52 protein-coding genes and 1 pseudogene (2 of these 53 only partly in view) are annotated in these 57,671 nt (G+C 52.4%); 36 read left to right on the forward strand and 17 right to left on the reverse strand.

Translation table 11 applies throughout. The features are described 5' to 3' along the window. Both ACJJI0_RS00240 and ACJJI0_RS00245 read right to left on the reverse strand, forming a co-directional pair. Positions 1-925: the 5' portion of an ATP-binding protein gene (locus ACJJI0_RS00240; protein ID WP_444884167.1), read on the reverse strand. The gene continues 452 nt to the left of window position 1, outside the view; only the first 925 of its 1,377 coding nucleotides appear in the window; the start codon lies at positions 923-925; the stop codon falls past the left edge of the window. An 11-nt stretch (positions 926-936) separates the two neighbouring features. Further along, complete coding sequence (locus tag ACJJI0_RS00245; protein ID WP_444884168.1) at positions 937-1,641, reverse strand: response regulator; 705 nt, start codon at positions 1,639-1,641, stop codon at positions 937-939. A gap of 168 nt (positions 1,642-1,809) precedes the next feature. Between ACJJI0_RS00245 and ACJJI0_RS00250 the strand changes: the two genes are divergently transcribed. From ACJJI0_RS00250 to ACJJI0_RS00260, 3 genes are all read left to right on the forward strand, one after another. Continuing rightward, entirely contained in the window at positions 1,810-2,277 is a 468-nt protein-coding gene (locus tag ACJJI0_RS00250; RefSeq protein WP_444884169.1) for a Spy/CpxP family protein refolding chaperone, read from the forward strand. Between the two features lie 215 nt (positions 2,278-2,492). Beyond that, complete coding sequence (locus tag ACJJI0_RS00255) at positions 2,493-3,044, forward strand: flavodoxin (protein WP_444885897.1); 552 nt, start codon at positions 2,493-2,495, stop codon at positions 3,042-3,044. A 6-nt stretch (positions 3,045-3,050) separates the two neighbouring features. Then, positions 3,051-3,428: a hypothetical protein gene (locus ACJJI0_RS00260; RefSeq protein ID WP_444884170.1), complete on the forward strand. Its 378-nt coding sequence runs from the start codon at positions 3,051-3,053 to the stop codon at positions 3,426-3,428. A gap of 82 nt (positions 3,429-3,510) precedes the next feature. On the opposite strand, the gene ACJJI0_RS00265 is transcribed toward ACJJI0_RS00260, so the two are convergent. The 9 genes from ACJJI0_RS00265 to map form a co-directional block, all read right to left on the reverse strand. Further along, positions 3,511-5,466 carry an alpha/beta hydrolase family protein gene (locus ACJJI0_RS00265; protein WP_444884171.1) on the reverse strand — a complete coding sequence of 652 codons (1,956 nt, stop codon included), beginning with the start codon at positions 5,464-5,466 and terminating at the stop codon, positions 3,511-3,513. A gap of 111 nt (positions 5,467-5,577) precedes the next feature. Beyond that, positions 5,578-7,632, reverse strand: a complete 2,055-nt coding sequence (locus ACJJI0_RS00270) for an alpha/beta hydrolase family protein (protein WP_444884172.1) — start codon at positions 7,630-7,632, stop codon at positions 5,578-5,580. Between the two features lie 138 nt (positions 7,633-7,770). Continuing rightward, complete coding sequence (gene dapE / locus ACJJI0_RS00275) at positions 7,771-8,904, reverse strand: succinyl-diaminopimelate desuccinylase (protein ID WP_444884173.1); 1,134 nt, start codon at positions 8,902-8,904, stop codon at positions 7,771-7,773. 90 nt (positions 8,905-8,994) lie between these two features. Continuing rightward, a complete protein-coding gene (gene dapD, locus ACJJI0_RS00280) occupies positions 8,995-10,026 on the reverse strand; it encodes a 2,3,4,5-tetrahydropyridine-2,6-dicarboxylate N-succinyltransferase (protein ID WP_444884174.1) in 1,032 nt (343 codons plus the stop codon). A gap of 9 nt (positions 10,027-10,035) precedes the next feature. After that, positions 10,036-10,389 (reverse strand): ArsC family reductase, encoded by a 354-nt coding sequence (locus ACJJI0_RS00285; protein WP_444884175.1) that lies wholly within the window; start codon positions 10,387-10,389, stop codon positions 10,036-10,038. A gap of 2 nt (positions 10,390-10,391) precedes the next feature. Beyond that, a complete protein-coding gene (nth, locus tag ACJJI0_RS00290; RefSeq protein ID WP_444884176.1) occupies positions 10,392-11,060 on the reverse strand; it encodes an endonuclease III in 669 nt (222 codons plus the stop codon). 59 nt (positions 11,061-11,119) lie between these two features. After that, complete coding sequence (dapC, locus tag ACJJI0_RS00295) at positions 11,120-12,298, reverse strand: succinyldiaminopimelate transaminase (RefSeq protein ID WP_444884177.1); 1,179 nt, start codon at positions 12,296-12,298, stop codon at positions 11,120-11,122. Between the two features lie 30 nt (positions 12,299-12,328). Next, entirely contained in the window at positions 12,329-15,034 is a 2,706-nt protein-coding gene (locus tag ACJJI0_RS00300) for a [protein-PII] uridylyltransferase (protein ID WP_444884178.1), read from the reverse strand. 79 nt (positions 15,035-15,113) lie between these two features. After that, a complete protein-coding gene (map, locus tag ACJJI0_RS00305; protein ID WP_252082672.1) occupies positions 15,114-15,884 on the reverse strand; it encodes a type I methionyl aminopeptidase in 771 nt (256 codons plus the stop codon). Positions 15,885-16,171: 287 nt separating this feature from the next. On the opposite strand from map, the gene rpsB reads away from it, so the two are divergent. The 16 genes and pseudogenes from rpsB (at position 16,172) to rnhB (ending at position 32,759) form a co-directional block, all read left to right on the forward strand. Next, positions 16,172-16,918, forward strand: a complete 747-nt coding sequence (gene rpsB / locus ACJJI0_RS00310; protein ID WP_252082670.1) for a 30S ribosomal protein S2 — start codon at positions 16,172-16,174, stop codon at positions 16,916-16,918. A 113-nt stretch (positions 16,919-17,031) separates the two neighbouring features. After that, positions 17,032-17,895: a translation elongation factor Ts gene (tsf, locus tag ACJJI0_RS00315; RefSeq protein WP_444884179.1), complete on the forward strand. Its 864-nt coding sequence runs from the start codon at positions 17,032-17,034 to the stop codon at positions 17,893-17,895. Positions 17,896-18,057: 162 nt separating this feature from the next. Then, positions 18,058-18,795, forward strand: a complete 738-nt coding sequence (pyrH, locus tag ACJJI0_RS00320; protein WP_152452478.1) for a UMP kinase — start codon at positions 18,058-18,060, stop codon at positions 18,793-18,795. Next, entirely contained in the window at positions 18,792-19,349 is a 558-nt protein-coding gene (gene frr / locus ACJJI0_RS00325; protein ID WP_252082666.1) for a ribosome recycling factor, read from the forward strand. The genes pyrH and frr overlap by 4 nt, the downstream gene beginning before the upstream one ends. Next, the gene (gene uppS, locus ACJJI0_RS00330) at positions 19,349-20,104 is read left to right on the forward strand and encodes a polyprenyl diphosphate synthase (RefSeq protein WP_252082665.1); all 756 of its coding nucleotides are present in this window, start codon (positions 19,349-19,351) and stop codon (positions 20,102-20,104) included. The genes frr and uppS overlap by 1 nt, the downstream gene beginning before the upstream one ends. A gap of 127 nt (positions 20,105-20,231) precedes the next feature. Next, positions 20,232-21,077 carry a phosphatidate cytidylyltransferase gene (locus tag ACJJI0_RS00335; protein WP_252082663.1) on the forward strand — a complete coding sequence of 282 codons (846 nt, stop codon included), beginning with the start codon at positions 20,232-20,234 and terminating at the stop codon, positions 21,075-21,077. 108 nt (positions 21,078-21,185) lie between these two features. Beyond that, entirely contained in the window at positions 21,186-22,370 is a 1,185-nt protein-coding gene (gene ispC / locus ACJJI0_RS00340; RefSeq protein WP_444884180.1) for a 1-deoxy-D-xylulose-5-phosphate reductoisomerase, read from the forward strand. 58 nt (positions 22,371-22,428) lie between these two features. Further along, positions 22,429-23,784: an RIP metalloprotease RseP gene (gene rseP, locus ACJJI0_RS00345; RefSeq protein ID WP_444884181.1), complete on the forward strand. Its 1,356-nt coding sequence runs from the start codon at positions 22,429-22,431 to the stop codon at positions 23,782-23,784. Between the two features lie 112 nt (positions 23,785-23,896). Beyond that, positions 23,897-25,174 (forward strand): annotated as a pseudogene (gene bamA / locus ACJJI0_RS00350) (outer membrane protein assembly factor BamA); the annotation flags it as partial. Between the two features lie 63 nt (positions 25,175-25,237). Then, the gene (gene bamA, locus ACJJI0_RS00355) at positions 25,238-27,790 is read left to right on the forward strand and encodes an outer membrane protein assembly factor BamA (RefSeq protein WP_252082656.1); all 2,553 of its coding nucleotides are present in this window, start codon (positions 25,238-25,240) and stop codon (positions 27,788-27,790) included. A 70-nt stretch (positions 27,791-27,860) separates the two neighbouring features. Continuing rightward, positions 27,861-28,376, forward strand: coding sequence for an OmpH/Skp family outer membrane protein (locus ACJJI0_RS00360; RefSeq protein WP_252082654.1), 516 nt, complete (start codon positions 27,861-27,863; stop codon positions 28,374-28,376). Positions 28,377-28,388: 12 nt separating this feature from the next. Then, entirely contained in the window at positions 28,389-29,444 is a 1,056-nt protein-coding gene (gene lpxD / locus ACJJI0_RS00365) for a UDP-3-O-(3-hydroxymyristoyl)glucosamine N-acyltransferase (protein ID WP_444884182.1), read from the forward strand. A gap of 85 nt (positions 29,445-29,529) precedes the next feature. Then, a complete protein-coding gene (fabZ, locus tag ACJJI0_RS00370) occupies positions 29,530-29,967 on the forward strand; it encodes a 3-hydroxyacyl-ACP dehydratase FabZ (protein ID WP_252082651.1) in 438 nt (145 codons plus the stop codon). Between the two features lie 115 nt (positions 29,968-30,082). Beyond that, the gene (gene lpxA, locus ACJJI0_RS00375) at positions 30,083-30,862 is read left to right on the forward strand and encodes an acyl-ACP--UDP-N-acetylglucosamine O-acyltransferase (protein WP_444884183.1); all 780 of its coding nucleotides are present in this window, start codon (positions 30,083-30,085) and stop codon (positions 30,860-30,862) included. A gap of 114 nt (positions 30,863-30,976) precedes the next feature. Continuing rightward, positions 30,977-32,125, forward strand: coding sequence for a lipid-A-disaccharide synthase (lpxB, locus tag ACJJI0_RS00380; protein WP_444884184.1), 1,149 nt, complete (start codon positions 30,977-30,979; stop codon positions 32,123-32,125). A 16-nt stretch (positions 32,126-32,141) separates the two neighbouring features. Then, positions 32,142-32,759, forward strand: coding sequence for a ribonuclease HII (gene rnhB, locus ACJJI0_RS00385; RefSeq protein WP_444884185.1), 618 nt, complete (start codon positions 32,142-32,144; stop codon positions 32,757-32,759). Positions 32,760-32,782: 23 nt separating this feature from the next. Here the strand turns inward: rnhB and ACJJI0_RS00390 are convergent, their stop codons facing one another. Then, complete coding sequence (locus ACJJI0_RS00390) at positions 32,783-34,057, reverse strand: HlyC/CorC family transporter (RefSeq protein WP_444884186.1); 1,275 nt, start codon at positions 34,055-34,057, stop codon at positions 32,783-32,785. Between the two features lie 219 nt (positions 34,058-34,276). Beyond that, on the reverse strand, positions 34,277-35,077 hold the full coding sequence (locus ACJJI0_RS00395) for a cytochrome C assembly family protein (RefSeq protein ID WP_444884187.1): 801 nt from the start codon (positions 35,075-35,077) through the stop codon (positions 34,277-34,279). 206 nt (positions 35,078-35,283) lie between these two features. On the opposite strand from ACJJI0_RS00395, the gene ffh reads away from it, so the two are divergent. The 6 genes from ffh to ACJJI0_RS00425 all read left to right on the forward strand — a co-directional run bounded on the left by ffh (position 35,284) and on the right by ACJJI0_RS00425 (position 39,968). Next, positions 35,284-36,702, forward strand: coding sequence for a signal recognition particle protein (gene ffh, locus ACJJI0_RS00400; RefSeq protein ID WP_252082643.1), 1,419 nt, complete (start codon positions 35,284-35,286; stop codon positions 36,700-36,702). Between the two features lie 155 nt (positions 36,703-36,857). Then, entirely contained in the window at positions 36,858-37,097 is a 240-nt protein-coding gene (gene rpsP / locus ACJJI0_RS00405; RefSeq protein ID WP_226648429.1) for a 30S ribosomal protein S16, read from the forward strand. A 22-nt stretch (positions 37,098-37,119) separates the two neighbouring features. Beyond that, positions 37,120-37,659, forward strand: coding sequence for a ribosome maturation factor RimM (gene rimM, locus ACJJI0_RS00410; RefSeq protein ID WP_444884188.1), 540 nt, complete (start codon positions 37,120-37,122; stop codon positions 37,657-37,659). 11 nt (positions 37,660-37,670) lie between these two features. Continuing rightward, entirely contained in the window at positions 37,671-38,435 is a 765-nt protein-coding gene (gene trmD / locus ACJJI0_RS00415) for a tRNA (guanosine(37)-N1)-methyltransferase TrmD (protein WP_444884189.1), read from the forward strand. Positions 38,436-38,509: 74 nt separating this feature from the next. Then, entirely contained in the window at positions 38,510-38,866 is a 357-nt protein-coding gene (gene rplS, locus ACJJI0_RS00420; RefSeq protein ID WP_286037023.1) for a 50S ribosomal protein L19, read from the forward strand. A 349-nt stretch (positions 38,867-39,215) separates the two neighbouring features. Next, the gene (locus ACJJI0_RS00425; RefSeq protein WP_252082637.1) at positions 39,216-39,968 is read left to right on the forward strand and encodes a DsbC family protein; all 753 of its coding nucleotides are present in this window, start codon (positions 39,216-39,218) and stop codon (positions 39,966-39,968) included. Positions 39,969-40,013: 45 nt separating this feature from the next. Here the strand turns inward: ACJJI0_RS00425 and aspA are convergent, their stop codons facing one another. From aspA to ACJJI0_RS00440, 3 genes are all read right to left on the reverse strand, one after another. Next, on the reverse strand, positions 40,014-41,480 hold the full coding sequence (gene aspA, locus ACJJI0_RS00430) for an aspartate ammonia-lyase (RefSeq protein ID WP_444884190.1): 1,467 nt from the start codon (positions 41,478-41,480) through the stop codon (positions 40,014-40,016). Between the two features lie 128 nt (positions 41,481-41,608). Continuing rightward, positions 41,609-42,421, reverse strand: coding sequence for a helix-turn-helix domain-containing protein (locus tag ACJJI0_RS00435; RefSeq protein ID WP_252082633.1), 813 nt, complete (start codon positions 42,419-42,421; stop codon positions 41,609-41,611). A 161-nt stretch (positions 42,422-42,582) separates the two neighbouring features. Continuing rightward, entirely contained in the window at positions 42,583-43,590 is a 1,008-nt protein-coding gene (locus ACJJI0_RS00440; RefSeq protein WP_444884191.1) for an asparaginase, read from the reverse strand. Positions 43,591-43,974: 384 nt separating this feature from the next. Between ACJJI0_RS00440 and ACJJI0_RS00445 the strand changes: the two genes are divergently transcribed. The 11 genes from ACJJI0_RS00445 (at position 43,975) to ACJJI0_RS00495 (ending at position 56,532) form a co-directional block, all read left to right on the forward strand. Next, positions 43,975-45,297: a homoserine dehydrogenase gene (locus tag ACJJI0_RS00445; RefSeq protein ID WP_444885898.1), complete on the forward strand. Its 1,323-nt coding sequence runs from the start codon at positions 43,975-43,977 to the stop codon at positions 45,295-45,297. A gap of 91 nt (positions 45,298-45,388) precedes the next feature. Then, a complete protein-coding gene (thrC, locus tag ACJJI0_RS00450; RefSeq protein WP_444884192.1) occupies positions 45,389-46,801 on the forward strand; it encodes a threonine synthase in 1,413 nt (470 codons plus the stop codon). A 49-nt stretch (positions 46,802-46,850) separates the two neighbouring features. Beyond that, positions 46,851-48,578 (forward strand): single-stranded-DNA-specific exonuclease RecJ, encoded by a 1,728-nt coding sequence (recJ, locus tag ACJJI0_RS00455; protein ID WP_444884193.1) that lies wholly within the window; start codon positions 46,851-46,853, stop codon positions 48,576-48,578. A gap of 77 nt (positions 48,579-48,655) precedes the next feature. Further along, complete coding sequence (locus ACJJI0_RS00460; RefSeq protein WP_444884194.1) at positions 48,656-49,567, forward strand: DMT family transporter; 912 nt, start codon at positions 48,656-48,658, stop codon at positions 49,565-49,567. Positions 49,568-49,576: 9 nt separating this feature from the next. Next, complete coding sequence (locus tag ACJJI0_RS00465; protein WP_444884195.1) at positions 49,577-50,197, forward strand: LysE family translocator; 621 nt, start codon at positions 49,577-49,579, stop codon at positions 50,195-50,197. A gap of 33 nt (positions 50,198-50,230) precedes the next feature. Beyond that, positions 50,231-50,680 carry a hypothetical protein gene (locus ACJJI0_RS00470; protein WP_444884196.1) on the forward strand — a complete coding sequence of 150 codons (450 nt, stop codon included), beginning with the start codon at positions 50,231-50,233 and terminating at the stop codon, positions 50,678-50,680. A gap of 37 nt (positions 50,681-50,717) precedes the next feature. Continuing rightward, positions 50,718-51,113 carry a MerR family transcriptional regulator gene (locus ACJJI0_RS00475; protein ID WP_444884197.1) on the forward strand — a complete coding sequence of 132 codons (396 nt, stop codon included), beginning with the start codon at positions 50,718-50,720 and terminating at the stop codon, positions 51,111-51,113. Between the two features lie 100 nt (positions 51,114-51,213). Beyond that, positions 51,214-52,309 (forward strand): peptide chain release factor 2 gene (gene prfB, locus ACJJI0_RS00480; protein WP_157533496.1). Its coding sequence is split into 2 segments (ribosomal slippage): positions 51,214-51,285 and positions 51,287-52,309, totalling 1,095 coding nucleotides; the frame shifts between segments, so codons are not numbered across the junction. A gap of 84 nt (positions 52,310-52,393) precedes the next feature. Continuing rightward, positions 52,394-53,878 (forward strand): lysine--tRNA ligase, encoded by a 1,485-nt coding sequence (gene lysS / locus ACJJI0_RS00485; RefSeq protein WP_444884198.1) that lies wholly within the window; start codon positions 52,394-52,396, stop codon positions 53,876-53,878. Positions 53,879-54,047: 169 nt separating this feature from the next. Continuing rightward, entirely contained in the window at positions 54,048-54,914 is an 867-nt protein-coding gene (locus ACJJI0_RS00490; protein WP_444884199.1) for a hypothetical protein, read from the forward strand. 1,189 nt (positions 54,915-56,103) lie between these two features. Further along, positions 56,104-56,532 carry an MAPEG family protein gene (locus ACJJI0_RS00495; protein WP_444884200.1) on the forward strand — a complete coding sequence of 143 codons (429 nt, stop codon included), beginning with the start codon at positions 56,104-56,106 and terminating at the stop codon, positions 56,530-56,532. 1,033 nt (positions 56,533-57,565) lie between these two features. Here ACJJI0_RS00495 and ACJJI0_RS00500 read toward each other — a convergent pair. Further along, a protein-coding gene (locus ACJJI0_RS00500; protein WP_444884201.1) for a HupE/UreJ family protein crosses the window boundary here: on the reverse strand, positions 57,566-57,671 show its end. It continues 1,247 nt past the right edge of the window; the window shows 106 of its 1,353 coding nt (coding positions 1,248-1,353); its start codon lies beyond the right edge, outside the window — the gene reads right to left on this strand; the stop codon is at positions 57,566-57,568.

The following is a 57,671-nucleotide window of genomic DNA, read 5'->3' on the forward strand; positions in this document are numbered from 1 at the left end:
TGTTGAGCTCTACTACGTCATCCAGTGGGCGTTGCTCCTGGTTGCTGACCGGCAGGGAGAGAACGTCGGCGATAATATCTTCGAGATAGTCCGCCGCTTTGCCGATTTTATCCAGTTCAGTATCGAGCTCTACAACTTGCTTCTGGCGGGCGATCGCGAGGGCTACCTGCAGTCGCGCCAGGGGCGAGCGCAATTCGTGGGACACATCTTTAATCAGGCGGCGCTGTTCGGACATGGACTCCTGAAGCTGGGCGGTCATGGAGTCGAAGTCCAGTGCCAAGTCGGTCAATTCATCGTTGCGGGTGCGCAGGCTGGGGGCGACCCGGTAATCCAATCCTCCGGCGGCGACACGCTTGGTGGCGGCGCGCAGTTGTTCTAAAGGTCGGCTCAGGTAGCTGGCCAGCCAGTAACAGGCGACGCCCGAGGCAATCATAGAGAGCAGCAGCATGGGCCAGAAGTTGCGCCAAAGGAATCGCAGTAGCAGCCCCTCTTTACTATCTCCGGCAACCAGGGCAATACGCAGAGGGTCTCCTGTGCGCAGTGGCAGGAAGAAGCCAACGGTAGGTTTGTTATCCACTAGCATATGGGCCTCGCGATTGCGGTAGTCGAGGCTATTGATCAGCGGTGCCATGTTCTGTGGCAGTGGTCTCCCCAGCAGGTCGTTGCCTTCGCTATCTATTGCGTACACCCGCCGCTTGACCTTTTTGGGTGCGCGCTCCAGCCAGTGCTGAAACTGCTCGGGCCCATGGCGGCGGGCGATACGCATATTGCGCATGACTTCTCGAAACAGTGCGGGCCCCTCCCAGCGCTCCTCCTGGCGGGGGTCACCAAATTCGCCAAAATGGGTAATGTAAATGGCGGCAACCACCATCACCATGGCGGTGATCCATGCGCCAAAAAACATTTTCCAGAAGAGGCTGCGCATTTTGATACTACCTACTGCTTGGCCTGGGTGAGCATATAACCGGCGCCGCGGATATTGATAATCAGGTCGCGGCTGGCGCCTTTGTCCGCGAGTTTCTTGCGAATGTTGCTGACATGTACATCGATGGAGCGGTCGTAGGGCATCAGTTTGCGCCCCAGGGCATTCTCGGTGAGTACCTCTTTGCCCACTACATCCCCAGCGCTTTGTACTAACACCTTGAGCACAGAAAATTCGGCCCCTGTCAGAGATAGGGCCTGGTCACTCCAATAGGCCTGATGCTCGGTTGGTAGCAGGCGTAACGGGCCGCTGCTAAGGCTATCGTCGTTATTTTCTACCTCAACCCGACCGCGACGCAAGATTGCGCGCAGGCGCGCCGCCAACTCGCGGGGATTACAGGGTTTGGGTAAGTAGTCGTCGGCACCCATTTCCAGGCCCACGATTCGGTCTACGGTGTCCCCTTTGGCGGTCAGCATAATAACCGGCAGGGAGCGGCTGGTGGGAGAGGCCTCCTCGCGCAGCTTGCGCAGTACATCAAAGCCATTGTGCACCGGTAGCATCACATCTAACACCAGGGCATCAAAGTGCTGGCTCTGGGCCAATTCCAATCCGCGGCCACCGTCGTTGGCGGCAGTTACATCAAAGCCCTCTCCGGTGAGGTACTCCCTCAGCAGATCAGTTAATTCTGTGTCGTCGTCGATTAGAAGGATGCGGCTCATGATGTTCTCTCAATTGCTGTGGGGCCATTATATGCAAAGCGTTGGCGCTAGTTATCACAGCTCTGCGGCCTTTTTACCGTTCTTAACAAATGTTTACCGGGGTTTGCCCCTGTTTACACAGGCCCGACTTACTATGAAATCACTGAATACAAACGTGAGGACGGAGTGATGAAAAACTGGAAGCTGGTGCTGAGTAGCCTGGCCTTGGCCGGAGTAATGGCTGCCCCTGTAGCTACTATGGCGTTTGGCGCAGAGGAAGGCCATCACAAGCGCGGATATGAGTATATGGCGCGCAAGCTGGAACTGACTGAGGGCCAGAAAGCGCAGTTGAAGGCTAACAGAGACAGCAATAGCGAAAGCAGGAATGCCCAGCGCCAGCAGTTACAAGAGCTGCGCAAGCAAATCCATACCGCCCTGGAGAGCGGTGCAGACCAGGCCACCCTAGACCAGCTCGGGACCGAATTGGGCAAGTTGCAGGTGCAAAAAATGCAGAACCACTTCCAACTGCGCCAGCAGTTCGAAGCGATCCTCACGGATGAGCAGAAAGCAAAATTTGAAGAGTTGAAAGAGCATCGCAAAGAGCGCCGTGTAAAGTGGCGTGAGGAGCGCCTTGAGCGCCGCGCTACAGAGAGCTGATTTCCCCAAATCGCAGACTCCTTGTGCGATCCACCGGGCGCACCCTTCCCCAGAGGCCCGGTCGGTTCATAACCCTTTGCCCCCACAATTATGGGGGCTTTTTTGTGTCGAGGTATAGCCTTGGCCAGCTTGCCGTGCCCCGCCTTTGCTGGGAGAATACGCCGCCCCGCCAATAGGTATCTAGTGTGGCCCGGTTTGGGCGAAGAGGAATGACTGTGAGCAAAATCGGCTTGTTTTATGGCAGTGATGAAGGCAACACCGAATCTGTAGCCCTGCGTATTCGCGCCCGCCTGGGTGAGGAGCGGGTGGACCTGTTTGATATAGCCGATGTCACACAGTTGGACATTGCCAACTACGAGCAGCTGATTTTTGGTATTCCCACCTGGGATTTCGGCCAGATCCAATCCGATTGGGAGGAGTTCTGGGAGGATGTGCAGGAAATCGACTTCAGCGGCAAGACGGTGGCCCTGTTTGGCCTGGGCGACCAGTTTGGTTATGGCGATTATTTCTTAGACGCTATGGGCATGTTACACGATGTGATTGTCGGTCGGGGAGCGGCCATTGTCGGTTTGTGGTCGATCGAAGGCTATGAGTTTGAGGCCTCCAAAGCGGAGATCGAGGGCGAAGGCAAATTTATGGGGCTCGCTATTGATGAAGACCAGCAGGAAGAGATGACTGCCGAGCGTCTCAATCTCTGGTGCAAACAGATAGCCGACGAGTTTAATCTTGAAGGCGGTGCGGCCAGTGTCGTTGAGCTGGATGACTAAATCTACATGTCACAGACGATCCCCTTTAAAGATTTCTGGCCCTGGCTGGCCGAGCATCCCAACTGCATTCTCCGGGCCGGCACTCCAGAGAGCGTCGTTTACGATGATGATGACTACTACTGGCGCTTTGCAGAGGAGGATACCCGCACACTGCTTGTACAAGTGATGCGCGGCAAACGCCCGGTAGCGGAGTTTTTTATCGAGCCCTCACACATTGCTTCTGTACAGGTGGGCCCAGGGGAAAGGGGAGAGTATAACTTCGATTTGATGACAGAAATCCATGGGCAGATGCAGGTGATTTATTATTTTGTGCTGTCACATGGCTTAGACGAGCCAGTGAGTCCCGTCGAGGAGCCCCCCCAGGCTTCAGGGCAGCTCCACTAAAAGATCGTTTATCTGATCTTGGATTTGAAGTACCAGTTGATAAATCAACTGGTACTAAGGAGACCGGAGTGGTATTAACTTATTACAGGTTTACAGCTGGGTGTTTTTCTACTGACCCAACACCAATATGCTTATCAAGAAAAGCTAGTAGTTCTGTATAAAGTTTCATATTGTTTTTTTCATTATAAAACCCATGTCCTTCATTGGCGACAATAAGGCTTTTTGCGGGCTTTCCTTCTTTCTCAAGTTTTTCCAATAGCTCCTCTGCGTGCTCAACCGGCACTCGCTCATCTTTCTCACCGTGAATAATAAACAAGGGAATATTGAGTTTGTCAGTATTGTGGATTGGGGAGTTTTCCCTAAGGAAGTTCTTATCTTTGCTCAGCTCCCTTTTAAGGTAGGCTAACCCCCTATCGCGACGTTTGATGTCCCCCTTCTTATACATCATCTCCAGATCATAAACACCTACATAGCCGGCGGCACACTTATACAAGTCTGGGTATCTGATCGGATTCATTAGGGCGGAGTAACCCCCAAAGCTGGCACCGTAAATGCAAACTCTCTCTGGGTCTGCATAGCCTTTTTCTACTGCCCAGTGAACGGCGTCGGCTATGTCCTTTTGAATTTTGCCTCCCCACTCACGCTCTCCGGCTGTGTAAAAATGGTCTCCATAGCCTGTGGAACCACGGAAATTAACCTGGAGAAACAGGTAGCCATTTTGGGAAAGTATTTGTGCTTCTTGTTCGTATCCCCAATAGTCACGGGCATGGGGCCCACCATGTGGCACTACTACCATAGGCAGATTTTTAGTTTGTCCTTTGGGAAACGTCAGATAGGTGCCTATTCTCATGTTATCTGTGGTGACGAATGACTCAGCTCGCATTGAGTTTAGAGTTTCAGGGGCAAGCCATTCTGATGATGACAATAGAAAATCTACTTTCTTAGTCTTCAAGTTTGCTAAGAAATAATCCCCTGGAAGTCGGTCTCCATAAACTTTTAATATTCCTAAAGAGCCATCACTGGTGAAGCTTGTAAAGTTTATTCTGTAGCCCTCAAAAGCCTTTTTTAAACCACGGAAATAAGCTGCAAATCCATCGCCCTCATCAAAAAAGTACTCTTCAGGGTAGTCGGGGTGCAGGTAAACCCCGATGGGTTTATCACTTTTGGGGTGGTAAATTACTGCGCTAATGTCGGAAATATCGTGGGAAAATATTTGAGTTAATTTGTTTGTTTTAGTGTTAAATTTAACTAGTTGCTCCGTATCGTTAGGGCGGTCTATTTCAAAATAGAAATCCCCTGTTTCTAGATTGCCTCCCCTTGGCCAGCTACGATTTAAAATAGAGTTTTCTAGTTTTTCCCATCCTATTTTAGATTTCTTGTAAAGTTCGCGTTCACCATTTCTGTTGCTGCCGGTAGCGAAGGTTAAATTCCCGTTTCTGTCAGTGTGGGCGCGTCCTACCTGAGGAAGTCCTGTTATTCTTTTTTGTACGCCATTATAAATGTTTACTTCGAGGATTTCTCCTATTGTTTCCCAGTCCTTAGCCCAGGGGGAGGTGGAGATCAATATTTTATTTTTTTCTTTAGGGAGGGTATCAATGATTGTTGGGTGGGCATATGTGGATTCGGCCTTTTTTAAGCGAGATCCGACTTGGCGCTCTCCCGCCAAGTGTCCGAATATGTTTTTGCCTCTAGTGCCATCATAGTTAATGGCAAATAGTGAGCCATAAAATATTGGTGTCTCTAATGCCGCTTCCCTTGATACGACTTCAGTAACAATCCGTTCATTGTTAGCCCAGTAGAAATCGCCGACTTCTTCCTTGCTTCTAAAGCGCAGATGGCCAGTGATCTTTAGAGGGTTGATAGACATAAAAACCAGTATTCTCTCCCCCTCATATAATTTTTTAATGGCTAAATGGGTACCAGTTGGAGAAATTTTTACTTCTTGTATATCTGTATGCCGTACCAAGTCGGACAAGCTAACTTGCCCAGAAAGTGCGAGAGAGGGCCACAGGAAAAAAAGAAATAACAGCTTGCGCATCACTAAAATCCTTGTCATTGATTTTTCTATTATGAATGACAAGGGAAATGAATAAAATAGTGTGGACGCCTAGTGGAGGCGCCCACTAATTAAAAAGTCAGTAAAGATAAATTATTTACTTACTAAGTCTTCAGTCTCTCTATCCGACTTATGCTGATCAAACCAGTACAAAATAGAAGCCACTTTCGCAATCATCTGGCTGGGTCTTGCGGCAATACTGTGAGAGGCGCCTGGAATTCGTACCATTGCCGCTTCCACATCGTTCAACTTCAGTGCCTGATAAAACTGCTCTGTTTCGGACATCGGTGTGCGGTAGTCCTCCTCTCCTGTAAGCAGCATAGTTGGCGTAGTGACATTGCCCACATAAGTCAGCGGTGAGCGGCGGCGATACTCCTCCGGTTTTTCCCAGGGCATGCCTGAGAACCAGTATTTGGTAAAGAACCTGGAGTAATCTGCAGTTAAAACGAAGCTCTCCCAGTTGATTACCGGTTTGGCAACTACTGCTGCGCGGAATCGGTCAGTTTTGCCGATAATCCAGGCCGTTAGGGTGCCGCCGCCGCTGCCGCCGGTAACGAATAATTGCCCCTCATCGATATAACCTTGGTCGATTACTGCATCGACGCCGGCCATTAAATCGTCGTAATCCTGGCTCGGGTAATTGTGATGAATCAGGTTGGCAAATTCATGCCCGTAGCTGGTGGAGCCCCGTGGGTTTGTGTAGAGAACTACATAGCCGGCGGCGGCAAAAAGTTGCACCTCGGCGGCAAACCGGGGGCCATAGTTAGAGAAGGGCCCGCCGTGAATTTCCAACAGCAGAGGATATTTTTTCTTCGGGTCGAAATTTGGCGGGTAGGCGACCCAGCCCTGTATATCGCGGCCATCAAAACTGGACTTGTAATTGATTTCCTCCACACGGGCCATATTGCGCAGCGGCATCACATCGTTATTGAGGCTGGTCAGCGCTTTTACTTTGCCATTTTGGGCCAAAGCCAGCTCTGCCGGATGTTGCGGATTGGTTTGCGTGTAAGCAATAGCTCCGCGCTTGGATGTGGCAAAGTGAGTGCCCGAGTAAGGTCGCCCCAGCGATAGACCGCCAGCATCACTGGCGACTACAGTGTCGCTGCCACCAATTTTTTTAATGGAAATTTTTGTGGAGCCCTGATCGTCGTAGCTATAAGCGATACGTTTACTGTCGCCGAGCCAGTCGAAGCTGGAGATACTGCGGTCTTTAGCGGTTTGCACTTTGCGAGACTCGCCGCTGTCGAGATCGATGATGCGCAGGCTGTGTTGTTGGTACCCGAGCCGTTGATCCTCGAACCCCAGGTAGGCGAGCTTTTTACCATCGGGGGAAATCTGTGGATGGTGATCGGGCCCGAATCTTTCGGTGATCTGCTCGATGTCGCCATCCTTGAGATTGACTCTATAAATTTCAGAGTTCATCAATTCGATTTCGTGATCGGGGTGGCGGTTTGCAGAAAAGTAAATAGCGTCGTTGTTTTTACTCCAGGCGAGACTACTGCCGTGATCGAACTCACCGCTGGTAAGCTGATGCGGCGTGCCGCCCTCACGGGGGATGACAAATACCTGGGTGTGCCCCTGCTTGAGATAACCCATGCCGTCCGCACGATAAATACTGCGGTCGATAAACTGAGGTGGTTTTGCCCACTCGGCGCCCTCGGGGGCACCGGGTAGCTCAACCGGGAGCGGTTTGCTCTCGGGCACAAACATGGTGAAGGCAATTTGTTTGCCGTCTCGTGACCACTGAATATTGGAAGGGGATTTTGGTAGGTGGGAGATCTGCAGATTTTGGCCGTTGTCGAGCCACAATAGGTGTATCTGGGGGCTGCCACTGCGGGAACTGATAAAGGCAATTGTCTTACCGTCCGGGGATAGGCGCGGCGAATAATCAGAGTAATCTCCTGAGGTCAGTGGACGGTGGTCCTTGCCGTCGGCACTGATGCGCCACAGGTTTGCCCGCTTGTTGTCTGCCATTTTGTTCATGGAGTTGCGGACGTAGTAAATACTCTTTCCGTCGTTACTGAACTGAGGGTCGCTGGCATACTCGAGATTGAATACATCCTCATAGCTGAAGTTAGTGGGTTGCTCTTCAGCGAGGGCAGGACTGGCGATTAATATCGCCGCGGCTATTTTCAATAGTCTGTTCATTATCTGCGGACTCCTCCATTTTGTTATCGGAAGGAGCATACCGCAGAGGCAGTTGGTTAGGAGGCGAATAAGCCGATCCGTGTATTTAGTGGGATAGTCCGTGCAATTAATAAATAATTATCGTCTGGGGCAGTAAGCTCAGGTTAGAAGCTCCCTAAGTACTTCCCGATAGATTTCCTGAAGTATATCCAAATCGTCGGCTTTGACTCTCTCATCAACTTTGTGAATAGTGGCATTGACCGGCCCCAGTTCCACTACTTGCGCTCCTGTTGGAGCGATAAAGCGGCCATCGGAAGTGCCCCCGGCAGTCGATAATTCTGTTTCCTTTCCTGTGATTTTTTGAATCGCTTGCTCTACAGCGTGGACCAGTGGACCCTCGGCAGTGAGGAAGGGGTGCCCGGACAAATTAAAGTTCGCTTCATATTTTAAGTTGTACTTATCCAGGATTGCTCGGGCACGGGCCTCCAGTTCTTCGGCGGTGGATTCTGTAGAAAAGCGCCAGTTACAGAGCAGATCCACCTCACCGGGAATCACATTGGTTGCTCCTGTGCCTCCGTTGATGTTGGAAACTTGGAAGCTGGTGGCTGGGAAAAATTGGTTGCCCTGATCCCACTCTTCTGCGGCCAGTTCAGCGAGAGCTGGGGCCAAATTGTGAATTGGGTTTTCCGCCAGGTGTGGATAGGCCACATGTCCCTGCACACCGAAGACTTTTAATTCAAGGCCCAGGGAGCCGCGTCTTCCATTCTTGATAATATCGCCGACGCGCTCGCTGCTGGAGGGCTCACCGACAATACAGCAGTCTATTTTTTCTCCCTGCTTCTCAAGCCACTCAACGACTTTGACTGTGCCGTTGATTGCCGGTCCCTCTTCGTCGCTGGTGATCAAAAAGGCGATGCGACCTCTGTGATCAGAGTGTTGGTGGATAAACTCCTCGCAGGCCACCACCATTGCTGCCAGTGAACCCTTCATATCGGCCGCGCCGCGACCATACAGAAAGCCATCGTGGATTTTGGGTTCGAAGGGGGGGCTGCTCCAGTTTTCCTCCGGCCCACTCGGCACGACATCGGTGTGACCGGCAAAGGCAAGTAGAGGGCCTTTGCTTTGCCCGTTGCGCACCGCCCAAAAATTATCGGTATCGCCACGGCGCAACTTTGTCACCTTGAACCCAATTTTTTCCAGCCGCTCAATCATCTGATCCATACAGCCTGCGTCCTCGGGGGTTACGGAGCGACGGCGGATAAGGTCAAAGGCCAGTTGCAGTGTGGGGGTCACGGAATAATCCTTTTAGTTGATCAGGTGCGTTGTTATCGGAATTTATGCAGATGGAGAGCGGGCGGGGCCGGGGCCCCGCAGGGTCAGGTTTTAATTGCTGTGCAGAGCTGCATTCAATTCAATGGCACTCTTATTCGTTAAACATTCAACAGCGCCATTGGTAGAATTTCTTCGGAACAGGAGGTCGGATTTTCCGGCCAATTCGCGTGCTTTGATGTATTCGACCAGTTTGCCGCTGTCGTCCAGTAGGGCCACTTTGGTTCCGGCGGTGATATATAAACCCGCTTCCACGGTGCAGCGATCCCCCAGGGGGATACCGATACCGGCGTTGGCACCCAGTAGGCAGTTGTCGCCCACGGAAATCACTATGTTTCCGCCGCCGGAGAGGGTACCCATGGTGGAGCTGCTGCCACCCAGATCGGAGCCTGCACCGACAAATACGCCGGCCGAGATGCGGCCTTCGATCATGCCTGGTCCCTCGGTGCCCGCGTTAAAGTTGACGAAGCCCTCATGCATGATCGTGGTGCCCTCACCGAGATAGGCGCCGAGGCGCACACGTGCGGTGTGGGCGATGCGCACGCCCGTGGGCACCACGTAATTGGTCATCTTGGGAAATTTGTCGACACAGGCAACTTCCAGGTGCTCTCCGTTCAGGCGCGCTTCCAGTTGGCGCTGTGGCAGTTCTTCCAAGTCGATTGCGCCCTGATTGGTCCAGGCCACATTGACCAGTTTGCCGAAGATATCTTCGAGATTCGTTTCGTGGGGTTTCACCAGCCGGTGGGAAAGCAGATGTAATTTTAAATAGGCTTCAGGTACTGTCTGTGGCGCTTCGTCGCTGGAAAGTACGGCCACTACCAGAGGTCGGTGGCTGTTGGCGAACTGCTGTAGGATCTCCGCCTGTTCGCCCGCCCCGGCGCTGTGCAGTTTTTCAGTGAGGCTGTGCAGCAGGGTCGCGTCGAGAGGCAGGCTGTGGTTGCCGCTTTCGATATGTAGGGTCTCGGTTACCGCTTTGGCTATTTCTGCACTGGGTTTGAACAGCGGTTTTGGATAGAAGACTTCAAGCCAGTCGCCCTTGCTATTACAGGTGCCAACGCCGAATCCAATGCTGTAGATATCGCTCATATTTTTCTCCTAGTTGGCTTGGCCGGTAAGTGCGGCGAACTCTTGCTCTTTAAAACCGAAGTGGGTAGTGCCGCCTGAGCTGGTCACCGGGCGCTTGATCAGGGTGGGGGTCTCGATGGCCAGGGTCAAAGCGCTGGCGTTGTCCATTGTGTTTTTCTGCGCTTCGCTCAGGGCGCGCCAACTGGTGGAGCGGCGATTCAGCACTTCCTGCCAGCCAAATTTATTCAGCCAGGCTTTTAGGGGCACATTGTCCATGCCGTCTTCACGGAAATCGTGAAACTGATAGTCGACCCCATTCTTTTCCAGCCATTTGCGGGCTTTTTTTACGGTGTCGCAGTTTTTAATGCCGTACAGAGTAATCACAGTTACGCCTTTTTGGTTTTCTTGGGGTTTTTGCGGTTGGGATAGCATGTGGTGCAGATTTCGCAGACTGTGCCGTCGCAGCCGCGTGCCGAGCAGTACTCGCGGCCATAAAAAATAATCTGCAGGTGCAATTTATTCCACTTTTCTCTGGGGAATAGCCTTTTTAGATCTTTCTCGGTCTGGGTGACATTTTTACCGCTGGTGAGTCCCCAGCGCTGCGCCAGGCGGTGAATATGGGTGTCCACAGGGAAGGCCGGGTGACCAAATGCCTGGGACATTACCACACTTGCGGTCTTGTGGCCGACGCCGGGCAGGGTTTCCAGGGCGGCCATATTTTCCGGCACTTTACTGTGGTATTCGTTGACGAGAATTTGTGACAGCTTGCTGATGGCTTTGGATTTTTGCGGTGATAAACCGCAGGGGCGGATAACCGCTTGAATATCCTCCACGGGTACTAGAGCCATATCCCCCGGGTTGTCGGCCAACTGCCAGAGGGCGGGGGTGATCTGGTTTACTCGCTCATCGGTACACTGCGCCGAGAGTAGTACGGCGACTAACAAGGTGTAGGAGTCTTTGTGGTCGAGCGGAATCGGGGTCTGCGGATAGAGTTCTTCCAGGCGCTGTAGAATAAAATCCACGCGCTCTTGCTTGAGTAAATTTTTTACTGCCATTCTCGTCTGTGCCTGGGTGGGGCTCCTGGGTTACGGTGTCTGTTGGATTAGTTCGCCTGTCAGATTTGCCGGCAAAATTCCTTGATGCGCTCTGCAGCCTCTATGCATTCTTCCAATGTGGCCACCAGGGCCATGCGTACATACTCGCTGCCTGGATTTACTCCCTCGCTATTGCGGGCGAGGAAAGAGCCTGGCAAAACCGTGATATTTTGCTGGCGGTATAGCTCTCTGGCGAACTCCTCCCCGTTGCCGACTCGCGGCCACAGGTAAAAGCTGGCCTGTGGTTTTTGTACTTCTAAGCAGCCGTCGAGAATATCGAGCACCGCGTCGAACTTTTGTCGGTAGAGTGCGCGATTTTCGCGTACGTGCTCTTCATCCTGCCAGGCGGCAATAGAGGCGTATTGGTTGGGTAGCGGCATTGCGCAGCCGTGGTAGGTGCGATAGAGGAGGAATTTCTCCAGCAGCTGAGCGTCGCCCGCAACAAACCCGGAGCGCAGCCCGGCCAAATTGGAGCGCTTCGACAGGCTGTGAAAAACCACACAGCGGTGATAGTTGCTGCGGCCCATTTGCTCGCAGGCTTGCAGCAGCCCGGCCGGTGGTTCGCTCTCATCGAAATAGAGTTCCGAGTAGCACTCATCTGAGGCGATAGTGAAGTTGAAGCGGTCTGCAAGCTCGATGAGTGACTGCAAATCGTCGATCCCTAGCAGTGCGCCTGTGGGATTGCCCGGTGAGCACAGGTAGAGCAGTTCACACTGCTGCCACACCGATTCGGATACCGAGCCGAAGTCTGGTTTAAAACTATTGTCGGCGAGGCAGTTGATAAAGTGCGGCTCGGCACCGGCGAGCAGGGCCGCCCCCTCGTAAATCTGGTAGAAGGGGTTGGGCATCAGTACTTTACTGCCCGGCGTGACCGTGGCCTGTGCGAAGGCGAATAACGCTTCGCGGGTGCCGTTTACTGGCAGCACCTTGGAATCGGCACTCACTTGTTTGAGTTGGAAACGGGCGCATAGCCAGTCGGCAATTGCCTGGCGCAGGGGTTCGAGGCCTATGGTGAGCGGGTAGGCGGAGATCTTATCCAGGTGCGCGACTAGCGCTCTCTGTACGAATTTGGGCGGCTCGTGTTTCGGTTCGCCGATGGAGAGGGCGATATGGGGTTTGTTCGCCGGCTGCAGGCCCGCTTTCAGTGCCTGTAACTTGGAAAAAGGGTAGGGCTGCAGCTTGTCCAGGTTTGGATTCATGGCGTTCTTATCCGCTCGTCATTGGTGATATTACGGCGCTGTGTGGTCATCCAGCTCCCGGCAAATGGCCTGCTCTAGAGCGTGGTTGGTCTCGGCATTGCAGAGCGCGCGCCCCTCGGCGTCGGTGATATGGAAAATATCCTCCACGCGCTCCCCAAGAGTGGAGATCTTGGCATTGTGCAGGCGCAGATCGTGTGTGACAAAGGTGCGTGCAATCAGGGCCAGCAGGCCCGGTCTATCAGCACTGGTGATTTCCAGCGTGCTGTACTGATCTCCCGGTTCTGTGGATAGGTGCGCGCGGCTCTCCAGTGAAAACATCTTTAGGCGCCTCGGGGTGCGCCGTTGGATCACCTTGGAGTAATCCTCCACCAGTTCCAGCTCCTCTTGTAGGGTTTCGCGAATTTGCTGCAGGCGCTGGGGTTCGTCGAGCAGGGGTTGTCCAGATTCGTCCAGCACATAAAAAGTGTCTAGGGTGTAACCTGAGGCCGAGCTGTAAAGGCGCGCGTCGTGCACGTTCAGGTTGAGCATATCGAGTCCGGTGACTGCGGCGGCGAACACATTGGCGCGGTCGGGGGTATAGACGAAAACCTGGGTGGCGCCATCGTGCTCACCGGGGCCCGAGTTGCGCGTTAGTACCAGGGTGTCGCTCGGCAGCAGCGGGCTGTTGCTGTGCAGCTCATGGATGGCCGCGGTGTGCCAAACGATGTTGTCGGCGCTCTCGCGCACAAAGTAGTCCTCGCCCATTTGCGCCCAGATATTTTCTATGGAGGCCTCTGGCAGACCGAGGGCGCTCAGCTTTTCCAGTGCCAGGCTGCGGGTCTCTTCGATGATTTCCTCCCGATCGACGGGATTCTCCAAACCGCGGCGCAGGGCGTGTTGGGTGGCCTGGTAGAGTTGGCGCATCAGGCTGGCGCGCCAGCTGTTCCAAAGCTCTGGGTTGGTGGCGTTGATATCGGCTACTGTGAGGGCGTAGAGGTAATCCAGGTGTTCGCGGTCGCCCACCTCGCGGGCGAAGGCATGCACCACCTCCGGGTCGCTGATGTCCTGTTTTTGGGATACCTGGCTCATCAATAGATGCTTTTCCACCAGCCAGCACACCAGGCGGCGGTCGCGTGCCGGCAGTTGGTGGCGCTGGCAGAATTCGGCGGCGTCCACCACGCCCAACTTCGAGTGGTCGCCGCCGCGACCCTTGGCGATATCGTGGTAGAGACCGGCAATATACAGCAGCTCGGGCTGGCGCAACCGCTCGAGGATCTCCGCGGCGATCGGGAATTTCTCGCGTGCTTCGGGGCCGCGAAAACTGCGCATATTGCGCACCACCTGCAAGGTGTGAGCGTCCACAGTGTAGATATGGAAGAGATCGTGCTGCATTTGCCCGGTAACGCGGCCGAATTCTGGCAGGTAGCGCCCGAGAATACCGTAGCGGGTCATGCGCGACAGCTGTGTGGAGAGTCCGCGCGCAGAACGCAGCAGTTCCATAAACAGCTCGCTGTTGGCGGAGTCCGCGCGAAAGCGCTCATCGATCAAGTGGCGGTGTTCCCGGATCAGGCGGATAGTTGAGGCACGCACCCGGGTAATCTGCGGGTGCCTGGTCATCAACACAAAGATTTCCAATAGCGCAGAGGGGTGCTGATTAAACACCTGCGGATAGACGGCTTCAATCGCGCCGCCGCGCAGTTGGAAGCGCTCATTGATGGGGGTGATAGCCTGCTCACCCCCTTGTTGGATCACCTCGCCCAAATACTGCAGCAATACATCGTTAAGCTCGCGTAGGGCCATTACGATGCGATAGTAGTTGTGCATAAATTGCTCAACTGCCAGCTGGGTGTCGCTGTCTTCATAGCCAAATTGTTTGGCTAGCTCCCTCTGGTAGTCGAACAGCAGTCGCTCCTCGGCGCGCCCGGCGAGGAGGTGAAGGCCGTAGCGCACACGCCAAAGGAAACTTTCGCCGGACTGCAGGATGGCGAATTCTTCTTCAGTGAAAAAGGCCTTGCCCTGCAACTGTCTGAGCGTGCGTACGCGAAAAAAGTACTTCGCGACCCAAGAGATAGTCTGGATATCGCGCAGCCCGCCGGGTGCGTTTTTGATATTGGGCTCGAGAATATATTCCGCTGCCTGCTGGCGGTTGTGGCGCTCATCCTGTTCCGCCAGTTTGGCTTTGAAGAAATCCTCGGTGGACCAGAGCTTGCCCCCCTCCATCCCGGCCGCAAGTCGTTCGCCGGGTTTGCTATCACCCACCACAGTACGGGACTCGGTGAGATTGGTGATGACGGTGATGTCCTCGGCGGCCAGCGCTAGGCACTCATTTACGTTGCGCACTGAGTGACCGATCTCCAAGCCCAAATCCCAGAGGAAAGTAATGAGGCGCTCTATGTTGTCGACTGTTTCATCATCGGCGCGTTCCTCGGTGAGGATCAGCAGGTCGATATCGGAATGGGGGTGCAGCTCCCCGCGCCCATAGCCTCCGACGGCCAGCAAGCTGGCGCCCGGTCTCCAGCTGTACTGATGCCAGGCGTAGTGCAACAGGCAGTCGATGAATAAGGCGCGCTCATGCACGAGGGTGGCCACATCTTCACCCTCGCGAAAACGTTCAGCCATCTGGTGCTCGGCAGCGCCAATCGCATCTTTAAATACTTGCAAGGGCGGTTTTTCACGGGAAGCCAAGTCCCGGCGAAAGCGGGTTTGATCGAAGAAGAACAGGGGGCGCTCGAAGTAAGGGATATTGGCCGGCTGCATGACTGAAGTCCGTTTGGCAGTGTCCCGCCGCGCGGCAGCGGGACTGTGCATCTTTAATTGGAGCGGGGAGAGTTTGCGATTAAAACTTTTCCTCACCGCGTGCGGTCAGTACCTCAACCCCGTTGCTGGTGACCACCATGGTGTGCTCCCACTGTGCCGATAGGCGGCGGTCCTTGGTGACTGCCGTCCAGCCGTCGCCGAGAACGCGGGTTGCAGCTTTGCCGGCATTGATCATCGGCTCAATAGTGAAGGTCATGCCCTCCTGCAAAACTTCGCCAGTTCCGGGCTGGCCGTAGTGCAATATCTGAGGTTCTTCGTGGAAGACATCGCCGATACCGTGACCGCAGAAGTCGCGTACGACGGAGTAGTAATTCTTTTCGGCATGCTGCTGGATCACATGGCCAATATCACCGAGGCTGGTACCCGGGCGCACTATCTCAATAGCCTTGTACATGCATTCTTGGGTTACGCGCACCAGCCGCTCGGCGTGTGCAGCGGGCTTGCCGACGAAGAACATCTTGCTGGTGTCGCCGTACCATCCATCCTTGATCACGGTGACGTCAATATTAATGATGTCGCCCTTTTTGAGCACTTTGCTTTCAGAGGGTATTCCGTGGCAGACCACTTCATTTACCGAGGTGCAAATGGACTTTGGGAAGCCTCGATAGCCGAGGCAGGCGGGAATGGCTTTCTGCACGTTGACAATATGGTCGTGGCAGCGGCGGTCCAGTTCTTCCGTTGTGACACCAGGGACCACATATTCGCCAATCATTTCCAGGACCTCTGCGGCGAGGCGGCCCGCGGTGCGCATTTTGGCAATTTGTTCCGGCGTCTTTATGGCTGAGGTCATGCGTGTCCTTAAGTCTATCTGTGAAGGCGGGCATTGTAGCGGATTGCCGGTGGTGGGGCATAGCGTCAGGGCTTGACACTATTCAGCGAGCGAATCGGCGCACTCATTCGCACCATATTTGTCCGCGTCCTTCACTCAGCTGTGCGATTGTGGTATAAAGCGCGCCGCTCCGGAATGCTTCCGGGGTAAAAATGCCGCACACGCATCGACACATGTGTCTGGGTGCCTCGATAGGGGTTGACGCATGGGATGTGTGGAGGACTAACCCGTATATATAGAGGTTTATTATGCCGCAAGTAAGCATGCGCGATATGCTGCAGGCTGGTGTTCACTTTGGCCACCAGACCCGCTACTGGAACCCGAAGATGGGTCAATTCATCTTTGGTGCCCGCAACAAGATTCACATCATCAACCTGGAGCACACTGTACCGGCCTTCAACGAAGCCCTGCAGGTGATCAAGGGGATGGCTGCTCAAAAGAAAAAGATTCTGTTCGTTGGCACCAAGCGTGCTGCACAGAAATCTATCAAAGAGCAGGCTGAGCGCTGTGGCCAGCCCTTCGTCAGCAACCGCTGGCTGGGCGGTATGCTCACCAACTACAAAACCATCCGCGCGTCCATCAAGCGTTTCCGTGAGCTGGAAGCCCAGTCTCAAGATGGCACTTTCGAAAAGCTGACCAAAAAAGAAGCTCTGATGCGCACCCGCATGATGGAAAAGCTTGACCGCTCCATCGGTGGTATCAAAGACATGGGCGGCCTGCCCGACGCGATTTTCGTAATCGACGTTGAGCACGAGCGCATCGCCATCCAGGAAGCTAACAAGCTTGGTATTCCGGTAATCGGTGTTGTCGATACCAATAGCGATCCCGCTGGTGTTGACTATGTAATTCCCGGTAACGACGACGCTATCCGTGCAATCAAGCTGTACACCACTGTTGCAGCTGACGCGGTGCTCGCCGGTGCAGCGGAAGCTGGTAGCGCGGTGAACAAAGACGAGTACGTCGAAGCTAGCGATGACGAAGCTGCTGCAGAGTAATTTGCAGGGCTAAGTGGTGTGACGGAGTAGCGTTACATTGCGAACTTAAAAAGGGGCCCGAATTACGGCCCCTTTTTTCTAATTTTTAGTGACAGAACCCCGAGGAAAAAATCATGGCGATTACCGCGTCAATGGTAAAAGAACTGCGCGAGCGTACTGGCCTGCCGATGATGGAGTGTAAGAAAGCACTTACCGCAGCGGATGGCGATATCGAGAAAGCGATCGAAGACCTGCGCAAAGCCTCCGGCCTGAAGGCTGCTAAAAAAGCTGGCCGCACCGCTGCAGACGGCGTTGTCGCTGCAAAAATAGCCGAGGACGGCAGCTACGGTGTGTTGGTTGAAGTGAACTCTGAGACTGACTTCGTTGCCCGCGATGAAAACTTCCAGGCTTTTGTTGCCAAGGTGGTCGATAAGGCATTTGCTGAGCGTCAGCAGGACGTAGCCGCCCTGATGGAAGGTGATCTGGAAACTGCTCGCGAAGCACTGGTTCAGAAAATCGGTGAGAACATCGGTGTGCGTCGAATCCAGCTGGTTGAGGCTCCGGTTGTAGGTGCCTACGTACACTCCAATAATCGTATCGCCGCCCTGGTAGCTCTGAGCGCTGGTGAGGTTGAGCTGGCGAAAGACGTTGCTATGCACGTAACCGCGGTAAACCCCCAGGTGAATAAGCCTGAAGATATGCCTGCTGATGTTCTGGAAAAAGAGAAGGACATCATCAAGGCGCAGCCGGATATGGAAGGCAAACCCGCTGAGATCGTTGAGAAAATGATGGGGGGCCGTATCAAGAAGTTCCTGAAGGAGAACAGCTTGGTAGAGCAGCCTTTCGTTAAGAATCCTGACGTGAGTATTGGCAAGCTGGTTAAAGAAGCCGGCGCTGACGTAACTTCTTTCGTTCGTTTTGAAGTGGGCGAAGGTATCGAGAAAGAAGAGGTGGACTTCGCTGCAGAAGTAGCTGCACAGGTTAAGTCCTCTTCTTAATTGATAATAGTGGGTGCCCTGTGCGCTCACTCGCGGTGGGGTGCCTTCGCTGGAGCCTATGTGCTTACAGCGGGGCACCCCTCTGTGTAAATGACTGAAAGTGTTGTAATGTTCGGCGGCAATACTTGGCCACTAAACAGGTACATTTGAGAGGACCGAAGAATGCCCGGTATTAAAGACCGCAAATATAAAAGAATTCTGTTGAAACTCAGCGGCGAAGAGCTGATGGGTGATCAGGGTTTTGGTATCAGCCCTAAAGTGCTGGACAAAATGGCCCTGGAGATTGGCCAGCTGGTAGGTATCGGCGTTCAGGTTGGATTAGTTGTGGGCGGCGGCAACTTGTTTCGCGGCGCGGCCCTGAGTGCAGCCGGACTCGATCGCGTGACCGGCGATCATATGGGAATGCTGGCTACGGTAATGAATGCCTTGGCCCTGCGAGATGCACTGGAAAGGTCCAATATCTCCTCGCGGGTAATGTCCTCTATTCAGATGAGCGGAATTGTGGACCACTATGACCGCCGCGCGGCCATTCGCTACTTGGAGCGCGGTGAGGTACTGATTTTTGCCGCGGGTACCGGCAACCCATTTTTTACCACAGATTCTGCAGCCTGCCTGCGCGGTATTGAAATTGAGGCTGAGTTGGTGCTAAAAGCCACCAAGGTAGACGGTGTTTACTCGGCTGATCCGGTACTGGACCCTACCGCAACCCGCTATGACCAGCTGACTTATGACGAAGTGCTCGATAAAAAACTTGGCGTGATGGATTTGACTGCGATCTGTCTCTGCCGCGAGCACAATATGCCCGTTCGGGTGTTCCGTATGGATAAAACCGGTGCGCTGCTCAATATTGTCGTGGGCGGCGAGGAAGGCACGCTAATCGAAGAGGAAGTGAAATCGTGATTGAAGATATCAAAAAAGACGCTAAGACTCGCATGAGCAAGGCGCTCGACGCACTGGCCAATAATTTCAATAAAATTCGCACCGGCCGTGCGCATCCGAGTATTCTCGACGGTATTCATGTTTCCTATTACGGTTCAGATACTCCACTATCTCAGGTTGCCAATGTCACAGTTGAGGATGCGCGCACCTTATCGGTGACTCCTTGGGAGAAAAACCTGGTTCCAGACATCGAAAAGGCGATTATGAAATCGGATCTGGGCCTCAACCCAAGCACAGCGGGTGCGGTTATTCGTATACCGATGCCTATGCTGACCGAAGAGACTCGCAAGAACTTTATTCGTCAGGCTCGCGGTGAGGCTGAGACTGCGCGTGTGTCTATCCGAAATATTCGTCGCGATGCGCTTGCTGAGGTGAAATCTTTGGTCAAGGACAAGGAGATCTCCGAGGACGATGAGCGTCGTGCAGGTGATGATGTTCAGAAAATTACAGATCAGTTTGTAGCGGATGTCGATAAGGCGCTCGCAGCTAAAGAAAAAGATCTGATGGAAATTTAATGGGTAATAGTGGTACCAGCTTGAGCTCCCCGGTCCCCCGACATATCGCCATTATTATGGATGGTAATGGGCGCTGGGCCGCCCGCAGAGGGCTCTCGCCCTCGGCTGGGCACAAGGCTGGAGTTGAGCGCATACGCGATCTCCTGTCTGCGTGTAGGAGTCGCGGTGTAGAGGTGCTGACATTGTTCGCTTTTTCTAGCGAAAATTGGCAGCGCCCTCCTAAGGAAGTGGAGCTGCTAATGACGCTGTTTCACTCCTATCTGCGCAAAGAAGCTAGGCGTATGCGTGATGAAGGTGTGCGCCTGAGAGTGGTAGGGCGCAGGGATCGTTTTTCGCCTCGCTTGCAGCGCGCCATTGTGGAAGCGGAAGAGATTACCCGGGGCTGTACTCAGGGCGACCTGGTTATTGCTGCGGACTATGGCGGTCGCTGGGATATTGCCCAGGCGGCAAAGCAGCTTGCCGAAGAGGTGGTCAATGGCCAGCGGTCCCTCGACTCCATTGATGAGGATGCGGTTGAAAGCCATATACAGCTCGCGGATTTGCCATCGGTGGATCTATTGATAAGATCCAGTGGCGAGCAGCGTATAAGTAACTTTATTCTCTGGCAGGCCGCCTATAGCGAGTTATTTTTTACCGATACGCTCTGGCCGGATTTTGATGAAAGCGCCCTTGATGAGGCGATAAAAGCATTTCAACAGCGCGACCGGCGATTCGGTGGGCGCGCTGAAGGTGATGGCACGGCTGTGCAGGCCTGACAGGGATCGGGCCAAATGCGCGGCCATTTTTTTGTCCGCGAATAATTTTTAGGAATATTACACCGGGGCGTTCAGGCTTGCTGTGCGATAGTAGGCTGAGTGTAGGTCCAGATGAAAGGGGTTTTCGGTGCTTAAACAAAGAATAATTACTGCGCTGGTATTGCTGGTACTTTTCGCTGGAGTTTTGTTCCTGCTACCAATTCAATGGTACACACTGATTTTCGTTGCCGTGATTTTGCTCGGTGGTTGGGAGTGGGCCAATCTTTCCAACCTCAATCGCGCACTGCGTTTTGTCTTTCTCGCCGCACTGGGCGGAACCCTGGTATTCACCGCGGAATATGTTTTTTCCATGGATTTCGGATCCCCGGATATTGATCGGGCCCGTCAAATCCTGGCAGTAGCCTGCGGTTGGTGGGCGCTTGCTTTTCACTGGGTCCAGAGCTACCCCGCCAGTGCCTCGCTGTGGGGCAATCGTTGGGTACGTGGACTGATTGGGCTAGTGGTTCTGGTGCCCAGCTGGTTGTCGCTGGTGGTTTTGCGTGGGCTCGATCACGGGGCCTGGCTGGTATTGTATGTCGTCGCTATTGTTGTCGCTGCCGATGTGGGCGCTTATTTTGTCGGGCGCAAGTTCGGAAAGCGCAAGTTGGCCCGCGAAGTGAGTCCCGGCAAATCCTGGGAGGGTTTTTTTGGCGGTTTGGGAGCCTGCTTGATACTCGCACTGGTTACTTCCTACCTGTTTGATCTTCCTCTGAAAAATACTGTGCTGTTCTCTTTCGGTGTACTGGTAACTGCGCTTGCCTCAGTCATTGGCGACCTGCTGGAGAGTATGTTCAAGCGGCACCGGGGTATCAAAGACAGTAGTCATATTCTGCCAGGGCATGGCGGTGTTATGGATCGGCTGGATAGTCTCACTGCGGCTTTACCGGTTTTCACCATGGCGGCCCTCGCTAGTGAGCTGCCTAAGTACTTATAACGGGTACGCCACACTTCAATTTATATCCAGTGCTTGTGACCAGCGCCGCCATTGTCTGTCGGTGCTTTGGTCGAGGTACAAGAAGTTTCGTAGGTAAGTCGAGCACTTATGCAAAGGCAATCTCCACAAGTCGTCACTGTCCTAGGTTCTACGGGCTCTATTGGTGTAAGTACACTCGATGTGCTTGCCCGCCACCCCCAGCGCTATACCATCTATGCTCTGACAGCCCGCGAGCGTATTGCTGAGCTGGCCCAGCAGTGTCGTCAATATAACCCTCGCTTTGCGGTGGTGGCTGGTGAAGAGGGGGCCGATCAATTGCGCAGTATGCTGGGGGAGGGAGTTTCTACTGAAGTCCTTTGGGGTTTGGAAGGGCTATGCCAGGTTGCCTCTGCGAATGAAGTGGATGTGGTTATGGCAGCAATTGTCGGTGCAGCTGGGCTGCGTCCAACTTTAGCAGCAGTTGAAGCTGGGAAGAAAGTGTTGCTTGCGAATAAAGAGGCTCTGGTGATGGCCGGCCCAGTTTTCCTGCAAGCTTTGCGGGCAGGAGGTGCCCAATTACTGCCAATTGACAGCGAGCACAATGCCATTTTCCAGTGTCTGCCCCAGCCGTTTGGCAGCTTGGAGGGGGCGGGAGTGGAAAAAATCTTGCTAACCGGTTCCGGCGGCCCTTTCCGCACACGCCTAGCCGGTGATTTACATCGAGTGACCCCCGAGGAAGCTTGCGCACACCCCAATTGGTCGATGGGACGGAAAATTTCAGTAGATTCGGCCACCATGATGAATAAGGGGTTGGAGTTTATTGAGGCCTGTTATTTGTTCAGCGCCAGCCCAGAGCAAATAGAAGTGGTCGTGCACCCACAGAGTATTGTGCATTCCATGGTGCAATATCGGGATGGCTCCCTGTTGGCACAGATGGGTAATCCAGATATGCGCACCCCCATCGCTCACGCACTGGCCTTTCCCATCCGCATAGATGCTGGGGTTCCTGCACTCGACCTGATAGCGCAGGGCCGCCTGGATTTTGAAGCGCCAAATTATCAGCGATTCCCCTGCCTGCGTCTGGCACGCGAAGCTATGAATGCCGGCGGCAGTGCTCCCACGGTATTGAATGCGGCCAATGAGGTGGCTGTAGAGGCGTTTTTACAAGGACGGTTGGCATTTACTAGTATTGCTGCGGCTATAGAAAAAGTAATGAATAGCACTCCCACCGTTGAACTGACAGGGCTGGACGTAGTCGAAGCCATTGATCTCAATGCGCGGGAGCTGGCCCAACAAGCTGTTGGGGCCCTTTAATTTTGCTGCTGGGCATATAATGCCGGTGTTTGCGCATGAAAAGAGACTGTAACTGAGTATGGATCTGATTCAGACGGTAATCTGGGCCTTGGTAGCCCTCGGTATACTGGTTTCCTTCCACGAGTTTGGACACTTTCTCGTAGCACGGCTCTGTGGGGTCAAGGTGCTGCGCTTTTCTGTCGGCTTTGGCCGCCGCCTTTTCTCTCGCTATGACCGGCACGGCACTGAGTTTGCTATCTCAGCAATTCCCCTTGGTGGCTATGTAAAAATGCTAGATGAGCGGGAGGGGCCTGTCGCCGCTCACGAGCTGAATCAGGCATTTAACCGAAAGAGTGTTTGGGCGCGTATGGCGATTGCTGCAGCGGGTCCCGCAGCTAACTTCCTGTTGGCAATTGTACTGTTTTGGATTGTCTTTATGGGGGGCACGGCGGGTCCGGTGCCTGTCGTAGATTCCGTCAAGCCTGGAAGTATTGCTGAAGCTGCGGGATTGGAGTCCGGGCAGGAAATTATCGCGGTGGATGGCGAAGCTACACCCACTTGGCAAGCCCTCAACTGGCGCTTGGCTAACCGTTTGGGGGACAGTGGCTCTATAGAATTCTCAGTGCGCTACCCGGACTCTAACCTCGAATATCATATGGCGGCTGATATCGACCGTTGGCTCGCAGGCCAGGAAGTCCCTGACCCATTGGGGGAGATTGGCCTCGGTCTCTGGACGCCGCCCATTAGTATGACGTTGCATAAGGTTGTGGAGGGTAGCGCTGCTAGTGCAGCGGGGCTGCGTGCGGGCGATAAGATTGTGGCTACCGACGGGCGAATTTTTTCCGGTTGGGAAGAGTGGAGTCAGTATGTGCGCGCTCGTGCAGGCGAGCCCCTTCAGGTGGAAGTTGAACGACAGGGGCAACGGTTGACCCTGCCGGTTACGCCGGCGCAGGTGACGCTCGACAGTGGTGAGCGTGTCGGCCAGATCGGCGTACAGCCCGTCACCGAGCGCTGGCCCGAGGATCGCGTACGAGTTTTCCACTACGGTGTAGCTGGCGCTCTTTCTCAGGGGGTGCAAGAGACTTGGGACAAAACACTGTTCACTCTGAACAGCTTGAAGAAATTGATTTTTGGTCAACTTTCGACCAAAAACTTGAGTGGCCCCATCACCATTGCTAAAGTGGCGGGTACTTCCGCAGAGAGGGGGTGGCAGTCTTTCCTGTCGCTTTTAGCTCTGCTTAGTATCAGTCTCGGTGTACTCAATCTGTTACCCATTCCGGTACTCGATGGTGGTCACCTTCTCTACTACGGTATTGAGGCGGTCAAGGGTTCTCCTGTGTCTGAGAGAGTGCAGGTGATCGGTTTACAAGTAGGTATGGCCTTAGTGCTTTGTATTATGGGGTTGGCTCTTTATAACGATATTTTACGTTTGTAGCCTCCTGGAGTGCATTTTCCTATGGCGTTTGGAGTGAATAGATTTTTAGAGTGAGCATGGTGCCGGTTACCTTGGGAACCTCTGCTCTTATCAGAAGCGGTTCGGAATTAGTATGAAATATTGGCTGTTAGCGATATCCCTGGGCTTGGTGCTGCCTCTCAGCGCTTTAGCTCAGTCATTCGTTCTCAGCGATATTCGTGTAGAAGGTTTGCAGCGTGTTTCTGCAGGCACCGTTTTTTCAGCTCTTCCGGTGCGTGTTGGCGATGAAATTGAGCTTGCGGATATTCAGGGGGCGACCCGAGAACTGTTTCAAACCGGTTATTTTGAGGATATTCAGATCGGTCGTGAAAGTAGCGTTCTAGTTGTTAACGTGAGAGAGCGGCCAGCCATATCTAAGATAGATATATCAGGAAACAAGGCGATTGCCTCGGAAGATCTGCTAAAGGCGCTGAAGGATTACGGTCTGGCCGAGGGACAGATTTTAAAGCGCTCGACCCTCAAAGGGTTGACCCAGGAGTTTGAGCGCCAGTATGTGGCACAGGGGCGCTATGGCGCTAGCGTCCAAGCAGAAGTTAAAGAGTTACCACGCAATCAGGTTGAATTGAAGGTTATTGTCGAGGAAGGGACCGTTGCTGCGATTAAACATATCAACATCGTAGGGAATCGCGTCTTTTCAGATCAAGAGCTCGGAGAAATTTTTGAGCTTAAAACCACTGGCTGGCTCTCTTGGTTGCGCAGTGATGATAAGTACTCCCGTGAGAAGCTCACTGGTGACCTGGAGCGTCTTGAATCTTATTATCTCGATCGCGGATATCTCGACTTCCAGATCGACTCTACCCAAGTATCTCTTGGGCCGGACAAGAAGAGTGTTTTCATCACTGTTAACGTGATTGAGGGTGATGTTTACACTGTTAGTGAAGTAGAACTTGCTGGAGACCCAGTCGTTCCAGAGGAAGAAATTAAGCGCTTGCTGCTAGTGCGTGAAGGGCAGACGTTCTCCCAGGTCAGGATGACAACGACTTCAGACTATATTTCCAAGCGTTTGGGCAATAAGGGTTACGCTTTTGCCGAAGTAAACGGTATTCCAGAAGCCAATAAAGAAGAGAACACGGTAAAAATCACTTTCTTTATTGACCCTGGCAAGCGCACCTACGTTAGGCGTATTACTTTTCGTGGAAACACTCGCACGGCAGATGAAGTTTTGCGGCGAGAGTTGCGCCAAATGGAGTCCGCTTTAGCTTCTTCGGCTCTTATTGAGCAATCTAAAGTTCGCCTTGAGCGACTTGGTTACTTGAAGGTGGTGAAAGTTGAAACGGTCAAGGTACCCGGGAACTCAGAACGGGTTGATGTCGATTACAAGGTAGAGGGGCAACCCTCAGGTTCCGGGGGAGCTGGGCGCTGAATAAAGCGCTGTAACTCCTGGATTGCGAATAAAAACACTCGGAATTAGTAGATGAAAGATTTCCTCAAAGCGGCCTCCCTCGGCCTGATGTTGCCTTTAAGTGCAATAGCGCAGTCGTTCGTGGTCAATGATATTCGCGTGGAAGGATTGCAACGCGTCTCTGCCGGTACAGTCTTCTCTGCCCTTCCCGTGCGAGTGGGTGATGAAATTGAATCCGTGGAAATCCAGAGCGCTACCCGGGCACTGTTCCGCACCGGCTACTTTGAAGATATCCAAATCGGCCGTGAAAATGGTGTTCTGGTGGTCACTGTTCGCGAGCGTCCAGCAATTTCCAAGATTGAGATCAGCGGTAATAAGGCCATCGCCACCGAAGATTTGCTCAAGGGTATGAAGGATAACGGTTTATCCGAGGGGCAGATCTTTAAACGTGCAACTCTGGAGGGGCTCGCCCAGGAGCTTGAGCGCCAATATGTGGCACAGGGGCGCTATGGTGCAAGTGTTAAGACCGAAGTGAAAGAATTGCCACGCAACCAGGTCGAGCTGCGGGTTATCGTCGACGAGGGCTCGGTTGCGGCTATCAAGCACATCAATGTTGTGGGTAACGAGGCATTTTCCGACGAAGAATTGGCAGAAATTTTCGAGCTGCAGACCACAGGTTGGTTGTCCTGGCTGCGCAGCGATGACAAATATTCCCGTGAGAAACTCACTGGTGACCTGGAGCGCCTAGAGTCCTACTATCTCGACCGCGGCTATCTGGATTTTCAAATAGAATCCACTCAGGTTTCCCTGAGCCCAGACAAGCAGAGTGTTTTTATCACAGTCAATGTGAGAGAGGGGAATGTTTACACCGTCAGTGAGGTGGATCTCGCCGGCGACCCGGTGGTTTCGGAAGAGGAAATCAAGCGCTTACTGTTGGTGCGTGAAGGGCAGACTTTCTCCCAGATTCGGATGACCACCACGTCTGACTATATTACTAAGCGTCTGGGCAATGAAGGTTATACCTTTGCCGAGGTGAATGGCATTCCCGAACCCAATAAAGAAGAGAATACGGTAAAAATTACCTTCTTTATCAACCCGGGTAAGCGCGCCTATGTGCGCCGAATCAATTTCCGTGGTAACACCCGTACTGCCGATGAGGTGTTGCGCCGTGAAATGCGTCAGATGGAATCTGCCTCGGCCTCCTCCGCAAGAATTGAGCAATCCAAGGTGCGCCTGGAACGCCTCGGTTACTTTAAAGAGGTGGAAGTAGAAACTGCAGAGGTACCTGGTACTTCCGACCAGATCGATGTGGAATATACCGTAGAGGAGCAACCTTCAGGCTCTATTGGTGGCACTATCGGCTGGGCACAGAGTAGCGGTTTGGTACTCGGCGGTAATATCCAGGAAAATAACTGGCTGGGTACCGGCAAGCAGGTAGGTATAGGTTTAAACGTGTCTACCTACCAGACCGCACTGAACTTTTCCTATCTTGACCCTTACTTTACCCCTGACGGTGTGAGCCGCGGGTTTAACGTTTTTTATAGGGAAAATGACTACTCTGAGGTTAACCTGTCGGACTACAACACGACTAGTTATGGTGGTGGTGTTAGCTTTGGCTACCCGGTTTCAGAAATTTCCCGTGTGGGACTGAATGTTAATTTCAGTCATTTGGAGCTCTCGGCCTCGAGTGGTTCTGTACAGGAAATCCAATCCAGCCCATCTCTTTTGGATGACACCGCTCGTGAGGGGGTGACACTCATTGATGCCGAGACGATTGTTGCAGATCTCAATAATGACGTGGCCAATGATCTTGCAATGATGATTGATCAGAACCAGTTTAATACTTCGGCAGATGGTTTTATCGATCGTTACGGTGATGCGTTTAATAACTTGGCTTTGACAGCTTCTTATGCCCGCTCCACTTTGAACCGCGGTATATTGGCGACTCGCGGGGCATCCCAGAATTTCTCCGCAGAATTTACCGTGCCCGGCAGTGATCTTGAATACTACAAATTTATTTATACTGGTCAGTATTTCCGCCCCCTAACGAAGAGTTTGACGCTACGTCTGCGTACGCGCCTGGGTTACGGGGATGGCTACGGTGATCTCGATCAACTGCCTTTCTTTGAAAATTTCTATGCCGGTGGTTTTGGCTCCGTGCGCGGTTTCAAGCGTAATACACTGGGCCCCCGTTCCACTCCTGCAGAGTTTTATACTCAACTTCCTTGTGCAACCGATGGTGAAAGCATTACAAAAAACTGCTATCAGATAGATGAGAATGGGAACCTGGATATCCGTCAGAACGGTGATGCCGATCCATTTGGTGGAAACATCCTAGTCGAGGGTAGTGCCGAGGTTATTTTCCCGCTGCCGTTTATCAAAGATCAGCGCTCTCTGCAGTCTGCCTTCTTTGTTGATGCAGGTAACGTCTTTGATACTAGTTGTGATGAAACCCAGATCAACTGTTACGATGTGGACTTCGGTAAAATGAATGTTTCCGCGGGCATTGGCTTGACATGGGTTACCGGTTTTGGACCATTGACTTTCAGTTTGGCTAAAGCCTTGAAGGAAAACGAGGATGATGAGACGGAAGTGTTCCAGTTTACCCTGGGTAATAGCTTTTAACTTTATCGAATATAAATGGATTGAGTGCAGCTGCTGCGCATAAAAAATAAAACCAATTGGAGAGACTAAAGTGCTTAAGAATGTAAAGATTTTCGCAATCCTGCTGGCTGGTATAACCCTGTCTGGCGCCGCCATGGCGCAGACCAAGGTTGCGGTATTTAACCTGCAGGCTGCGATTATGAGCACCGATGTGGCCAAGACCAAGGTCAATTCATTGAAGACCAGTTCCGAGTACTCCAAGCTGCAAAGTAGTGCCGAGTCTATTCGTTCAGAACTACAAAAAATGGCAGAAGATGCGCAGAAAAATAGCGTTACCTGGTCCGATGAGCAGAAAACAGAATATCAACGTAAGATGAACTTCAAGCGTTCAGACTTTGAAACTACCGTTAAAAAACTGCGCGCAATGGAGGCCCAGGTGGGCCAGGAAATTCAAACTTCTCTGGGGCCCAAGGCTAAAACAGCGTTGGAAGCGATCATTAAAGAGCAAAACCTGGACTTAGTGTTGGATGCCTCTACCGCTTACTTTGCAAATCCTTCGGTCAATCTGACTGAGGCTGTCGTAAAGCGTATGAATGCTGATAAGTAATCGATAGTCTGTATGAGTGACAATTTGTCGTTAACCCAGCTTGCAAATGCTCTGGGTGCTGAGCTGCGTCTGGCCCCCGGGGTAGACGCAGAATATGTAATTTCTGGTCTTAGCACTTTGCAAGATGCTGGGCCCGAGCAGTTGACCTTCCTGGCAAACCCTAATTATCGCCGCTTCCTCAAGACCACGTCAGCGGGCGCTGTATTGGTGACTGCCGAGTTTGTTGAGGAGACACCTGTTAGCGCACTTTGTGTGGATAACCCTTACTTGGCTTTTGCCAGGGCGAGTGCTTTGTTCAATACGGCTCCAACGATTGAGGCGGGTATTCACCCGAGCGCTGTAGTTCATCCGGATGCAGAAGTGGCCTCTAGTGCCTCTATTGCAGCTGGTGCGGTGATAGAGGCGTTTGCGAAAATTGGGCCTCGGGCATCGGTTGGCGCCAACTGCTTTGTGGGAGAGGGCAGTACCCTTGGAGAAGGGAGCTGCCTTTATGCGGGTGCAATACTGCATCACGGTTGTCAGGTCGGGCGCGATGTTATCATCCACAGTCACGCGGTTATTGGTGCAGACGGCTTTGGTTTTGCGCTGCATCAGCGTGAATGGATTAAGATTTATCAGCTGGGTGGCGTGCAGGTTGGCGATGAGGTTGAGATAGGCGCCAATACTTGTGTGGATCGTGGGGCACTTGGTGACACTTTGATTGGTTGTGGTGTCAAGATCGACAATTTGGTCCAAATCGCGCACAATGTGCAGATTGGTGACTACTCAGCCATTGCTGCATGCACAGGAATTGCGGGCAGCGCAGTAATCGGTAAGCACTGTGCTTTGGGCGGCAGCTCCCGTATTGCCGGGCATGTAACCATTGCGGATGGCTGCCAAGTTACCGCTAATACTTTTGTGACCAAATCCATCGACAAACCGGGAATCTACTCCGGTGCTTTACCCTTTGCCGATAGTCAGTCCTGGCGTCGCAACGCGGTGCGCTTCGGGCAGTTGGATAAGGTGGCACGAAGGGTTAAAGATTTGGAGAAGCAACTTAAAGCCCTGTCCCTCGATCGGGATAAATAGCTCACAGCTGCTTTAAGAAAAACAATTTTGATTTGATGTTTTCGGGGCGTTTAACGCCCCGAAGTGGTTTCTGGGGGCATTTGGAATGATGGATGTAACTGAGATTCGCGAGTACCTGCCACATCGCTATCCGTTTTTATTGGTCGATCGTGTCGTTGAACTCGAAGAAGGGAAGTTTATTAAGGGGTATAAAAATATCTCTATTAATGAAGAGCTGTTTAACGGTCACTTTCCACAGATGCCGATTTTTCCCGGTGTTATGATCGTTGAGGCTCTGGCCCAGGTTTCAGGAATTCTCGGCTTCAAAACATTTGGCAAGAAGCCCGAGGATGGCTACCTGTACCTGTTTGGTGGTGTCGACAAGGCGCGCTTTAAGCGTCAGGTGGTCCCTGGGGACAGGCTGGACCTGATGTCCGAAGCAGTTTCAGTGCGCCGTAATATCTGGAAGTTTTCCTGTAAAGCCAGTGTCGATGGTGAGCTTGCGGCCTCTGCAGATCTTCTGTGTGCGGTGAAGCAGGTTTAAAGCGCTTATTCGTCACTTGACGTGGCTGCTAAGGTGCTTTTGATAACTCTTCCAGTTGTTGTTTATTTGAAGTTGTAGTGTCCGAAGTGTCGCTACCTGAGGAGTAGATTCCAGAATGCAGACAAATATCCACCCCACAGCTATTATCGATCCGACGGCGGTTATCGGTTCCGGGGTGAGTATCGGAGCCTATTCCATAGTTGGCGCCGATGTGGAACTCGGTGATGGCTGTGAAATTGCTTCACATGTTGTATTGAGTGGGCCCACTAAGCTCGGAAAAAATAACCGTATTTACCAGTTTGCCTCGATAGGTCAAGATACGCCGGACAAAAAATATCAAGGCGAGCAGACCACCCTGGTAATCGGCGATAACAATGTTATTCGTGAGGGCGTTACCATCCACCGGGGCACTGTGCAGGATCGTGGGGAAACCACTATCGGCAGTGATAACCTGATTATGGCCTATGCCCACATTGGTCATGACAGTGTTGTCGGTAATCACACCATTCTTGTTAATAATGTGGGGCTCGCCGGCCACGTAATAGTAAAAGATTGGGCAATCCTCAGCGGGTACAGTCTTGTACATCAGCATTGCACCATTGGTGAGCACGCTTTCCTAGGGATGGGCGCAGCGATCGGCAAAGATGTGCCGGCTTATGTCATGGTGGCTGGGAATCCGGCAGAGGCCAAGACTATTAATGCGGAGGGGTTGCGTCGTAGAGGTTTTTCCCGCGAGGATATCTCTCTAATCAACAAGGCATACAAAACGGTCTACCGGCGCGGCCTCACTCTGCAAGAGGCTGTCCAGGCCCTTACGGAACTGCGTGAGCAGTCCCCTGTAATTCAGCCTTGGATTGATTCCCTGCAGACCTCCTCTCGCGGAATTGTCCGCTAAGCACAACTATTTGCGGGAAGTGCTGTTATTGTGCACTTCCTGATTTAGTCTTTTCATATCTTAATCGGTATCTATGAAAATTGAGCCATTTCCACTCTGGGGGAATTGTTAGGCGTGTCAGAAAATAATAAGCCGGTTCGTATTGGTATTGTTGTCGGTGAGGCCTCTGGAGATATCCTCGGTGCAGGTCTTATTGACTCCCTGCGAAAGCGCCTCCCGGGAATTCAGTTTGAAGGGATTGCCGGTCCGCGTATGCAGGCTTTGGGGGCGAAATCCCTTTTTCCAATGGAGCGCCTCTCGGTGATGGGATTGGTTGAGCCGCTAAAACGACTGCCAGAATTATTAAAAATTCGCCGCACTCTGCGCGAGCACTTCACTGAAAATCCGCCGGACCTTTTTATCGGTATCGATTCACCAGATTTTAACTTGTCTCTGGAGGAGTCCCTCAAGGCCGAAGGGGTTCGCACTGTGCATTATGTCAGCCCTTCAGTGTGGGCGTGGCGGCAGGGGCGAATAAAAAAGATTGCTCGTGCTATTGACCATATGCTCACCTTGCTGCCTTTTGAGGCTGCTTTTTATCGTGAAAACCACGTGCCGGTGACTTTTGTGGGGCATCCGTTAGCGGATGATATTCCTTTGCAGGTTAGCAGTGTTGCAGAGCGCAAAGAGCTGGGTCTCACAGTTGATGACCGTGTTATTGCACTGTTACCGGGTAGCCGAGGTGGGGAAGTGCGTTTGCTTGGGCCACTATTTTTGCAGACGGCTCGCTGGTGTTACCAGCGCCATCCCGATCTCAAATTTGTATTGCCGGCAGCAAATGAGCAGCGTTTAGCCGAATTGCGGGAGCAGCTAAAGGATTTTCCGGAACTGCCTGTCACGATATTAGAGGGAGATTCACACAAGGCGCTCAGTGTGTCAGATGCTGTGTTAATTGCTTCAGGAACGGCAACGTTAGAAACCATGCTACTGAAAAAGCCTATGGTGGTTGCCTATAAACTGGGCAAAATTACTTACGCTATCGTCTCTCGTATGCTGCACACTCCCTGGGTTTCTCTGCCCAACTTGCTGGCACAAAGGGAGCTGGTGCCGGAAATCCTGCAGAGTGATGCGACCCCGGAGAATCTCGGAGCGGCGTTGATGCGCTATTTTGAAGATCCACTACTGGGTGATCAGTTGCAGCGCGAATTTGACGATCTTCACCAGCAATTGCGTCGAAATGCCTCTGAGCGGGCAGCCGATGCTATCTGTGCTCTTTTGAAGTAATCGGGTTTTATAAACCATGAGTGTTAAAAAAGAATTACCTCCGTACATCTGTCCTTATAAAGGTGATCTTCTCGCTGGAGTCGATGAAGTTGGCCGTGGCCCATTAGCTGGAGATGTAGTGGCGGCTGCAGTAATTCTCGATCCAGCAGAGCCCATTTTGGGGCTGGCCGACTCCAAAAAACTTAGTGAGAAAAAACGAGAGTCGCTCTTTGAGGAAATTTGTGAGCGTGCGTTGAGTTTTTCTATTGCCCGTGCAACCGTCGAAGAAATTGATCAGATCAATATTCTGCAGGCGAGTTTATTGGCAATGCGCCGTGCAGTGGAGCAGTTGCCACTACAGCCTGAGTTTGTGTTAGTAGATGGTAATAAAAGACCGGACTGGTCTTATCCCTGCGATACTGTGATTAAAGGGGATGGTCGCGTTGCCGCCATTGCTGCGGCCTCAATTTTGGCCAAAGTGACCCGTGATCGAGAGATGGTGGAGTTGGATGCACGCTATCCAGGTTATGGGCTGGCCGGCCACAAAGGTTATCCAACTAAAGCTCATATGCAGGCCCTGGAAGAATTGGGCCCCAGCCCACTGCACCGGGTGAGTTTTGCCCCGGTAAGGAAACTCTTAGAGGATATTGCTTAAACCCAAGGTTGTAGAGCGCTTGACTAGCGCTCAATTTTTTTGATCCTGGCTCTGATAATCATTTTGTCGGACACCTCTTCAATTTCCACTTGGTAATTATTGAGGATGAATAAACTGATATTGCCATCTGGGATGCTTTCAAGGTGCTCCATAAGGAGACCGTTGAAAGTCTTTGGGCCGTCGGTGGTCAGGTCCCAATTTAGCGTGCGGTTGATATCCCGGATAGAGGTTCCACCCTCGATCATATACCAGCCGCTTTCCATGGCGACAATTTCCTCATCGTCGCTGGGAACTGGGCTCGCGGTGAAGTCGCCGACAATTTCCTCCAGTAGATCTTCTAGAGTTACTATCCCCATCACCTCCCCATATTCATCCACAACCAAGCCCATGCGGCGCTTGGTTTTCTGGAAGTTCATTAGCAGGGTGGGCAGTGGGGTGGCCTCGGGTACAAAGTAAGGTTCACCGGTAAAGGACTTGAGACGTTCAGCTGTGAGTTTGTCTGGGCCGTCTCGCAGTATCTGTGCGGCGCGACGCAGGTGCAAAATACCCACTACCTGATTGATATCTCCCCGGTATACCGGCAGGCGGGTGTAAGTACTCTCTGCCAGTTGTTGGAGAATCTGATCGGCGCTGTTTTCCAGGTCGATTCCCATGACCTCGTTGCGCGGGATCATAATGTCTTCCACTGTGGCCTGGTCCAGGTCCAGCACATTGAGAAGCATGCCTTTGTGCTTGCTGGGAAGCAGGGCGCCAGATTCGAACACCACTGTTCTAAGTTCCTCGGGCGCTAGGTGTTCTGCCTCGTTGCCAGCAGTTGCTTCAACGCCTACCAGGCGCGCAAGTCCATTGGATATGCTGCCGACGAGTAATACAAACGGTGTCAGAAGCCATTGCAGTGGGCGTAAAATTAGCGATGCAGGAAATGCCACTCTCTCCGGGTGAAGAGCGGCAATGGTTTTTGGGGTGACTTCCGCAAAAATAAGAATAACGATTGTGAGAGCGCCGGTAGCGTAGAAGAGGCCGGCATCGCCGTACAGTTGAGTAAAGACAGCACCGGCAATTACTGAGGCCAGGATATTGACCAGATTATTGCCAATCAGGATAACGCCGATCAGCTTGTCCGGTCGGGCAAGCAGTTCCATGGCCCGCTTGGCGCCGCGGTGACCGCTCTTGGCCTGGTGGCGCAGGCGGTAGCGGTTCAGCGCCATCATGCTGGTTTCGGAGCTGGAAAAGAAAGCCGATATCACAATCAGCAGGGCAAGCAGGCTAAACAGCAGGCCCGGGGGCATCTCGTTCAAGGGAGAACTCTTTTTATTTCTGAGCGGAGATATTGAAACAGAACGGCTACCTCCGCAAGTTTTCCGGTCACTTATAAACCTAAATAAACCCGGTAAAGGCTATAGGGGCGGTTGAGGAGATCAAGGGGTGTTTGGTCTCCTCCCTGAAAATGGCACCTGTGAGCGAATGTCAGTGCCGTTTGCTTATACTCGACTTTAAACGGCTCCTCTTTAGTATTCTTAGCCGCGCTGAAGGATAACCTCAATAACCAACTTACTACCAAAGTAGGCCAGCATTAGTGCAGCAAAGGCACACAGAGTCCAACGCACGGCAGTGTTACCGCGCCAACCCCACTGCCAATGCCCCCAAAGAAGAATACTGTAAAGCACCCAGGCGAGCAGGGAGAGCACTGTCTTGTGTAGGGGGCCCTGCTCAAAAAGGTTACCCACAAAGATAAATCCGGTAATCAGGGAGGCAGTTAACAGTAATTGGCCGAAAGCAATTAACCCAAAGAGTAATGACTCCATGCTTTGCAGGGGGGGGAGCAGGCGCATGGCACCCACTGGCCGATGGTTGTGTAGCTGCTGGTTCAGGTAATAAAGGTAGATGGCCTGTAGGGTTGCAAGAGTAAGTAGGGAGTAGGCGGAGATTGATAGCAGCGCGTGTATGGCAATCCCAGAAGATAACTGTTGGTGTGGTGCAACGCCTCCCCAGGTGTGGGACGCGGTCAGTTCGGTGAGTGCTCCTAACGGGGCAAAAATCAGTATCAACAAGGTTAGTGGTCGATTCACCGCTAGGATAAGCAGCAATAAGTTCACCACCCAGGTGATTAATGACAGCATTGCTAACAGATCAAAGCGATAGCCTGCTGAGGAAAACAGTGTCTGCGCAAGGGATATTGCGTGGGTGGCCAGGGCTCCGGCGAGCAGGCCCAGGAGCAGTTTACGATCGGGCTGTTGGGCGCGGGCAAGGGCCCTGGCCGCGACAATGGTGGTAGCTATATATAGCGCGATGGCCGTCCAGTGGGCGAATGCCGCCATTGGTTAGATCCGTATCTTCTAAGCAGTGGAGGAGGAGTGTGTCACAGCACGCTTTAACAGGGAAGATCTGGTGATATTTCGGCTGTGACGGGACCTGAGCTATACTGCCGCGCCTCAGAGTGGGAGTTTGGAGATACTCCCCAAAAAAATTTCGCGGCCCTCCGCACCGGGGTCCTGTCCGCAATCGGAGAAATCGAGACGAATTTATGTTCGATAACCTGAGTGACCGCTTATCGGCGGCCCTAAAAAAAGTCACCGGCAAGGCCCGTCTGACCGATGACAATATCCGCGATACCCTGCGTGAAGTGCGCAAAGCGCTGCTTGAGGCGGATGTCGCTCTGCCAGTCGTGAAGGCCTTTGTACAGCAAGTGCGCACAGCCGCTGTTGGGCAGAAGGTTAGCAAGGCCCTGAACCCGGGGCAGCAGTTCGTCAAGATTGTTCAGGATGAGCTGGTTAAGGTGATGGGTGCTGCTGCAGAGCCGCTCAACCTTGCAGTTCAGCCCCCCGCTGTGATTTTGATGGCGGGCCTTCAGGGGGCCGGTAAAACCACCAGTGTTGCCAAGCTAGCCAAATACCTGCAGGAGCGGGAAAAGAAGAAAGTTATGGTGGTGAGTGCGGACGTGTATCGCCCCGCAGCCATCAAGCAGCTGGAAACTCTGGCAGGTGAAGTGGGCGCGCTGTTCCATGCTTCAACTCCTGATCAGAAGCCCCTGGATATTGCCAAGGGTGCAGTGGATGCGGCTCGCAAGCAATTTGCCGATGTACTGATTGTCGATACCGCGGGTCGTCTGCATATTGACAGTCAGCTGATGGATGAAATCCGCGAGCTGCACAGTGAGTTGGATCCCGCAGAAACCCTGTTTGTTATCGACGCAATGATCGGTCAGGATGCGGTAAATACCGCCAGCGCCTTCAATGAGGCCCTGCCACTGACCGGGGTTATTCTGACTAAGGCAGATGGTGATGCACGCGGTGGTGCGGCACTCTCTGTGCGCCATGTTACTGGCAAGCCGATCAAGTTTATCGGTGTTGGTGAAAAGACCGACGCCCTGGAAACCTTCCACCCGGACCGTATCGCCTCCCGTATCCTGGGTATGGGCGACATTCTGTCTCTGATTGAAGAAGCAGAGCAGAAGATCGATAAAGAGAAAGCCGAAAAGCTGGTTAAGAAGGTCCAGAAAGGTAAAGGCTTTGACCTGGAAGACTTGCGCGACCAGTTGCAGCAAATGCAAAACATGGGTGGCTTTGGCTCCCTGCTGGAGAAAATGCCCGGCATGGGTGGTGTGGCGCAGGCCGCACAACAGGCCGACATGGGTAAAGAATTTAAGCGTATGGACGCCCTGATTTCCTCCATGACGCCGGCCGAACGCCGCAATCCTGACCTTCTTAACGGTTCGCGCAAGCGCCGTATCGTCGCCGGCTCCGGCACCCAGCTGCAAGATCTCAATCGCTTGCTTAAACAGCATAAGCAGATGGGCAAGATGATGAAAAAGCTCAAGGGCGGCGGTATGGGCAAGATGATGCGCGGCCTCGGTGGAATGACCGGGGGTGGTGGTCTGCCCGGAGGTCTCGGCGGAATGGGCGGTATGCCCGGTGGCCTGCCCCCCGGATTCAAGAAAAAGTAAGGGTTTTCGGGGCTCTGAGGGCCCTAGGAATCGCTATACAAATCTCTGGCGGTACATTAGAATACGCCGCCTTTCAGCCGGGTGAGCTGCCGGCAGAGATGTTTGGGTGACAGCTTATTGCTGTCGCCAAGTGTTAAAAAATACAGGAAAGTTACATGGTAACCATTCGTTTGGCTCGTGGCGGTGCTAAAAAACGCCCGTTCTATCACCTGACCGTAACCGACAGCCGCAAGTCTCGCGACGGTCGATTCATTGAGCGTGTTGGCTTCTTCAACCCGGTTGCCCGTGGCCAGGAAGAGCGTCTGCGCATTGATCGTGAGCGTGTTGACTACTGGCTGGGTCACGGTGCTCAGGTTTCTGATCGCGTCAGCAAGCTGCTGAAAGAATCTGCTTAATTTGCGCGTAAGTGGTGCTCCTGTGGCAGATAACGGAAAACCTTCCGAAGAGTTGGTCACGGTTGGGCGCGTTACTACCGTTTATGGTGTGCGCGGCTGGGTCAAGGTTCACTCCTATACCGAGCCGATGGACAACATCCTGCAGTTCCCTAATTGGCGCTTGCAGGGGCCGAAAGGTTGGGAAGCTCTCGAAATTGACGCTGGTAAGCGTCACGGTAAGGGCTTAATAGTACATGTGAAAGGCATTGATGACCGCGATTTGGCGGCTCGACTTTGCCAGCGCGATATAGCTGTAGCTCGTGAACTGATGCCTGAGCTTGAGCGGGGTGAGTATTACTGGCACCAGCTCGAGGGATTAAAGGTTGTCAGCCATTTCGATGGCGAAGATCACGACTTTGGTATCGTCGCCCGCATGATGGAAACTGGCGCCAACGATGTAATGGTGGTGCGCGGTGGAGCGGATAAGCGCGAGCGCTTGATTCCCTATCTGCCGGATCAGTTTATAACCAATATTGACCTGGAAGCCGGTGTAATAACCGTCGACTGGGACCCAGCTTTTTAAGGCGCTGAGCGATGACTAAAAAAATCGCTCTGGTAAGCATTTTTCCGGAGATGTTTGCTGCATTGACCGAGTATGGTGTCAGCGGTCGGGCCGTCAAATATGGCCTGTTGGAAGTGCGCTGCTGGAACCCTCGGGATTTCACCAGTGACAAGCATCGCACTGTGGATGATCGCCCTTATGGCGGTGGTCCCGGAATGGTGATGATGGCTGAACCCCTTTATCAGTCCCTGCAGGCCGCGCGCGCCTGGGCTGGGGAAGAGGGCGAAGCTGTACGCACTATCTACCTGTCTCCGCAGGGACAGCAACTGGATCAGCGCGGGGTCGAAAACCTCTCTGGCGCTGGCAATCTGGTTTTGCTGGCCGGGCGCTACGAAGGGGTAGATGAGCGTATCGTCGAATCAATGATCGACGAGGAGTGGTCCATTGGTGACTATGTCCTAAGTGGTGGTGAACTGGCTGCTATGGTGTTGGTGGATACCATTACACGGCTGATTCCCGGCGCGCTAGGGCACGACCAGTCGGCGGTTGAGGATTCATTCTCCTCGGGTTTGCTCGACTGTCCCCACTATACCCGGCCCGAACAGTACCGGGGTGTGGCGGTACCGGAAGTGTTGCTCTCGGGCAACCACGAAAGAATACGCCGCTGGCGCCTGAAGCAGGCACTGGCGCGCACACAGCAGCGTCGACCCGACCTTTTGGATGGGCTGGAGCTGAACAAGGAGCAGAAGCAACTGTTGGAAGAAATTCAACAGGAGCGGAAATCCGATAAAACTTGATGCCGGATTCGCCGGGAGGCGGGAGTAGTTCGGTGAACTAGCTGAGAAGCTACATAAACTCTATTTGGGAGCAAATCCAAATGACTAACAAAATTATCCAGCAGCTGGAGCAGGAACAGCTGAAGAGCGAAGTACCTCCCTTCGCGCCGGGCGACACTGTAATCGTTCAAGTGAAAGTAAAAGAAGGTAACCGCGAGCGTCTGCAGGCGTTCGAAGGTGTGGTAATCGGCAAGCGCAACCGCGGCCTGAACTCCTCCTTTACCGTGCGTAAAATCTCCCACGGTGTTGGTGTTGAGCGTACTTTCCAGACTCACAGCCCGCTGGTTGACAGCATCAAGGTTAAGCGTCGTGGTGACGTACGCCAGGCTAAACTCTACTACCTGCGCAGCCTGACTGGTAAAGCCGCACGTATTAAAGAGAAGCTTAACTAAGCACCTCTCATACAGCTCGTAGAAAAGCCGGGGTTATTCTCCGGCTTTTTTGTATCCGTAGTCTTCCCTTTATGGCCAGTCATGTGCCAAGCCCGAAAGGCTGAATTGCCATGGAAGTGCATTTGAACTTCTGGCCTCACGCTTCTCCCTTTGTCCCCGACAGCTACGCTATCTACCCCTGTATCCTTTAGATCAGCGCACAACTTGGGAGTTTGTACGTAGTGTCCAGTGCCTGAATATGTTAAAACGCGCCATGTGGATCTGAAATGGCATATAGCTGCCATACTGGCTGGAACTGAAGGCCGACGTTTGAGTCGAACCTCATTGAGAATTTAAGGAGCAATCGGTAATGATGCTTATCAAGAAGCCGCTGGCGCTCGCTGGAGTGCTGCTCGGTCTGCTTGGCCCAGCGGCCCTTGCAGAGGTCGACGCAAACGTTGCGAAGACAATCAAAGCCCGCCTTGAGGCAAGTAACCCCAAGCCTACTTATGGTGAAGTGCGTGAGACCCCGATCGAGGGGCTCTACGAAGTAGAGCTTGACGGTGGTAGCAGTACTCTGTTTGTCTCAGCCGATGGCAACCATTTTATTCTGGGGGACCTGTTCCAGGCTAAGACTGGCGGAGGCTTTGCGAACCTCTCTGAGGGGCGCCGAGCAACTCGCCGGGCCAAGGTGATGGAAACCCAAAGCATCGACGATATGATCGTCTTCTCGCCCAAAGGCGAGACCAAAGCGCGTATCTATGTTTTCACCGATGTCGACTGTGGCTATTGCCGCAAGTTGCACCAGGATGTTCCTGAGCTGAACAAGCGCGGGATCGAAGTAAGATATTTGGCATTCCCGCGCGGAGGCCTGCAATCTCTGGGTTATCGCAAGCTCGCTACTGCCTGGTGTGCCGATGACACCAATAAAACGCTCACCGCATTGAAGAACCGCGAAAACGTGCCTTTGCAGGTCTGCAATAACAACCCGGTTGCCGCCCAATATAAATTGGGTAACGAGGTGATCGATGTACGCGGCACGCCCACTATTGTGATGGAGGATGGCAGGGTTGTGCCCGGTTATCTGCCTCCAGCCACTCTAATTAAAGAGCTGGGTATTTAAGATCAGCGGAAGAAAGCGGCCTCTCTAAAGCGGCCGCTTTTTTATCTAAGTCGGGCTCTTCAATGCTACTTTACGTGGCTGAGTCATATTCTCTGGAGCGAGAATATCATTTAACTCTTCCTCACTTAGTAACCCCTCATCCAAAATCAACTGCTTGACGCTCGCGCCCGTCATCAATGCTTGCTGGGCAATACGAGTGGCATTTTCGTAGCCGATAAACGGATTTACCGCGGTGATCAGGCCGATACTGTTTTCTACCAACTGCCGGCAATGCTCTTCATTCGCGCTGATGCCATTGACACAGCGTTGAGCCAAGGTATGCATGGCTTGGGTCATTAAGCGCATAGACTGTAGCAAGTTGAAGGCGATAACTGGTTCCATGACATTTAACTGCAGCTGGCCCGATTCCGCTGCCAAGGTGATTGTCAGGTCGTTACCGATTACTTGGTAGGCCACCTGGTTGACCACCTCGGGAATTACTGGATTTACCTTACCAGGCATAATGGAGGAGCCTGGCTGCATCGGTGGCAGATTGATTTCATTGAGACCTGCGCGAGGGCCGCTGGAGAGAAGGCGTAGGTCGCTGCAGATCTTTGAAATTTTTACTGCGATACGTTTCATTACCCCGGAAAACATGACGAAGGCACCCATATCAGAAGTGGCCTCTACTAGATTTTCCGCGCAGACAAAGTCGATGCTGGAAATTTCAGACAGTGCCGATACAACCAGTTGACGATATTGCGGGTCGGTATTAATACCTGTACCGATTGCGGTGCCGCCCATATTGATTTCTTTAAACAGGGCTACTAGCTCTTTAACCCGAGCGACATCTTCACGAATGGTTGCAGCAAAAGCGGCAAACTCCTGCCCCAGGGTCATGGGTACTGCATCCTGTAGCTGGGTGCGGCCCATTTTAATAACCTGTGCAAATTCCTTGGCTTTGCCATCAAATTCGATACACAGCTCCTCCATAGACTGCACCAGGTCGTTGTAGCTGAGCAGGACTGCTAGGTTGATGGAGGAGGGGTAAACATCGTTGGTGGATTGCGATAGGTTTACATGGTTGTTGGGGTGAGCGTTTTTGTATTCACCCTTATTGTGGCCGAGCAATTCCAGCGCGCGATTGGCAATTACTTCATTGGCGTTCATATTGGTGGAGGTGCCGGCACCGCCTTGAATCATGTCTACCAGGAATTGATCGTGCAGCTTGCCTTCAATAATTTCATCGCAGGCTTTGGCAATTGCCGCTTCCAGGTTCTTTTCCAGGTAGCCGAGTTCGCAGTTGGCATGAGCCGCAGCCTTCTTCACCATGGCCAGCGCTTTGACCAAATTAGGGAAGTGGTTGAGGGTGATACCAGTAATTTGGAAGTTTTCCAGGGCGCGCAGGGTTTGAATGCCAAAATAGACATCGGCCGGTACTTCGCGCTCTCCGAGCAAGTCTTTTTCGGTGCGGTATTCACTACTGGTAGTGAATACCGGCATGGGTTTTAGGGTGTGGAAATCGTTTGTCATGGACTTCTGCTTTCTCTTCATCTGCATAAGGGCAAGTGCACCAATAACCAGAATTAACCTGGGTTACGGGGTGCCCGTGGTTGTTATCATTTGGGCCTCTTGGTTGGGCCTTTAATAGAAATTCATGCTTAAAGTGGAGTGGCAAAAAAACTCTGTGGACCTTCAGTGTTTGAGGCTCGGATATTTTCGCGAATACTGCGATTGATCTCATCGGAATCCGGGCCAAATACCCCGCACAGTTTTAATGCGTTTTTGATGCTGATATTACGTCCGAGAGATTCCAGCAATACTTTTGTACATACGGGTTCGCGCCGGTCACTGGCAGAGGCGCCCAGCTTGAGGCCGGATAAATAACTCACTCGGCTTTTATAGGTGGGATAGAGGATTGTCTGGGCGATTTCGTTGCGTGTCAGCGCTTCGTAGCCAATCAAAAATATACGCTCAGAGAGAAAAAGCAGCATGCCTTTGTAGCGGGACTTGTACCACTCCTCCCTATCTGGATAGCGCATGCGCTCGAAGCGCTGGAAGTAATATCCTTCCCCATCGGACTCGATATGCAGCAGGCTGCGAATAATATGATCGGGAAAAGTCATCGAGTAGTGATATTCAAAGTAAAAGCCCAGGTATTTATCAGCGCGCCCCTGTGACTCCCGCATTAGCAAGTCAATATCCATAGAGTAGGGGCGGGAGGATTCGACAGTCGTAGCGGTGCGGCGCACCCGAACAATTTGCTCAAACTGTTCGGCGGGCATCAAAATTTCATGGGGTTCAACACCAAAGAAGTGGCAGATTTTACTGAGAGTGTACTGTGAGGGCTGAGTATTGCCGCTGAGGTATTTGTTAAATTGTGCTCGGTTCACACCCATGCGCCGACACACTTCGGCGATGGAGCGATAGAAACTGCACAGCAGGCGTAAGTTTTGTGAAAAATTATTGCTCATCAAGGAGTATCTGCTTCTGGTCTAAATGCCCAGTATTTTCCTCTAAACCAATACCTGGCCACATTTGGTCGCCCGATAAAAAGCCGTCGGGATTTATATCTGCAACGATAAGCTAGCAGAATTTTTTCTGCGCATTGCTCAATAAATCCCGTTTGATTTTGTTAGGGGGTGCATTCCCCGCATAGCGGGGTTTCCATTAAGTCTTTAACTTCACTGTTTGTGTGGTTCATGGCTAACAGGTGATTCAATTTGGCATAGCAGGCTTCGCTGGTCATATCCAGGCCACCGATCACACCGGCGCGCAGTAGTGCGGAGCCGGCAGCGTACTTGCCGAGATCCACATGGTTTTCCAGGCATTGTGATACCGCCACACAAATAATTCCCAGCTCTGTAGCTCTGGTAAGCTGCTCGGTAAATGCCTGATTGTCGGTGGGGGCATTGCCGGTACCGTAGGTTTCAATCACTATACCGCGTGGGCGTGCTTCAATAACTTTACTGAGAAACAGCGGAGTAATTCCGGGGAATAGTTTCACTAATACAACGCTGCCATCGGCGTTATCGGGGATTTCAAACTGCGGTGTGTCTCCGTGCATCAATAAAGCATTAGGATCGATATGCACCTGGATGCCCACTTCGCCGAGGCTCGGATAATTGGGACTGGAGAAGGCATCCAGTGAGCCGGAGCTAACTTTTACCGCACGGTTGCCACGCAACAGCTTGCCGTTAAAGTAGAGGCAGACCTCACCGATACTATCTGAACCGCTCAATAGCAAGGCGGCGATTAAATTGTTATAGGCGTCGCTGCGCATTTCCCGCAAGGGGATCTGAGAGCCGGTTACCACTACCGGTTTGGCCAGTCCCTGCAGGGCGAAGGACAGCGCGGAGGCGGTATAAGCCATAGTATCGGTGCCGTGCAGCACAACAAAGCCTGTGTAGTGGCTATAGTTGTCGCGTATCAGGGCGGCGATGCGGTACCAGTCCTGGGGCTGCATATTGGCGCTGTCGAGGAGCGGGTCGAGGGCCTGGAAATCATAGCTCGGCAGTTGGCCGATCACATCCTGTAGCAGGCGCTGCAGGGCATCTTCAAGATCGGCGTCCGGCACATAGCCGGATTCACTGCGGCGCATTCCCAGGGTTCCGCCAGTATAAAGGATAAGGGTTTTTTTCATCACTCGACCGCTATCTGAGTCCGTTTTTCAGTGCGCCCATTTTTTAGAAAAGGCGCGGTGGATGCAATTTCGCAGGTTGCTGGTACCTGATGCTAGTAGATGCACTTATAGCATCTACTGAGGATGGCTCCTATTTCAAGGAGTTCTTTTGGGTGACAAAAGTTTCGTTTACCCCATCGTTGAGGGTGGAGTTTGGCTGGCGCAATTTTATTGACTTTTTTGCTTTCAGCTCGGTAAGGTTGTCGATATTTTGTTAATTTTATTTGTTTTTATTGCGTCTTCTCCTGGTGTGGCATTTTAGGTTGGGGTGCATTACCGGGGGCCTACGCGCGGAGGGAATTTGTGAGCGCAACAATTGAAGACGTCGCAGAGGCGGCGGATCAGATGCCTGCGGTAGAGCCGCAGCGTGCAGTGCGTATTGGTGTTTGCGGTTTGGGCACGGTGGGCAGCGGAACAATCAATGTCCTGGCGCGCAATGGAAACGAAGTGGCCGCGCGTTGTGGCCGTTCGGTAGTGATTGAGCAGGTCGGGGCCCGCCGCGACAACCCCGATTGCGATACCAGTGAGCTGGATGTTACCCGCGATATCTTCGATGTCGCCAACAACCCCAATGTCGACATTTTGGTGGAGCTGATTGGCGGCACCACGGTAGCGCGCGAGCTGGTCTTGGTGGCAATTGAAAACGGCAAGCATGTGGTGACCGCGAACAAGGCACTGATCGCCGAGCACGGTAATGAGCTGTTTGAACTGGCCGCACAAAAGGGCGTCACCATTGCCTATGAAGCGGCCGTGGCCGGCGGCATCCCTATTATTAAATCCCTGCGCGAAGGCCTGGTGGGCAACCGCATCGAATGGCTCGCCGGCATTATTAATGGCACAGGAAATTATATCCTCACTGAAATGCGCGAGAAGGGGCGCAGTTTTGATGAGGCTCTGGTTCAGGCACAGGCTCTGGGATATGCAGAAGCAGACCCGACCTTCGATGTAGAAGGCATCGATGCTGCGCACAAGCTGGTAATTATGGCCTCCCTGGCTTTCACTATCCCGCTTGCCTTCGACAAGGTATATACCGAGGGTATCAGCCGCATTTGTCCGGAGGATATCCGCTATGCCGATGAACTCGGCTATCGCATTAAACATCTGGGCATCGCACGCCGCACAGAGCAGGGGGTGGAACTGCGGGTACATCCAACCCTGATTCCACAGCGTCGCCTGATCGCCAATGTAAATGGTGTGATGAATGCGGTGTTGGTCAACGGCGATGCGGTGGGGCCAACGCTGTATTACGGCGCAGGCGCCGGTGCCGAAGCTACAGCCTCGGCAGTGATTGCCGATATTGTCGATGTGGCGCGCACCCTGGATGCCAAGCCGGATCAGCGGGTACCGGCTGCCGGGGTGGCCTTGGCAGAGCAGGGCGATACCCTGGTGTTGCCGGAGGAAGAGGTGGTCACCAGCTATTACCTGCGTATTTCCGCTCATGATAAGCCGGGTGTTATGTCCAAGGTGGCAACTATTTGTAGCGATCAGGGCATCAGCATTGAGGCCCTGATCCAGCACGAGCCGGTCGATGGGGAAGAGTTGGTCCCAGTGGTGATTCTCACCAGCCGTGCCAGGGAGGCCTGCCTGCGCGAAGCGGTTACACAAATTGAGGCCCTGGATACGGTTGAAGGGAAAGTGGTGCGTATTCGCGTGGAGAGCCTCGGTTAAGCCCTCTCCCCTATTGCTAGATGGTGCCTTTCTCTATGAATAGGCGCCAGTTTTCTTTATTGCCTACGAGATCCAAGAGCGAAACAACACCGTGAAATTTGTCAGCACCCGCGGCCGCGCGCCGTCTCTCTCTTTTGCCGATACTGTCCTCACCGGGCTCGCCAGCGATGGCGGTCTCTATGTGCCCGAGTCACTGCCGCAATTTACCCGAGAGGATATTGCGGCTATGGCGGGTATGGATTACCAGCGGTTGGCTTTTGAAATTATCCGGCCGTTTGTGGGAGAGGATCTTAGTGAGCGGGAGCTGCGCAATATTATCGAGCGCTCTTATGGTTTGGGGCAGGGGCAGTTTCGTCACAGGGCGGTAGCGCCTTTGGTGCAGACCGATACCAACGAGTGGATTCTGGAGCTTTTCCACGGCCCGACTCTGGCCTTTAAAGATTTTGCCCTGCAGTTTCTCGGTCAGTTGTTCGACCACCTGCTGAAAAAGCGTGGTGAGCGCGTGGTGGTGATGGGGGCGACTTCGGGGGATACCGGTTCGGCGGCAATTGAAGGCTGCCGCCACTGCGACAATATCGATATTTTTATTTTGCATCCCCACAATCGGGTCTCAGAAGTACAGCGCCGGCAGATGACCACAGTGTTGTCAGACAATGTGTTCAATATCGCCATGGAAGGTAATTTTGACGATTGCCAGAATATGGTGAAGGCCAGCTTCGCCAACCAGTCCTTTTTGCCCGATGGGCGTCGTTTAGTGGCGGTGAACTCCATTAATTGGGCGCGCATTATGGCGCAGATTGTCTACTACTTTTACGCGGCCTTGCGACTGGGCGCACCAGATAAGACGGTAAATTTCTCCGTGCCCACCGGCAATTTTGGCGATATTTTTGCCGGTTACCTAGCAAAGCAGATGGGTTTGCCAATCGACCAGTTGGTGATCGCTACCAATGCCAACGATATCCTGCACCGCTGCATCAGCGATAACGATCACACGCCCAAACCGCTGATACACAGCCTGTCGCCCAGCATGGATATCATGGTGTCGAGCAATTTTGAGCGCCTGCTGTTTGATCTCTACGGCCGCGATGGTGCCGCAGTGGCGGAGTTGCTGGCAGATCGCAGTGTACCTATGCACTTGAGCGAATCGGCCCTGGCGCAGGCCCAAAAGACATTTTCCAGCTATAGGGTCGACGATGCGCGTACTATTGAGGTGATTCGTGAGCAGTACCTGGCGACCGGCTATTTGCTCGATCCCCATACCGCTATTGGTGTCGAGGCCGCAAGAAGGGTGCGCCGCTCCGCCGAGCAGCCAATGGTTTGCTTATCCACCGCACACCCGGCAAAATTCCCCGATGCTGTGGCGCAGGCACTGCCACAAACCGAAATTCCCCTGCCGGTCCATATGCAGGACCTCTGGCAACGCGAAGAGCGATTCAAGGTGCTGCCCAACGACTTGTCCCAGGTGCACGACTATATGGCGACCATGCTGTCCGAAGGGCACTAGCTGGCGCAGCGAGGGACTTGGCGGCCGGATTAAAAATAGCTGAGAGAGAATGAATACAACAATTCAGCGGCGGCCAGTGGATTTTTCCACTGGCCGTTTTGCTTCTGAAACCCCCAAAATTTTGCAGAGGGTACTGCTAGGTCGCGGTATCGTCAGCGAGGAGGCCCTGGACCACAGTCTCGCCAAGCTGCAGCAACCCCAGTCGATGCGGGGGCTGGATACAGCGGTGACACTGCTGGTGGAAGCCGTGCGGGCGCAGCAAAAAATCTTGATCGTCGGTGACTTCGATGCCGATGGTGCCACCAGCAGCACGCTCGCCGTGCTGGCACTGGGGGCCATGGGTGCGCCGGGCGTGGACTTCCTGGTGCCGAACCGCTTTGATTTTGGTTACGGCCTCACCCCGGAAATCGTAGAGGTGGCCAAGGATTACGCCCCGGATATGCTGATCACTGTGGATAACGGCATCAGCAGCATTGATGGGGTGGCGGCGGCCAAGGCCGCAGGCATGACAGTGATCGTAACCGATCACCACCTGCCCGGCAGTGAGCTGCCGGATGCCGATGCCATTGTGAACCCGAACCAGCCGAACTGTGATTTCCCCAGTAAGAATCTCGCCGGTGTGGGAGTTATCTTTTACCTGTTGAGTCGTCTACGCAGTGCCCTGCAGGAATGCGGTTGGTTTGCGCAGAGCGGTATCGCTCCGCCGAATATGGCTGAATATCTCGATTTGGTGGCGCTCGGCACTGTCGCTGACCTGGTGCCGCTGGATCACAACAACCGCATTCTGGTGCACCAGGGTATCGCCCGTATTCGTTCCGGGCGCTGCCGACCCGGTATTTCCGCTTTATTAGAGGTGGCCGGGCGAGACCAACGCAGGCTTTCCACCACCGATATTGGTTTTATCCTGGGGCCACGTATCAATGCGGCCGGGCGCCTGGATGATATTGGCACAGGCATCCGCTGCCTCCTGACCCGCGATCCCAGTGAAGCTCGTGAGTTGGCGGGGGAGCTGGATATGCTCAACCGGGACCGCAAGGCCATAGAGCAGGGTATGCAGCGGGAAGCTCTAGCGGCGTTGGAAGAACTGCAGCTGGAGGGGGAAATTCCCTGGAGCCTGTGTCTCTACGATGCCAATTGGCATCAAGGGGTGGTGGGTATTCTTGCCAGTCGTATCAAGGAGAAATTCCACCGCCCGGTAATTGCCTTTGCCGAAGGGGATAACGGCCTGGTAAAAGGCTCGGCACGTTCCATACCCGGCTTGCATATCCGCGATGCCCTGAGCGATGTGGCCGCAGCCAATCCTGAGCTGATCAGTAAATTCGGCGGTCATGCCATGGCCGCAGGGTTGAGTCTGCCTGCACAAAACCTCGATGCTTTCCGGGCGGAGTTTGAACGAGTGGTGCGCAAGCGCCTGGATGAGAATCAATTGCAGGCCGTGATCGATTCCGATGGTGAATTGGATATTGCAGACTACACCCTGCAAACCGCGGCCCTGTTGCGTGCCTGTGCCCCCTGGGGGCAGGCGTTTCCCGAGCCGGTCTTCGATGGCGAGTTTCTATTGCTTCAGCAACGCATTGTCGGCGAGCGGCACCTGAAAATGGTGGTCGCTCCGCCGCAGGCGCCACAGCTGGCCCTTGATGCCATTGCTTTTAATATAGATACAGACCAGTGGCCGCAGCCCACCGAGCGAGTGCGCCTGGCTTACAAGTTAGACGTCAATGAATTTCGTGGGCGCGAATCCCTGCAATTAATGGTGAGCCTGCTGGAGGCTATATAGGAGCACCTTTCGGAAAGTTGTGAATTGCTTGGAGCTTGTTCACAACAGTAATAAAAAGTGGTTGGAAGTAAAAAGTAGTGAAACGTAAACAAGTCCAGGCCGAAGTCCTTCTGTTATTAGCCGCTCTTTTCTGGGGCGTCGCCTTTGTGCCACAAAAGATCGCCATGGCAGATATTGAGCCGTTGGCGTTCAATGCCTGGCGCTTTATCCTCGGCGGCCTTATTTTAGTGCCTATCGTTTATTGGCTATCTTCGCGCAGAGATGCCCAACCTGGCGAGGCGAACGGACATACCGTTAGCCACCGCTGGAGAGCCTGTTTACCCGGCGGTGCTCTACTCGGTTTTTGGTTGTTCCTAGGTGCGGCGCTGCAACAGATCAGCCTGCTCTACACCACTGCTGGCCGCGCTGGTTTTATCACCGGGTTTTACCTCCTGTTGGTGCCGGTTATCGGTTTGTCCCTCGGGCATAAAACCAATCGCTGGACTTGGGGCGGTATTGGTCTGGCTTTATTTGGCCTCTACTGGCTGGCGGACTTCAGTGAAGAATCTCAGTTAGTTGGCGACCTGATGGTGTTTGCCAGTGCTTTTGTCTTCGCCATCCAGGTGCTCTCTGCGGATCGCTTGGTGAAACGCTACGATGCACTGCGTCTGGCCTGTATTCAGTTTCTGGTCTGTGGTCTGTTGTCGGCCCTGGCATCCCTCTTCACCGAGCAGGCAACGATACAATCCGCTGTGGATGCGGCCTGGCCGATCGCCTACATGATGATTTTCTCCACTGCGCTGGCATTTACTTTCCAGTTGTTGGCTCAGCGCCATGCGGCACCATCCCACGCCACGGTGATTATGAGCCTGGAGGCGGTGTTTGCTCTAGCGGCAGGCTGGTTATTCCTTAATGAGATGCTTAACACCACAGAATTGATTGGCTGTGGCCTGATGCTGGCTGGGATGCTGGTAAGCCATTATGGGAACCACAGTGGTACCCATCACTAGGAAAATACAATGGAATTGTCTGTACTCGCGCTTTTTGTCCCCGCCAGCTTTTTTGCCTCGGTAACCCCGGGACTGTGCATGATGCTGGCCCTAAGCCTTGGTATTACGGTGGGGGTGCGCCACACCCTGTGGATGATGGTTGGCGAGCTGGTAGGAGTAGCGCTAGTGGCCTTGGCTACGGTGCTCGGTGCGGCGGTGGTAATGGTGCAGTATCCCACTGTATTTCAGCTATTTAAATACTGCGGCGGTGCCTACCTCGCCTGGATGGGCATACAGATGTGGCGTTCCCGGGGGCAGCTGGCTTCTCTTGATGCGGCACAGGGGCGCGCCCGGCCCTCCGCAAAAGCGCTGATGGTTCAGGGGTTTATTACTGCGGTTGCAAATCCTAAGGGGTGGGCCTTCTTTATTGCTCTGTTGCCGCCCTTTATCAACCAAAGCAAGCCCTTGGCACCGCAGCTTTCTATGTTGATCGCCACCATACTGTTGCTGGAAACCTTGTGTTTGCTGATTTACGCTGGGGGTGGTCAGGCCCTCAGTCGCCTGCTGGAACGCGCTGAAAATGTACGTTTAATTAACCGTATTTCCGGTACTTTGATGTTACTGGTGGGAGCCTGGCTGGCGCTGTCTTAAGCTGGGTGGCCATTGCTTTATGGAGGAAGTGTGATGGTGAAAATAAAATTGTCTGCTTTGCTGGTGCTGACTTTACTGGCTATGGCGGCCTGCGGTGGAGCCAAGGAGGAAAAGGCTATGGAAAATCAGGTAGAGAATACCCCGGGCTCCAGTCAGCCAGAGGTGACGTCCAACCCTCCCGCAACTAGGTCGGGCGAACTGGTTTGGGTCTATCGCAAGAGTGGCCGCAAGCAGTGTGAGGGCGGTGGCATGACTTTACAGCAGAGTCAGGCCAAGTTACGGGAAAATGGTTTGATGGTGCAGGAATCCCGCTGCGGTGTGCGCACAGATCGAATGTTTCCGGCTGTCTGTGGTGCGCCCACAGGGGATATATTGTTGCACTTGATCAGTATGGATGCTCTGGATGCCGCCCTGGAGCTGGGTTACGACCCCGCCGAAAAGATGCAGTATCAATTTTCCCAGTGCCGGGATAACAGCGCTTAAGGGTAAACTCTAGTGGTCAATAGGTTGGGAGTTGGCAGTGAATATTTCTCAGGCGGCACAGCATTCGGGGCTCAGTAGTAAGGCCCTGCGCCACTATGAATCGATCGGTTTGGTGACTCCCGCGCGCAAGGCCAATGGCTACCGCCATTACACCGAGGACAATCTGGAGACCTTGCGCTTTATCCAGCGCGCTCGCGCCTGCGGCTTCTCCATAGAGGAGGTACGCACTCTGTTGGGGCTTAAGGGTAATCCCGAGCGACACAGCCGTGAAACCAAGCAGTTGGTGCACGAAAAACTCTCCATGCTAGAAACCCAGTTGCGCGATATGTTGGCAATGCGTGAAACCCTACATTCGTTTATCGACAGTTGTGCCGGTGATGACTCACCGGACTGCGCGATTTTGCAGAAGTTATCCGGTCAGTTCTGCAAATAGGGATTTTGCGCAATTTACAGCGGCTGGCTGACTGGAAGGACCCCCGCGCGCTGCGGTAGAATGCGCGCCGCTTTTTATTTTGTCCGGACACCGAAAGTTCATGGAAATCAATCCCCTCCTCAATCAATTAAAAGACCTCGAAGAGCGCACTGACGTTCTTAGGGGGTATCTTTGACTACGCCAGCAAGAAAGAACGCCTTACCGAAGTAGAGCTGGAGCTGGCTGAGCCAAGCGTTTGGGACGACCCCAACCGCGCACAGGAACTGGGGCGCGAGCGCTCTTCCCTGGAAACGGTGGTGAATACCATCGAAAACCTCGACTCCGGCATTGCCGATTGCCGCGAACTGTTGGAAATGGCAGTCGAGGAAAATGATGAGGACTCCGTAGGGGAGGTCTCCACTGAGATCGAAGGTCTCCAGCAGCAGCTGGGGATTCTGGAATTCCGCCGTATGTTCTCCGGCGAGAATGACGAGAACAATGCCTACCTGGATATTCAGGCTGGCTCCGGCGGTACCGAGGCCCAGGACTGGGCGGAAATGATCCTGCGTATGTACCTGCGCTGGGGTGAAGCCCACGGCTTCAAGACCACCCTGGAAGAGGTCTCCGCGGGGGAAGTGGCCGGTATCAAAAGTGCCACTGTGCATTTCGCCGGCGACCACGCGTTCGGATGGCTGCGCACAGAAACCGGTGTACATCGCCTGGTGCGCAAATCGCCGTTTGATTCCGGCAACCGCCGTCACACTTCTTTCAGCTCGGTATTTGTGTCACCGGAAATCGATGACAATATCGAGATTGAAATCGACAAATCCCAGGTGCGTGAAGACACCTATCGCGCGTCCGGCGCCGGTGGTCAGCACGTGAACAAAACCGATTCTGCGGTGCGTTTGACCCACACAGAATCCGGTATCGTCGTGCAGTGCCAGAGCGAGCGCTCCCAGCACCAGAACCGCGATAAAGCCTGGAAAATGCTGCGCGCAAAAATGTACGAGCAGGAAATGCTCAAGCGCAACGCAGAGAAGCAGGCCATGGAAGACAGCAAGGCCGACATCGGTTGGGGCAGCCAGATCCGCTCCTACGTGTTGGACGACCAGCGTATCAAGGACCTGCGCACCAGTGTCCAGACCAGCAACTGCCAGGCAGTACTGGATGGAGACCTGGACCAGTTTATCGAAGCCAGCCTCAAAGCCGGCCTCTGATTTAAAGACTCCACTCTCACCGCGCCCCTCGTCTCTCACTAATGGGACGAGGGGTAATATCACTCACAAAACTGATAGATCACCATGACTGATATCCAGCAAGACGAAAACAAACTGATCGCCGAGCGCCGCACCAAGCTTTCCGCTCTACGCGAGAAGGGCAATGCTTTCCCCAACAGTTTTCGCCGCGAGAACCTCGCTGCCGACCTGCAAACTGAGTTCGGCGATAAACAGAAAGAGGAGCTGGAAGAACTGGGTAAACGGGCGTGCGTAGCGGGGCGAATCCTGGCTAAACGCGGACCCTTTATGGTGATCCAGGATGTATCTGATCGCATCCAGCTCTATGCCGATAAAGCGGCACAAAAAGATATTAAAGAGCGCTTCGGTGCCTGGGATATCGGCGATATCGTCGGCGTAAAAGGCACACTGCACAAATCCGGCAAGGGCGATCTCTACGTCAACTGTGAAGAGTACAGCCTGCTAACCAAAGCGCTGCGCCCGCTGCCGGAAAAATTCCACGGCATCGCCGACCAGGAAATGCGTTATCGCCAGCGCTACGTGGACCTGATCGCCACGCCGGAAGCCCGCGAAGTGTTCCGAGTGCGCTCTAAAGTGATTGAGTACATCCGCGACTTCCTCAACGCCCAGCAGTTTATGGAAGTGGAAACACCCATGCTGCAAGTTATTCCCGGTGGTGCCAGCGCGCGTCCGTTCGTTACCCACCACAATGCGCTGGATATCGATATGTACCTGCGTATTGCCCCGGAGCTGTACCTGAAGCGTCTGGTTGTGGGTGGTTTTGAGCGGGTTTACGAGATCAACCGCAACTTCCGCAACGAGGGTCTGTCCACGCGCCACAACCCCGAATTCACCATGCTTGAGTTTTACCAGGCGTACGCGGACTACAATGACCTGATGGATCTCACCGAGAAGATGCTGCGCGGTATCTGTGAAGATGTACTGGGCTCCACCACTGTGGAATACCAGGACAGCAGCTACGACTTCTCCAAGCCGTTCGCGCGGTTGTCTGTGTTCGACTCCATCCTGAACTACAACCCGGAACTGACTGCGGCTGATATCGACAATATCGAATCCGCCCGCGCGGTAGCCGAGAAGCTGGAAATCCCGCTGAAAGATAGCTGGGGCCTGGGTAAGGTACAGATCGAGATCTTCGAGAAGACTGTAGAGCACCGTCTCGACCAGCCGACCTTTATCACTGAGTACCCAACCGAAGTGTCTCCGTTGGCTCGCCGCAACGATGACAATCCGTTTGTCACCGACCGCTTTGAATTCTTCGTTGGCGGCCGCGAGATTGCCAATGGTTTCTCCGAGTTGAACGACGCGGAAGATCAGGCTGAACGCTTCAAAGCCCAGGTTGCGGAGAAAGATGCCGGTGACGACGAAGCCATGCACTACGACGCCGACTATATCCGCGCGCTGGAATACGGCCTGCCGCCCACCGCTGGTGAGGGCATCGGTATCGACCGTCTGGTAATGCTGTTTACCAACTCTCCATCGATTCGCGACGTACTGCTGTTCCCGCATATGCGCCCTGAAGCGAACGACTAAGCGAACAAAAACGTAAACCCTGCGCACTATCCCAAGTGCCTACAGCTGCCGCGCCATTTCCGGCGCGGTGCTTTCCCTTCGGTCAATTCCCCGCCTGGCTATCGCTATCTATTCTTAATGGATGCTTATTGAGATTGAACCTCGGTAAAACCATTAAATGGAGATGCTCTTGTCAGTAATAAGGGCGGTGGCAATTATTTCTGGATTAATAGCGCTTTTTTTTTCGTGTGCAATTTCAGCCCAATATGCGCCTCAGAGCCGCCCCCCTGCGACAACCGTAGATGACTGGCGCTTTGCGGCCACCCCCTACATTTTTCTGCCACTTCGCACCAAAGGAAAGGCCACAGTGGCGGATACCACTGTGGATGTAGATCTGAACTTAAGAAAAACCCTAGAGCTCCTGAATGCGGCTTTTTCTGTACGTTTGGAAGCTTGGAGAGGACGCTTTGGCCTGGTTTCGGACCTCTATTATGTACACCTCAATTTAAATGAGGGCACAACGATTGCGCCACCCCGAAATCCCCAGTTGGATATAGATGTTGATATCGATGTGAATGTGGATGTTCATCAGGCGTGGGTGGCTGCATTTGGCGCTTACCGGGTACTGCAAGGCCATTTTGGCGAAAGCGAGCGGCGCTATTTTTGGGATATAGGCGTGGGTGTACGTTGGAATCGCCTGAGGCAGGAAGTGAAAGCCCGCGTGGGTATTGATATCGGCAGAATGCCAGAAATCCAAAATCGTTTGGGCGGCCGCAAAAGTTGGTGGGAGCCGACTATTGGTACCCGTGTGGGCTTTGCTGTGAATGACTGCCTGACCCTGGGGGCGCGTACCGAAATCGGCGGTTTTGGAGCTGGTGGTGATGATTTGCAGTGGAATCTATTGGCAGGATTAGACTGGCGCGCCTGGAAAACCACCTCATTGCGCCTGGGCTACCAATATTACAGTATTAATTATTCTGATCGACTTTCTGATGGTCGCTTTGCCTATGATATTACCCAGCATGGACCCTATCTAGCGGTGACCTGGCGCTGGTAAATAGAATAGTTTTTTGTTTCTGCGCTGAGATTGGTTTCCCTTTATAAATACCTCTTATTAGTGATTAATGTCTGTTAAAAAATTTTCCGTGATCAATTTTTTAAAGTGGGCGCTGATAGGGGTGAAAATATAAAAAATGATTCTATTTAGTTCTAACGTTCTATTTTTGTGGTTGATTGACTTGCTGGAAATTTTAAGCCAGGAGCGAATTTCCATATTAGATGACAGCTATGATAATGATGGTTGAAATTATCACTTTATGAGTCTGCAAGGATATATGAAATTATATTGTGTAAGGCTATTAGAGATAATGCAGGCGCGTTTTTATGTTGTGGCAGTTCTATCAATATCATCAGAGCTCCTTTAATTTGGAAGATATTGATAGTAGAGGTCGGTACGATATAGATGAAGAGCATCCAAGTGATGTGATATCTGGCAACGAAGAATGTGATGCATATATATTCTGATTGAAAGTGGGGTTGCTGGTTTTGTAGTTATGGAGCAAGCCGAAATTATTGGGATGTAAATGCCGGAATTGCCTGATATCTTTATTCTTCCAGAATATCGCAATCAAGGGGTGGTAAGTAAAATGGTTAGTGGTATGTGACGCAGTCTATTTGGGGGATATTTTTTCACTTTAGTTTTTGGGGTGTTTTTTCAAAATTAATGTAGCAAAAGTCAGTAAGCTTGAGTCCTCTGAAGCTCCAGAGTTTTATGAGTGTATGGTAACAAATATCAAATAAATATAGGTGTTTTTTAAATGTAAGTTTTTGTTGTGCAGCAATATTTTTATAAAGTTGATTTGCTGTACGTGATAAATGGAGTTGGGGGTTTGGTTTCTGTAAGGTGAATGATAGGATTGTTGAAATGTTGCTTATTGCGCTTGAGTTGATAGGGTCTGAGGCCGGTACCCTTGCTGTGCTAGATATTTGATAAAAGTTAGGAGTAACAGAAAAATATCGATGAGCATAGAGGTCAATTCCTGGGTTTTTAAGAAAGTTAGACGTTAATGTTGTTGAATTGCAGTTTGATGGTTGAGGGAATCCGTACCTGCTTTTGCATGTTGAGTTAGATTAAGTTTTATAGCTATGAGTTGGTGGGTGAGGTGATGTAACTTAAGCTTCGTAATTTTGCTTCCCTAATGGTCCAGTGCATTATTGGAAATAAAAATTTAACTATTGGAAATAAGATGAATTCAACGGTTCAATTAATTCAACCGGTGGTGGCTTTGCTGGTTTGGTCAATGGTTATGTGGTTTTGGATGTATGCAACAAGATTGCCGGCGATTGCATCCATGAAAATGAAGTTGGACTCTGAAGTGCCATCCGGAGTCCAAATGTCACAGCTTCCGGCAAGGGTTAGATGGAAGGCTGATAATTATAATCATTTAATGGATCAGCCTACTCTATTTTACGCAGCAGTTTTCTCATTGGCTTTTCTAGGCGCAGTCACGGAGTTTATCGTTTATACTGCTTGGACATATGTGGGTTTAAGAGTGATTCATAGTCTTGTTCAGGTTTTAGTGAATAAAATAGAATTTCGCTTTGTTGTCTTCGTTTTATCCAATATTCCCTTAGTAATCATAATATGTAAAGCAGCGATTCAAGCCTTTAAATAGTGACTAAAAAAGCAAAACTATTCGTTATATTTTGGTGCTTGTTATTGGTTGAGGTGATATTACCTTGGCAAAGCTAATCTGATTTGCTGTGTGGCCACTGGCCTCGTTTTGCTGTCGAAGAAAGAGTGCTTTACCAACTCATCTGCTAAGGATCATCATGTCTCCCGAGATTGAATGTTTGTAAGTTGCAAATGGAGGAAAGCATCTTTTTGGCTACTAGTATTTGTTCTAGATTGACCTAGCCTAAGAGCAGGCCCTCTTGTTTGTGGGGTAGGTGGTTTTAATTCTTGGTAACTAGGGGGTAGCATCCCCATTTTTTTCTGTGTAAGTTTCCTGTTATTCGATTTTAGCCCATTTAATGGAAATAGTATTGTCGATTAATGGGCAAATAATACAAGGAGCTGCTCTTCTAGGGTGTAGATTTGGTAGTTATGCATGCTGAGAGGCCTCCAGTGGGGCTGTAGCGAAGTGAATTTATTTATCCCAGCTTATTCAGTGCAAAATACATAAAAGTCTGTAAGTGTTTCCAGTGTTGGAGGGCATTTAGACGTCCATGTAGAAACCCTGATTCAATTAAGTAAATGCAATCTGACTCGAAAATACACTAAGTTATTAATGGTAGGTTTTTAATTTATAATGATATCGGTGACTTTCTCCTTTAGGCTAAAAGATACTATTCGTTCTGAGATGTCCATATGTTATATGGATGCTATTTTCATTCAGCTCTAAGTAGGGTGTGATCGAATTTGTTTTTGGTTATGAGGCAGGGGGGAGTGGGTAATGGCGTGCAGAATGCACTCTGCTGGTGAGTTTAATAAGACCACTTGTGGGCGAATAGCAGTGATTATAAAAAATAATACCTTGTTGTTGGCCTGTTCCATTGAGTCTATAGGAGTGGTTACCTTTTCGGTTCTTGGTTACAAATCCAGTAAATAGAGTGCTGCTTGATTTGTGGCTGTCTTTAACTTTAAATCGTTAGATTTATTGTTCAATATAATGAGGCTTATAACTTCCTCTCTGGTAAAATCATGAATTAGATTTTACTGTTGCTGATTGTAATATTGGTTCTGGATTGGTTTTCTTGCTGTATTACGTTCACCAATTCATAACCCCTCTCAAAAGTCCAGAGTAAGGCAATG

The organism is Microbulbifer mixtoriginis (SeqCode) (assembly GCF_052466695.1).

What these genes read in the sequence shown, in the direction of transcription:
- ACJJI0_RS00395 (WP_444884187.1), bottom strand. Translation starts at nt 35,077, where the DNA reads ATGGCGGCATTCGCCCACTGGACGGCCATCGCGCTATATATAGCTACC.
- aspA (WP_444884190.1), bottom strand. Translation starts at nt 41,480, where the DNA reads ATGACAAACGATTTCCACACCCTAAAACCCATGCCGGTATTCACTACC.
- ACJJI0_RS00245 (WP_444884168.1), bottom strand. Translation starts at nt 1,641, where the DNA reads ATGAGCCGCATCCTTCTAATCGACGACGACACAGAATTAACTGATCTG.
- recJ (WP_444884193.1), top strand. Translation starts at nt 46,851, where the DNA reads ATGAATACAACAATTCAGCGGCGGCCAGTGGATTTTTCCACTGGCCGT.
- bamA (WP_252082656.1), top strand. Translation starts at nt 25,238, where the DNA reads ATGAAAGATTTCCTCAAAGCGGCCTCCCTCGGCCTGATGTTGCCTTTA.
- rnhB (WP_444884185.1), top strand. Translation starts at nt 32,142, where the DNA reads ATGAGTGTTAAAAAAGAATTACCTCCGTACATCTGTCCTTATAAAGGT.
- ACJJI0_RS00265 (WP_444884171.1), bottom strand. Translation starts at nt 5,466, where the DNA reads ATGCGCAAGCTGTTATTTCTTTTTTTCCTGTGGCCCTCTCTCGCACTT.
- ACJJI0_RS00495 (WP_444884200.1), top strand. Translation starts at nt 56,104, where the DNA reads ATGAATTCAACGGTTCAATTAATTCAACCGGTGGTGGCTTTGCTGGTT.
- trmD (WP_444884189.1), top strand. Translation starts at nt 37,671, where the DNA reads ATGACTAAAAAAATCGCTCTGGTAAGCATTTTTCCGGAGATGTTTGCT.
- ACJJI0_RS00445 (WP_444885898.1), top strand. Translation starts at nt 43,975, where the DNA reads ATGCCTGCGGTAGAGCCGCAGCGTGCAGTGCGTATTGGTGTTTGCGGT.
- ACJJI0_RS00260 (WP_444884170.1), top strand. Translation starts at nt 3,051, where the DNA reads ATGTCACAGACGATCCCCTTTAAAGATTTCTGGCCCTGGCTGGCCGAG.
- ACJJI0_RS00300 (WP_444884178.1), bottom strand. Translation starts at nt 15,034, where the DNA reads ATGCAGCCGGCCAATATCCCTTACTTCGAGCGCCCCCTGTTCTTCTTC.
- uppS (WP_252082665.1), top strand. Translation starts at nt 19,349, where the DNA reads ATGGGTAATAGTGGTACCAGCTTGAGCTCCCCGGTCCCCCGACATATC.
- pyrH (WP_152452478.1), top strand. Translation starts at nt 18,058, where the DNA reads ATGCCCGGTATTAAAGACCGCAAATATAAAAGAATTCTGTTGAAACTC.
- ispC (WP_444884180.1), top strand. Translation starts at nt 21,186, where the DNA reads ATGCAAAGGCAATCTCCACAAGTCGTCACTGTCCTAGGTTCTACGGGC.
- nth (WP_444884176.1), bottom strand. Translation starts at nt 11,060, where the DNA reads ATGGCAGTAAAAAATTTACTCAAGCAAGAGCGCGTGGATTTTATTCTA.
- rpsP (WP_226648429.1), top strand. Translation starts at nt 36,858, where the DNA reads ATGGTAACCATTCGTTTGGCTCGTGGCGGTGCTAAAAAACGCCCGTTC.
- fabZ (WP_252082651.1), top strand. Translation starts at nt 29,530, where the DNA reads ATGATGGATGTAACTGAGATTCGCGAGTACCTGCCACATCGCTATCCG.
- ACJJI0_RS00270 (WP_444884172.1), bottom strand. Translation starts at nt 7,632, where the DNA reads ATGAACAGACTATTGAAAATAGCCGCGGCGATATTAATCGCCAGTCCT.
- lpxD (WP_444884182.1), top strand. Translation starts at nt 28,389, where the DNA reads ATGAGTGACAATTTGTCGTTAACCCAGCTTGCAAATGCTCTGGGTGCT.
- ACJJI0_RS00465 (WP_444884195.1), top strand. Translation starts at nt 49,577, where the DNA reads ATGGAATTGTCTGTACTCGCGCTTTTTGTCCCCGCCAGCTTTTTTGCC.
- lpxA (WP_444884183.1), top strand. Translation starts at nt 30,083, where the DNA reads ATGCAGACAAATATCCACCCCACAGCTATTATCGATCCGACGGCGGTT.
- lysS (WP_444884198.1), top strand. Translation starts at nt 52,394, where the DNA reads ATGACTGATATCCAGCAAGACGAAAACAAACTGATCGCCGAGCGCCGC.
- ACJJI0_RS00440 (WP_444884191.1), bottom strand. Translation starts at nt 43,590, where the DNA reads ATGAAAAAAACCCTTATCCTTTATACTGGCGGAACCCTGGGAATGCGC.
- tsf (WP_444884179.1), top strand. Translation starts at nt 17,032, where the DNA reads ATGGCGATTACCGCGTCAATGGTAAAAGAACTGCGCGAGCGTACTGGC.
- ACJJI0_RS00250 (WP_444884169.1), top strand. Translation starts at nt 1,810, where the DNA reads ATGAAAAACTGGAAGCTGGTGCTGAGTAGCCTGGCCTTGGCCGGAGTA.
- dapD (WP_444884174.1), bottom strand. Translation starts at nt 10,026, where the DNA reads ATGAGCGATATCTACAGCATTGGATTCGGCGTTGGCACCTGTAATAGC.
- rpsB (WP_252082670.1), top strand. Translation starts at nt 16,172, where the DNA reads ATGCCGCAAGTAAGCATGCGCGATATGCTGCAGGCTGGTGTTCACTTT.
- rseP (WP_444884181.1), top strand. Translation starts at nt 22,429, where the DNA reads ATGGATCTGATTCAGACGGTAATCTGGGCCTTGGTAGCCCTCGGTATA.
- ACJJI0_RS00435 (WP_252082633.1), bottom strand. Translation starts at nt 42,421, where the DNA reads ATGAGCAATAATTTTTCACAAAACTTACGCCTGCTGTGCAGTTTCTAT.
- ACJJI0_RS00470 (WP_444884196.1), top strand. Translation starts at nt 50,231, where the DNA reads ATGGTGAAAATAAAATTGTCTGCTTTGCTGGTGCTGACTTTACTGGCT.
- ffh (WP_252082643.1), top strand. Translation starts at nt 35,284, where the DNA reads ATGTTCGATAACCTGAGTGACCGCTTATCGGCGGCCCTAAAAAAAGTC.
- dapC (WP_444884177.1), bottom strand. Translation starts at nt 12,298, where the DNA reads ATGAATCCAAACCTGGACAAGCTGCAGCCCTACCCTTTTTCCAAGTTA.
- ACJJI0_RS00425 (WP_252082637.1), top strand. Translation starts at nt 39,216, where the DNA reads ATGATGCTTATCAAGAAGCCGCTGGCGCTCGCTGGAGTGCTGCTCGGT.
- map (WP_252082672.1), bottom strand. Translation starts at nt 15,884, where the DNA reads ATGACCTCAGCCATAAAGACGCCGGAACAAATTGCCAAAATGCGCACC.